The sequence below is a fragment of the Bacteroides rodentium JCM 16496 genome (assembly GCF_000614125.1).
Lineage (GTDB): Bacteria > Bacteroidota > Bacteroidia > Bacteroidales > Bacteroidaceae > Bacteroides > Bacteroides rodentium.
In genome coordinates this window covers 1-46,018 of sequence record NZ_BAKJ01000038.1, presented here as the reverse complement: position 1 = coordinate 46,018, position 46,018 = coordinate 1, and the positions used below count along the sequence as shown (strand labels likewise).

The 46,018-nt window shown below is 47.1% G+C and carries 25 protein-coding genes, 1 tRNA gene and 7 pseudogenes; 27 read left to right on the top strand and 6 right to left on the bottom strand.

Features of this window, described 5'->3' with window-relative positions:
• The first annotated feature begins 381 nt into the window (after window positions 1-381).
• Together ribB and JCM16496_RS15470 are read left to right on the top strand one after the other, a co-directional pair.
• Window positions 382-996, top strand: coding sequence for a 3,4-dihydroxy-2-butanone-4-phosphate synthase (gene ribB / locus JCM16496_RS15475; RefSeq protein ID WP_025835423.1), 615 nt, complete (start codon window positions 382-384; stop codon window positions 994-996).
• 17 nt (window positions 997-1,013) lie between these two features.
• Entirely contained in the window at window positions 1,014-1,775 is a 762-nt protein-coding gene (locus JCM16496_RS15470; RefSeq protein ID WP_025835421.1) for a DeoR/GlpR family DNA-binding transcription regulator, read from the top strand.
• Between the two features lie 210 nt (window positions 1,776-1,985).
• On the opposite strand, the gene JCM16496_RS15465 is transcribed toward JCM16496_RS15470, so the two are convergent.
• Complete coding sequence (locus JCM16496_RS15465) at window positions 1,986-3,512, bottom strand: MutS-related protein (RefSeq protein ID WP_025835420.1); 1,527 nt, start codon at window positions 3,510-3,512, stop codon at window positions 1,986-1,988.
• A 138-nt stretch (window positions 3,513-3,650) separates the two neighbouring features.
• Here JCM16496_RS15465 and JCM16496_RS15460 point away from each other — a divergent pair.
• Window positions 3,651-4,750, top strand: a pseudogene (locus JCM16496_RS15460) (glycoside hydrolase family 43 protein).
• A 78-nt stretch (window positions 4,751-4,828) separates the two neighbouring features.
• Here the strand turns inward: JCM16496_RS15460 and JCM16496_RS15455 are convergent.
• Window positions 4,829-6,763, bottom strand: coding sequence for a glycoside hydrolase family 2 protein (locus JCM16496_RS15455; protein WP_244440420.1), 1,935 nt, complete (start codon window positions 6,761-6,763; stop codon window positions 4,829-4,831).
• Between the two features lie 428 nt (window positions 6,764-7,191).
• Here JCM16496_RS15455 and JCM16496_RS25015 point away from each other — a divergent pair.
• The 24 genes and pseudogenes from JCM16496_RS25015 to JCM16496_RS15355 form a co-directional block, all read left to right on the top strand.
• Window positions 7,192-8,307, top strand: a pseudogene (locus JCM16496_RS25015) (ligand-binding sensor domain-containing protein); the annotation flags it as partial.
• Window positions 8,268-8,420, top strand: a pseudogene (locus JCM16496_RS24075) (hypothetical protein); the annotation flags it as partial. The pseudogenes JCM16496_RS25015 and JCM16496_RS24075, both read left to right, overlap by 40 nt.
• A 39-nt stretch (window positions 8,421-8,459) precedes the next feature.
• Entirely contained in the window at window positions 8,460-8,858 is a 399-nt protein-coding gene (locus tag JCM16496_RS24070) for a two-component regulator propeller domain-containing protein (protein WP_244440422.1), read from the top strand.
• On the top strand, window positions 8,798-11,215 hold the full coding sequence (locus tag JCM16496_RS24065; RefSeq protein ID WP_244440419.1) for a hybrid sensor histidine kinase/response regulator transcription factor: 2,418 nt from the start codon (window positions 8,798-8,800) through the stop codon (window positions 11,213-11,215). The genes JCM16496_RS24070 and JCM16496_RS24065 overlap by 61 nt, the downstream gene beginning before the upstream one ends.
• Before the next feature lie 120 nt (window positions 11,216-11,335).
• Window positions 11,336-14,510: pseudogene (locus JCM16496_RS25305) on the top strand (SusC/RagA family TonB-linked outer membrane protein).
• A gap of 41 nt (window positions 14,511-14,551) precedes the next feature.
• Window positions 14,552-16,174: a RagB/SusD family nutrient uptake outer membrane protein gene (locus JCM16496_RS15435; protein WP_025835414.1), complete on the top strand. Its 1,623-nt coding sequence runs from the start codon at window positions 14,552-14,554 to the stop codon at window positions 16,172-16,174.
• Between the two features lie 35 nt (window positions 16,175-16,209).
• Entirely contained in the window at window positions 16,210-17,667 is a 1,458-nt protein-coding gene (locus JCM16496_RS15430; RefSeq protein WP_025835413.1) for a glycan-binding surface protein, read from the top strand.
• Between the two features lie 198 nt (window positions 17,668-17,865).
• Complete coding sequence (locus JCM16496_RS15425) at window positions 17,866-19,317, top strand: cellulase family glycosylhydrolase (RefSeq protein WP_244440417.1); 1,452 nt, start codon at window positions 17,866-17,868, stop codon at window positions 19,315-19,317.
• A gap of 26 nt (window positions 19,318-19,343) precedes the next feature.
• Window positions 19,344-21,413: pseudogene (locus JCM16496_RS15420) on the top strand (retaining alpha-galactosidase).
• Window positions 21,386-25,147, top strand: coding sequence for a beta-galactosidase small subunit-related protein (locus JCM16496_RS15415; RefSeq protein WP_128809650.1), 3,762 nt, complete (start codon window positions 21,386-21,388; stop codon window positions 25,145-25,147). Before JCM16496_RS15420 ends, JCM16496_RS15415 begins: the two are co-directional and overlap by 28 nt.
• 32 nt (window positions 25,148-25,179) lie before the next feature.
• Window positions 25,180-26,541: a beta-galactosidase gene (locus JCM16496_RS15410; protein WP_244440416.1), complete on the top strand. Its 1,362-nt coding sequence runs from the start codon at window positions 25,180-25,182 to the stop codon at window positions 26,539-26,541.
• Window positions 26,526-27,239 (top strand): beta-galactosidase trimerization domain-containing protein, encoded by a 714-nt coding sequence (locus JCM16496_RS24050; protein WP_369346671.1) that lies wholly within the window; start codon window positions 26,526-26,528, stop codon window positions 27,237-27,239. Before JCM16496_RS15410 ends, JCM16496_RS24050 begins: the two co-directional genes overlap by 16 nt.
• 11 nt (window positions 27,240-27,250) lie before the next feature.
• The gene (locus JCM16496_RS15405; protein WP_025835410.1) at window positions 27,251-30,358 is read left to right on the top strand and encodes a glycoside hydrolase family 2 TIM barrel-domain containing protein; all 3,108 of its coding nucleotides are present in this window, start codon (window positions 27,251-27,253) and stop codon (window positions 30,356-30,358) included.
• Between the two features lie 53 nt (window positions 30,359-30,411).
• Window positions 30,412-32,026 (top strand): annotated as a pseudogene (locus JCM16496_RS22075) (alpha-L-fucosidase).
• A gap of 14 nt (window positions 32,027-32,040) precedes the next feature.
• Window positions 32,041-34,431, top strand: coding sequence for a glycoside hydrolase family 31 protein (locus JCM16496_RS15385; protein WP_025835405.1), 2,391 nt, complete (start codon window positions 32,041-32,043; stop codon window positions 34,429-34,431).
• Between the two features lie 49 nt (window positions 34,432-34,480).
• Window positions 34,481-34,783, top strand: a complete 303-nt coding sequence (locus JCM16496_RS24040; protein WP_244440414.1) for a hypothetical protein — start codon at window positions 34,481-34,483, stop codon at window positions 34,781-34,783.
• The gene (locus JCM16496_RS24035; protein ID WP_244440413.1) at window positions 34,711-36,282 is read left to right on the top strand and encodes a sialate O-acetylesterase; all 1,572 of its coding nucleotides are present in this window, start codon (window positions 34,711-34,713) and stop codon (window positions 36,280-36,282) included. Before JCM16496_RS24040 ends, JCM16496_RS24035 begins: the two co-directional genes overlap by 73 nt.
• Window positions 36,198-36,500, top strand: coding sequence for a family 43 glycosylhydrolase (locus JCM16496_RS24030; RefSeq protein ID WP_244440412.1), 303 nt, complete (start codon window positions 36,198-36,200; stop codon window positions 36,498-36,500). The genes JCM16496_RS24035 and JCM16496_RS24030 overlap by 85 nt, the downstream gene beginning before the upstream one ends.
• Window positions 36,497-37,318, top strand: coding sequence for a carbohydrate-binding protein (locus JCM16496_RS24025; RefSeq protein ID WP_244440411.1), 822 nt, complete (start codon window positions 36,497-36,499; stop codon window positions 37,316-37,318). Before JCM16496_RS24030 ends, JCM16496_RS24025 begins: the two co-directional genes overlap by 4 nt.
• Window positions 37,318-37,575: a hypothetical protein gene (locus JCM16496_RS23085; protein ID WP_209441621.1), complete on the top strand. Its 258-nt coding sequence runs from the start codon at window positions 37,318-37,320 to the stop codon at window positions 37,573-37,575. The genes JCM16496_RS24025 and JCM16496_RS23085 overlap by 1 nt, the downstream gene beginning before the upstream one ends.
• A gap of 164 nt (window positions 37,576-37,739) precedes the next feature.
• A complete protein-coding gene (locus tag JCM16496_RS15370; protein WP_025835401.1) occupies window positions 37,740-40,421 on the top strand; it encodes a DNA gyrase/topoisomerase IV subunit A in 2,682 nt (893 codons plus the stop codon).
• Between the two features lie 142 nt (window positions 40,422-40,563).
• A complete protein-coding gene (locus tag JCM16496_RS15365) occupies window positions 40,564-41,421 on the top strand; it encodes a DUF3316 domain-containing protein (RefSeq protein WP_025835398.1) in 858 nt (285 codons plus the stop codon).
• 45 nt (window positions 41,422-41,466) lie between these two features.
• Window positions 41,467-42,483 carry a S41 family peptidase gene (locus JCM16496_RS15360; RefSeq protein WP_025835395.1) on the top strand — a complete coding sequence of 339 codons (1,017 nt, stop codon included), beginning with the start codon at window positions 41,467-41,469 and terminating at the stop codon, window positions 42,481-42,483.
• 76 nt (window positions 42,484-42,559) lie between these two features.
• Window positions 42,560-42,641: transfer RNA gene (locus JCM16496_RS15355), tRNA-Leu, on the top strand.
• A gap of 292 nt (window positions 42,642-42,933) precedes the next feature.
• Here JCM16496_RS15355 and JCM16496_RS15350 read toward each other — a convergent pair.
• The 4 genes and pseudogenes from JCM16496_RS15350 to JCM16496_RS22065 all read right to left on the bottom strand — a co-directional run.
• Entirely contained in the window at window positions 42,934-43,464 is a 531-nt protein-coding gene (locus JCM16496_RS15350; protein ID WP_128809649.1) for a hypothetical protein, read from the bottom strand.
• Between the two features lies 1 nt (window position 43,465).
• Window positions 43,466-44,419: an RHS repeat-associated core domain-containing protein gene (locus JCM16496_RS25010; protein ID WP_128809648.1), complete on the bottom strand. Its 954-nt coding sequence runs from the start codon at window positions 44,417-44,419 to the stop codon at window positions 43,466-43,468.
• A 113-nt stretch (window positions 44,420-44,532) separates the two neighbouring features.
• Window positions 44,533-45,102: a hypothetical protein gene (locus JCM16496_RS15340; protein ID WP_244440410.1), complete on the bottom strand. Its 570-nt coding sequence runs from the start codon at window positions 45,100-45,102 to the stop codon at window positions 44,533-44,535.
• A 560-nt stretch (window positions 45,103-45,662) separates the two neighbouring features.
• A pseudogene (locus tag JCM16496_RS22065) lies at window positions 45,663-46,018 on the bottom strand (RHS repeat-associated core domain-containing protein); the annotation flags it as partial.

Genomic DNA, 46,018 nt, shown 5'->3' with positions numbered 1-46,018 from the left:
CTCAAAGGATGTGTCCACTTTTATCAAAGAAAACACAGGAAAAACATCAAAAATGTCTACTTTTGTAAATCAAAAACACAGAAAAACAACCCCAGTGTCTACTCTGGGAAAATATTAACATCTAAAATTATTTTCTGTGTCTACTTCTCGCGCGCGGTACACGCGCGGTACAAAAACGAAAAGAAAACGAAAGATTTTCATTCCATATTAACGTATTTTATAATTAATAAGAAGAGAAAAGCAAATAAATAAAATATAAAACAAAAGAAAACGATAGAACAAAAGATAATTATTAGAATAAAAAAGAAGAAAAACAGCAAAAACGGACTTTCATTTGACTTTTTTTTGACTACCTTTGCGAAAAAATTAAATGATTACACAATGCTCAATACTGTAGACGAAGGAATCAAAGCGGTTCGGCAAGGAAAAATAGTGATAGTTGTCGATGATGAAAATAGAGAAAACGAAGGTGATTTTATCGTATCCGGCGAAAAAATCACCCCTAATATTGTCAATTTCATGATTACACATGGAAGAGGGCTTCTTTGTGTACCATTACCTCGCTCGCGTTGTGAAGAGCTTCAACTATACCCGATGTCGGAAGACAATACTTCTCTTTTGGGCACTCCGTTCACCATGTCTGTCGACCTGAAGGGCTACGGCTGTACAACGGGGGTTTCCACCTATGACCGTTCTGCCACCATACGCGCTTTGGTTACTGGCAATATAAAACCATCGGAATTGGCACGTCCCGGACATATTTTTCCTCTCTACGGACATGAAAATGGAGTATTAGGACGCGACGGACATACAGAAGCCTTGCTAGACCTAACAAGAATGGCAGGATTGACACCCGGTGGCGCCCTCATTGAGATACTGAATCAAGATGGAACAATGGCCCGTTTGCCTCAATTACTTGAAATAGCAAAAAGATTCCAGCTGAAAATTATAGCTATCAAAGATATCCAAGAGTATCGCAGGAGCAACAAGATATAACAATATATAAAGTAGATATGGCACTAAACCAAAGAAGAGTCAAGATTTTGGACCTAATCCGCGAAGACGGACATGCAAAAGTTCAAGAGTTAAGCAGGATTTTCAATGTTACGGATGTTACAATCAGACAAGACTTGGAAGCCCTTGAAAAATTAGGGTATATCCAAAGAGAACATGGTGGAGCCTTCCTAAAAGACGTAGGCTCATTTGCCAAAACCGGAAAGGTCTTCAATCAAACCCATATTGAAGAGAAAAGGGAAATAGCCCGAAAAGCGGCATCATTTATCCGTGAAGGAGAATGTATCATCCTCGACTCCGGCTCTACTACCACGGAAATAGCCAAACTACTTACACAATATAAAGAGCTGACGGTCATTACTAATGCTCTAAACATAGCACTTATACTGGGGGAAAATCCAGGTATCACCCTCATTGTAACAGGAGGAGAATTCAAAGCCCCTACCCTTTCACTGACCGGAAAGATGGCAGCTGACTCACTCAAGGGTTTCCACGCCAATAAACTATTCCTCGCCACAGCAGGAATATCTCCAGATATGAGCCTGACCTATCCAAGTCTCAGTGACCTGATGGTAAAATCGGCCATGATAAAGGCTGCAGAGGAAGTCATCTTAGTAGCAGATTCCTCCAAGATAGGGATTAGTGCATTTGCCAGCTTAGGTTCAATATCTATGGTAAATTCTTTCATCACAGACAGTAATATCTCGAAAGAGAATATCGAAAAAATGAAAGAAAAGAGCATAAACCTTCTGATAGGATAGCTTAAAGGATTACAAATATGGGGACAGACAGACTTGACTTCCAATGCCTCTCCCCTTCTCTTCTTGACTGAACCGGATTCAATCAGTAACTGAAAGGCATTCAATCACTGAGTGAATCCGGTTCAATCAAAGACTCATTGTTACCCCTTCCAGAAGATATTGGACAGACAATATAGATAGTAATAGGACAAGGAACAATTAGAAGTAAAACTATAGAACATTTTTCTGAGCTAACCGATACGCTTCCCCAACCACTTCCTGCGGATAGCCGCACATCTCGATAATCCGGATGGCATTACGTTCCGTCACCGGTCCCGGCTTCAACTTATAATCAAAAGACAATGTATTGTCGGCAACACACTCACAAAAATGAAACAATTCATATTCGTCCTCAAGTAAGGAAGCCAGTTCGACGTCGTGAGTGGAAGCAAACACAATACTGTTCTTGTGCGCCAAAGCAGACAGCACAGCTTTGGCTATAGCTATCCGTTCCACCGTATTCGTTCCCTTAAACAACTCGTCCAGCAGGAAAAGTCGCCAACACTCCTTTCCGGCTTCCAGCATCTCTCGAACAATTTGCACCTCCTGCAGAAAGAAGCTTTTTCCTTCCATCAGACTATCCTCCAGATGAATAGCAGAAAACAATACAGTGTCCATAAGAAAACGAAAACTGCGGGCAAAACAAGTATGGAGCACTTGTGCGGAAAGCAAGTTAAGTCCGATGGCACGGATAAAAGTTGTCTTACCAGACATATTGGATCCGGTAACAAGGACAGATTTGCCACAGAGTGTAATGTCATTAGGGATACAACGTTCTATAAGCGGATGATAAAGCCCCTCTGCATGAAATGTTTCACCTTCGCCGCAAGCTTCCGGTAAAACATAATAGGGCAGCCCATCCCGGAGCTCGGAAACAGAGCAAAGCACATCCACCAATCCGAAATAGCGGAAGACCTCTTCAATCTGTTCTTGTCTACCCTGCAATAAAAAGAAAGCCTTGGAAACCGGAATAACTTCCCGCAAAAAAAACACATTCACTATCTCGGTGAAGAAATAAGCGAAAATGGCGACGTCACTCTCCAGTCTGATACTGAAACGGAAAGTGGAAAGTTTCTTTCGCAACGGATGCAGCGCCTGCAAAGTTTTTTGGATATCCCGATGCACCGATACACACAACGGAATCTGTGCCAACTTCTCCGCTTGCCTGAGCAACTGCCATAACTGAGGAATGGAAAAGAAATAGCCCTGAATCCGCGCCTTGCTGCGATAGTGTAGCACCATGTTCACCAATACCGATGCGCACAAAATCCCCAGAACGTAAAGCGAAGACGTAATGTAAACCATTCCCAACAAAACAAAAGGCACGAATTGCAAGATATTCAGCAAACGGTAAAAGCGGCGGGAATACACGGGATGGGAAATGGAGAATAGCGATGCAATGGTATAAGCATCCGGCGTATCCAGTTTCCGCAACTCCGACCGGATTTCTGCACGCAACTCCTTGTCAGCAGAAAGCTTGCGAATCACTTCCTCTTGCTCCGAAATCTCCGAAAAACGGTTGTAATGCAACACGTCGTAGAGGTACTGTCGGCCCACACTAGAAGAGGTACGGTCAGCCCATTCGAAAAAATCATCCAGATTGAGGTCATCCCAGGTTTTCTGCGACACCAAATACTCTGTCTCCCTCGCCGACCGGTACTCGTGGTATAGCGCTATATCCGAAAATGACTGTTCCATCAAAGAATTATTTGGAATGATGCACAAAAATAATGAAAAGATTGCATTCTATCTAATTTCCTTGCTGCTTTCCCTATATTATGTTTACTTTGCGAATACAAACACTTTTCATTACTTCACCATTAAAATTATAACAAGATGAGACACACTTTTTTCACATTGACACTGTTTTTACTGGCCTTGCTGTCAACATCATGCGGAAACAAGAAAGTAGCATATCAGAATCCCCTGCCCATGGCCTTCGGAGACCCGTTCCTTCTGAAAGCTTCCGACGGCAAATACTATATGTACGGAACGGGTGGAGTATCGAACGGTTTTAAAGTATACTCCTCCGATGACCTGGCGACATGGACAGACGAGGGGCCCATCTATCAAGCGGCACCTCCGACTCATGGGCCACCGACTGTTTCTGGGCACCCGAAGTGTATGAACGGGACGGCAAATACTACCTATGGTTCAGCGCCAACTGGAAGGAAAACCCCACTCAGGAGCAAGAGAACTTCCGTATCGGTGTAGCTGTAGCCGATAAGCCTACCGGACCTTTCAAAGAGCTGTTCAACCAACCGGTATTCGACCCCGGCTATCCTATCATCGACGCAAACATACTCTTTGACGATGCTTCCGGAAAGGCCTACCTCTACTACTCCCGCTGCTGCTACAAACATGCCGTTGAAAGCGAAGTCTCAGCATGGGCTAAAGAAAAAGGCTGGTTTGACGAGATTGAGGAAAGTTGGATTTACGGTGTGGAACTGAAGCCAGATTTCTCCGGTATTATCGGAGAACCGGTAGCACTGCTTTGCCCGCCCCAGACAATGGACGACCCTCAAGCGGAATGGGAAAACCGTTCGGTGACTTCACATGAAGTCAACAGACGCTGGACAGAAGGCTCATATATCGTGAAGCACAAAAATCTCTATTATATGCTGTACTCTGCAAACTTTTTCGGAGGAAAAAATTACGCGGTGGGTTATGCTACCTCCCAGAACCCCTTAGGACCATTCACAAAAGCTGCCAACAATCCGGTGCTGCAAAAGAACACAGAGCAAGGCGGCATCGTGACCGGAACCGGGCATTGTATGCTCATTGATATTCACAACCGACTCTATTGCGTTTATCATGGACGTACCGAAACCACTGGTGATGAACGAATGGTATTCATTGACCCGGCAGAAATCCAACCGGACGGGAAACTGGTGGTTCACGGACCAAATACGGATTTACAGGAAACCACCTATTAAAGCCATTAGGCGCAGACTGCACAGCATTTCATGGTTAACCCCGTGGTTTCTTCCTATGCATTCCGCGCCTAATGAAAATTAAAAAGGACATATCCATACACAACAATCCTCACCATACTTGTTTCTGACTTCAATTTTATTTTCACCGCTATCCAATACGACACCTTTCCATTCCAAAACATTGACGGAATCTGGTTTTGCAATCCCATATGCTTTGCCGTTTATGTATAACTCGGCAGCTCCGCTATTGCTGAACACTTGTACATCAACCATTTTACGAGTTCTGTTTATCAATCGTTTTCCTGCGATATATACAAACTTCTCTTCTTGATTCCAATTTGCCTTATAAAAATAGAAGGCATCTTTCTTTATCTTCCGGTCGTAAGTCACCAGTCCCTTATCATTACGTCCCATAATAGAGCCTTCTCTACGGCCTGCCGCCGAAAAGTCGAACATGCACCAGATGAAGTTGCACCACAAGAATTCGCGTTTCTGAAGCTGTTTCCAATTCTCCACATGATAATAAGTCTGCCAGTTTTCGGGATGCCATTGCCCCCACGGTTCCGGATGCTTCAGCGAGTCTGCCTGCTGGAATACGCATGCCCCGGCACCATACTCGCTGATGCCCATCTTCCGCTCCGGATGTGCTGCATGCTCACGGTCTATCCAGCGCCCCATGTCATCCATACTGTCGCCATACCAGCCGAAATACTTGTTGAAAGCAATCAGGTCGGTGAATCCGTTGAAGTCGTCATCCTGATTACTGGCTCCCATAGTGGAACGGCTCGGGTCCAACTGACGGGCCAAAGCATGAAGCTCTGCGGCCATGCGCGAAGGACGGTCCAGCCAACCGGAATTTATCTCATTGAACAGCCCCCAGAACAAAATGCAGGGGTGATTGTAGTTCTGCAAAATCAGTTCCTTCAATTGCAGGCGCAAGTTTTCATCATAAGCAGGATTATTCACATAAACGTTGACAAAAGGAATCTCAACCCATGCCACCAGTCCCCGCTTGTCCATCTGTTGATGCATGTATTTGGCTTGCGGATAGTGGCAAAGACGCACGGCATTGCATCCCATTTCCTGCATCAAGTCCAAATCTTCATCATGGTCTTGCGGATAAAATGCCGAAGCGCGTTCTGCCCTATCCTGATGCCGGTTCACGCCATTCAAGCGATAAGGCTTTCCATTCAGGAAGAAACCTTTCTCCGCATCGGCATGAAAGTAACGGAAACCTATCTCTTCTTCGCGGCGGTCTATCTCTTTCCCATCCTTACGCAATATCACCACTCCTTTATATAAATAGGGGTCCTTCACTCCATCCCACAAATGAGGCCTTTCAAGCACTATGTCCATCGCTACCTTTTTATCCGCACCCACCTCTGCACTGGCAACACGACGAAGCAACTTCTCCTTGTCATATAATTGAAACTCCACCTCGCAACCGGCCACAGTAGTTTTCCTTGCCGAAAGCAGTGTTTCAATTTTCAAATGGGCCTTTTTCTCCGATACATCGGACTGAGTGAAGAATACACCTGAAGAGGCATAATAAGCAGGTTCTATGCAGACATCCTCCGTCACCAATAATTCCACTCCACGATACAAGCCACCAAATATATTGAAATCACCGCAAATGGGAGCGATATCCATAGTCTGGGCATTGCTGACACGAATTTCCAATATACTTTCTTTTCCCGGAACCAAGAAATCAGTCAGTTCTGCTACAAATGCCGTATAACCACCCTTATGCTGCATCACAAAATGATGGTCGACAAAAATATCGGCAACCGTCTGTGCAGCCATCACTTTCAAGAAAAAACGTTTTCCCCGATAATGAACCGGAACTGACAACTTACGACTGTAATTGCACAATCCCCGATAATAATCGGTATTGCCAAACATGCCATCGCCCGCATTCCAAGTGTGGGGCAAAGTAACCTTCACGATTTCCGAAGCAGGCGCCTGAAAACCACGGTGGAAATTCCATCCTTCATTCAACGGTATAATCTCCATTCCCAAAATCCATTCAGGAAAAATTCCGATACATAGCAAAAGAAAAACAAGAATTCTGTTCATATTCGATTATTGATTGATTACATACCCACCTCCTCCCTACCCGCTCCCTACCAAGTCCCTACCTACTCCCTGCATATAGACACGGAGAATGTACGGCACAGACAGGGAGAAAACAAGAAGAAAAGCCGCAAAAGACGGAATACAGGCAAGCAATTCCACCTCGTACTTTTTTACAAAAATACGAAAAAGGACAAGAATGCAAATGGGGTTTCCCTCTTAAAACGACAAAAAGCAACATACAGGACACGCATTTAACACTTCCACGACCGTAATGCAACATGCCGCGCCTATCAATGCAACATATTTGAGCTGATTCCGGCAAGTTATTACTATCTTTGGAAAGTGAATTTAGAATCAAACATTCCATGTCCATTATGAAGTATCTTTGTAAATTGGTGCTCCTCGTCTCCGCGCTGCTGCCGGCCTGCCTGCAAGCAGCGGAACAAGACACCTATGTATTCCGACATCTGAATAACCGAAACGGCCTATCGAGCAACAACGTGAAAACCATCCTGAAGGACAGCGAAGGATTTTTGTGGATAGGAACGGAGAACGGACTAAACCGCTACGACGGCTACAACATAAAAGTCTACCAACCGGACTCCCGGAATCCTCATTCCATCTTCACCAACGACATCTGGTCACTACAAGAAGACGGGTTCGGCAACTTGTGGGTGGGAACCGGTCCGATATACACCGTATACAACCGTGACAAAGACTGCTTCATCAACAACCCCTCGATACTGCTCCGGGAAATAGGAATCCCCGCCGACGGAGAGTACAGAATACACACCGACCGGGAACATAACCTCTGGGTGATACAAGGCAAGGAGATTTTCCGCTATGACATCTCCCGGAAAGAACTTAAGTCGTTCAGGATAGAGGAAATACCTGAAACAAATACGGATTTCAGCATCTGCGATGACGGAAAAAGCCTATACATCCTTTGGAACCCACGCTCCCTATGGAAGGTGGATTCATCCTCCGGGACATGTGAGCCTATAATGCTCATGAAATGCCCTCCAAGCACTACCGACAGAAACATTTTCCACATATACGTCGACCTCCAAGGAGGCCTTTGGTGCTATTCATACGTCAACGAATGGATATTCTACCGGAAAGATTCCCGGTCGGCATGGAAGCGGATAGAACTCCACTCGAAAGTTTCGACCAACAGCAACGCGGTGAGAAGTATACAAGACGATGCCAACGGACACGTATGGATAGGCACAGACCACAAAGGACTTTTCATCTACGACTATGTGAACGACACGCTCACCAACTTGCTGAACGACCCGACCGCCCCCACTTCCCCCGCCTCAAACCGATTCAACACCATCTACCGCGATGAGTCGGGAGTCATCTGGCTGGGCAACTTTAAGAAAGGAATTTCCTATTGCCACGACCGCTTCCACGAATTCATCAGCTCGTGCCACCACCTATGCGGCGACATAGCCGCCATCCTGGAAGACAAGGCGGGAAACATCTGGCTGGGAACAGACGGCAACGGGCTTTATGTGGAAGAAAAGCAAAAAGCTACGCCCTCCGCAAGCTACCATTACCCGATGTGGCCATCGTCTGCTTGGAAGAAGACCACAAAGGGCGGATTTGGGCGGGAAGTTACCAAGACGGATTGTTCTGCCTCGAAAACGGTCGTGTCCGCCATCTTACCCCCGAAAACAGCCCCCTGCCACATAAGGAAATAGTCAACCTGAAAGAAGACCGTTATGGCAACCTATGGATAGGGAGCGTAAGGCAACCGCTGGTATGCTACAACCCGGACCTGGGCACAGTCAGTAAGCATATGTACCCGGACGGACATCTCATCAGCGCATTGGACTTCTACTACGACCACGGTGACAAGATGTACATAGGAACGACCTACGGGCTCTGCGTGATGGACATCACGACCAAGAAAGCCGAAAGGCTCTTACCAACCGGGAAGGGACCCGGAGGTTCAGACAAGAGTTCGTGTCCACGGTATTCAAGGATGACAAGGACATATTATGGCTGGGGCACAAGCAAGGGCTGACGGCATGGGACTTGCGGAACGACTCACTGTATTGTTTCGACACCACAGACGGGTTGTGCGACAACCTCGTGAAAAGCATCCTTCAAGACAACCGCGGCAATATATGGATAGCCACCAGCAACGGCTTATCGGCTTTGGAAATCACCCCGGACACCTGCGGCAGCTTCAGTTTCACCTTCAAGAACCTTTCCATCAAGGACGGGCTATCCGACAACTATTTCAACACACACTCTGCCTGTAAGCTGGCCAGCGGTGACTTGCTACTGGGAAACGCCAATGGCTATACATCGGTAAATCCTAACAAGCAGGTCGGGAAGCCCCTTCCACCGAGCAAAGCCTACTTCACAAGCCTGACCATCGGCAACCGGCGAATTGAAGTGGACTCCATATACGAGGGGCGCAAACTACTGACGAAGGTCATCGGCAAGACAACTTCGCTCACAGTGAGACACGATGACAACCTCATTTGCCTGGAACTTGCTGCCGGGCACTTGCTGAATGCAGAAAAGACAAGCTATGCCTACAAACTGGAAGGGATGGATAAACAATGGTACCATACGAACGAACACAAGATTACCTTTACCACCCTTCCTCCCGGCAAATACAAACTACAGGTCAAAGCATGCAGCAGCGAGGGGGACTGGAACGATGAACCCACCCGACTGGACATCACCGTACTGCCACCTTTCTATCTGTCCGGTGGAGCCGTCGCCTTGTACGCCCTGCTCCTGGCACTCTTCCTCGCCTATGGAGCATGGCATATCAGAAAAAGCCACCGGAAAAAGCTGGAACAGCAGCGGCAGAAATTGGAGCAAAGCCAAAAGTTGTTGCTGAATGAGATGAAGTTGAAATTCTTCACCAACATCAGCCACGACCTGCGCACACCGTTGACACTCATCATCAGCCCGCTACAAATGCTGCTGTCCGAAGAGAAGGATGAAACCGTACACAAGAAACTGGAAATCATCCACAAAAACGCACAGCAACTGCTCAAACTGATAAATTCCCTGCTCGACTTCCGCAAACTGGATGTGGGAGCGGAGACAATACACTGCAAGTCGGGAGACATCGTAAGATTCGTACGCGAAGTGTGCAACACCTTTCAGGAATACGCCATCGGTCGCGGCATACGCTTCAGCTTCATGTGCGAAATAGACAGCCTTGACATGTCCTTCGACCCGGTGAAGATTGAGAAAGTCATCAACAACCTGCTGTCCAATGCCTTCAAGTACACCCCGGACAAGGGCGAAGTCAACGTACACCTTTATTGCGAGAACGATGACGTGTGTATCTGCGTGGCCGACAACGGGCAGGGCATCACAGACAAAGACAAGAAACACATCTTCGAACGCTTCTACCAAGTAGCGCAGCCCCAAGAAAAAACCGGTAGCGGTATAGGTCTACACATTGCCAATGAATACGTACACCTGCACAATGGCAGCATCACCGTGGCAGACAACTTCCCCAAAGGTACCGTGTTCACCGTCAAGCTACCCATTACGGCAAGCGCAGGTGAAAAGGAAGAGCTGTACCCTGAAGATGCTCAGAAGAACCGTATGGAAAAAAGTACTACACCCCCGTCAGCATCTAAAACACAATATACCATCCTCTTCGTGGACGACAACAAGGATTTTTGCACCTTCATGGCCGAGTGCCTTTCGCAGGAGTACGAAGTTCTGACCGCCCATAATGGAATGGAAGCTTTGAAAGTTCTGGAAACGAACGACACCGACATCAACATTGTGGTGAGCGATGTCATGATGCCGGTAATGAACGGAATGGAACTGCTACGGCAAATCAAGACCAACGTACAATGGTCACATATCCCCGTCATACTGCTTACAGCCCGTGCTGCCGAAGAGTACAAGACAGAGGGATTCGAGCAGGGAGCCGATGACTACATCGTGAAGCCGTTCGACTTCAACCTGCTGAAACTGCGCATCAGGAAGTTCATCGAGTGGACGGAGAAATGCCACCACCAGTTCAGCCGTAAAGTGGAAGTCGCCCCGAACGAGATAACCATCACTCCACTGGATGAACAGTTCATCAGCAAAGCCATCAAGATAGTGGAGGAGCACATGTCCAACCCGGATTTCTCGGTAGAAACGCTGGGCGCGGAATTGGGGCTAAGCCGCAGCCACCTCTACAAGAAACTGATGTGCATCACCGGCAAGGGACCGGCGGAATTCATCCGCATCATCCGCCTAAAGCGAAGCAAACAGCTTTTAGAGAAAAGCCAGCTGCAAATTGCAGAAATAGCTTATGAAGTAGGATTCAACTCACCGAAGAGATTTACCATCAACTTTAAAAATGAGTTCGGAATATCACCTTCTGATTACATTCGCAACCTAAAATGATAACATGAAACATAAAAGCACATCATTTAAGACATAGCGTACCCTCTTTGTCGTGACAACTGCACATCTTTGTGATACCTTTTTAACAACAAAATTTTTAAAACTTTAAACTAAAGTATTATGAAGTTACACGCAAATGTATGTTCACAATGGCAATGGGCTAAACTAAAGCAACTACTTGCCATTGCGATGATGTTTTGGGGTACAATCTCCATGTACGGACAAAGCAAAACGATTACCGGTACCGTCCAATCGGAATCGGACGGTGAACCACTTGTAGGAGCCACCGTTATAGTAAAAGAGACCAAAGTCGGTGGTACCACCGACCTTAACGGACATTATTCCGTCCAAGCGAATCAAGGGCAGACTTTGATTGTTTCCTACATCGGCTACCGTTCCAAAGAAATAAAGGTAGAAAAAGCCACCCGTATAGACGTGCAGCTGCAAGAAGACACCGAAATGCTGGACGAAGTGGTAGTAGTAGGTTATGGTACCATGAAGCGCAGCGACTTGACAGGTTCCGTGGTCAGTGTGACGGGCGATGAATTAAAAAAGTCTGTGGTTACTTCGCTTGACCAAGCTCTGCAAGGACGCGCTGCCGGTGTCCAGGTAACGCAGAACTCCGGTACTCCGGGTGGCGGTATCTCCGTCAGCATCCGTGGTATCAACTCCTTGAACGGCAACGAACCACTCTACGTCATCGACGGTGTAGCCATATCGGGCAACAATGACAAAAACAACAGCGTGCTCAGCTCTATCAATCCCTCAGACATCGTGTCTATGGAAGTATTGAAAGACGCTTCTGCCACCGCCATCTACGGTAGCCGCGCCTCCAACGGTGTGGTGCTTATCACTACCCGCCAGGGAGAGACTGGTAAGACCAAAGTTTCATACGAAGCTACTATGCCCTCCAGCAACTTCCCAAGAAGTTGAAAACATTGTCACTTCCCGAATACGCCACTTACCAGAACCTGCGTGCCGCAACTATCGGCTTCGGTGAACGCGAAGAGTTTAAAGACCCCACACTCCTTGGTGAAGGAACCAATTGGCAGGACGAAATCTTCCGCACAGCTCCGATGCACAACCACCAGATAAACATCTCCGGCGGTTCGCAAAACATGAGGTACTCCTTGTCCGGCGGTTACATGCAACAAGACGGTATTGTGTTCGGTTCCGACTTCGAACGTTTCTCCTTCCGTGTCAACATGGACAACGATATTAACAAATGGCTCACTACCGGCTTGCGCGCTTCAGTGGCACGTATCGAGCAGACCAACCGCGTAGACGGATCGGGTGCCATCTACAATGCCTTGAACCAACTTCCCGAAGTGCCAGCCCGCAACCCGGACGGAAGTTTCGGTATGCAAACAGAAAACATGTACGGAACTTATTTCTCCAATCCTCTCTCCGACCTTATCCAAAACGAGAACTACAGCCGCAGCACACAAGTATATGTAGACTTCTTTGCTGATGTGAAACTGTGGAAAGGTCTCGTGTTCCGCACGGAATATGCCGCCAACTTCAACTACGATACCGATTATCAGTTCACTCCTTCTTACGAATACGAGTTCTTCAAGCAACAGTCTTCAGCAAGGCGTGGAGCCGGCAATGGCTACAACTGGACCTTGAAAACCTATCTTACTTATAACGAAACGTTCGGCAAGCACAGCATTTCGGCAATGGCAGGTCACGAGGCACAGGAAAACAACTGGGAATCTTTGGACGGAAGCCGCACCAACTTCCTCTTCAATTCCGTTCATGAATTGAATGCAGGAGATGCCACTACAGCCAAGGCTAACAGTTCACGCGGCTCATCGGCAATTGAGTCTTACTTCGGTCGTCTGAACTATAATTTCAACGACCGCTACCTTCTTACGGCTACCCTTCGTGCCGACGGTTCTTCATCATTTGCCAAAGAAAGCCGCTGGGGATGGTTCCCCTCCGTGGCATTGGCATGGAAAATCAACAACGAATCGTTCCTGAAAAATGTAAAGGCTATCAACTCCCTGAAGCTCCGCCTCGGCTGGGGTTTGGTAGGTAATCAATGGGCAGGCTCTTATGCTTATGGAGTAACCATGGCTTCGGCTGCCTCAATCTGGGGAACAGGCTTCTATGGCGGCAATTACCCCAATCGCGCCTTGAAATGGGAAGAAACCAGTTCCTATAACGTAGGTATCGACCTTGCCCTTTTCGACAACCGCGTGGAATTCATCGCCGATGCCTACTATAAGAAAACAGATAACCTCTTGATGCGAGCCTCACTGCCTGCCTATGTAAGCAGCTTGATTAGTGCACCATGGTCAATGCCGGTGCCATGACCAACAAAGGTGTGGAATTTACCTTGAATACACGCAACATCCTTACCCGCGACTTCACCTGGACTTCCGGACTCACTTTCTCCATCAACCGCAACGAAGTGACGAAGCTCTACTCCGAATCATCAGCAATCTCAGGAATGAATGGAAACGAGACACTGACCTACACCATGGTAGGCGAACCGGTGGGACAGTTCTACGGCTACAAAGTAATCGGCATGTTCAAGCAAGAGAGCGACTTTTATAAGAAAGACGCCAACGGAAGTACTCTCCTCGATGAAGCAGGCAACCCCGTACACGTGGCTATTCCCAAGAACCAGCAAATAAACAAGAACGGTATTTGGGTGGGCGACTACATTTACGAGGACCTTAACGAAGATGGCGTGATAGACGAAAAAGACCGTACCTTCTTGGGTAATCCGGCTCCTAAGTTCACCTTCGGATTCAACAACTATCTTGCATACAAAGGATTCGACCTTAACATCTTCCTCAACGGTTCGGTGGGCAACAAAGCCATCAACCTTATCCGCCGTACGTTTACCGACCCCATGCGAAACAGTAACTTGCTGAAAGAAGCGACCAACATTGCCCTTATCGGCATGCACGATCCCGAACTGGGCGATGAAATTCTTTCTAACGTTTACATCACCAATGCCGACCAGGCAAAAGTGCAGCGTGTCACCACCAGTAGCGCCAATGACAACAATCGTATCTCCAGCCGCTTTATCGAAGATGCTTCTTACCTCCGTATAAAGAACATTTCATTGGGTTATACATTCCCCCGGAAGTGGATGCGCCGTTTGCAGATAGACAATCTGAGACTCTACGTCAACATCCAGAACCTTTGCACTATCAGCGGCTACAAAGGATACGACCCTGAAATAGGTGCATTGAATTACGATGTCCTCTTGCGTGGTATAGACGATGCCCGTTATCCCTCTCAACGTATCTATACGTTCGGACTTAATTTTAATTTCTAATGAGTTTGGTAAATCATTTATCACTAAAAAAGACAAATAATATGAAGTACAGATTTCTCACCCTCATATCGTCGCTCCTCCTGCTCACTGCGTGCAGCGACTCTTTTCTGGATCGTGCTCCCGAAGGCAACTACGTGGATGTTACCTTCTACACTTCCGATGAAGCCTTATTGGCAGCTACAGCCCCGCTCTACAACCGTGCTTGGTTCGACCTCAACCAGCGCTCCATCGTACCTCTGGGCAGTAACCGGGCTAACGACAACTTCAGCCGCTGGGGTTCCCCGGAATTTACCAACTTCAAGGTAACGGCATTGAACGACAACCTTGCCGCTGCTTGGAAAGGATTTTATTCGGTCATCACCATGGCAAACGCCGTCATCAGTGACGTGAAGACCAAATGCAGCGGCAACGTAAGCGAGCAGGCCAAGCTGACTGCCATTGCCGAAGCACGCCTGATGCGCGCCTGCGCCTACTTCTACATGGTGCGTCTTTGGGGACCTGTCATCATCATTGAAGACAACGACAAAGTGGTAGCCAACCCCATTCAGCCCCTTCACCGCGAAGAGGACGTGTTTGAGCTAGTGATTCGCGACTTGACTTTCGCGGCCGAAAACCTTCCCACAATGCCGGCGGCTAAAGGTCGTGTCAGTAGTTGGGGAGCAAAAGGCATGTTGGCCAAAGTCTACCTTGCCCGTTCAGGCTGGACAGGAGGCACACGAGATAATACATATCTGGAATTGGCAAAAAAGACAGCAGCCGACGTGATAGAAAACAGCGGAATCGTCCTTTACGACCGCTACGAGGATCTCTTCAAATACAAGCATAACAACAATCCTGAGTCACTCATCGCCATGCAATGGGTACCACTGGGTGACTGGGGAGTATGCAACACCCTGCTTGCCGACCTTGCAGGAAACAGTACGATGACCGGTGGCATCAACGTTTGGAGCAGCTACCAGGCCAGTATTGATATGCTTCAGCAATATGAAGTAGGCGATACCATACGTCGTAACGCAACATTCTGTACTCCGGGAACCTATTATCCCTATATCTGCATTGCCGATGGTGGATATACCTACGATGGCAGCACCTCCAGCATCAAAAAAGGTGTTCCCGGCGGTCCCGATGATGACAATGACGGTTACATCCAGTCTATGAACTCTCCGCTTAACACCTACATCTTGCGTTTGGCCGATGTTTACCTCACCTATGCTGAAGCTTGTCTCGGCAACAGTGAAGAACTGACCGGTGGTCCCGGTCTGGAGGCGTTGAACCTTGTCCGCGACCGTGCTTGTATTCCACGCAAGAAAAGCATCACCTTTGAAGACATCATCCGTGAGCGTCGCATAGAATTTTCCATGGAGTATTGTAATTGGTATGACATGGTATCTTGGTATCACTGGAAACCCGACTATATGCTTAATTACTTCCAAAACCAGCACCGCGGTTATACAGTTGACAACATTGTGAAAGATGAAGACGGCTATCTGCACTTCGGCCGATATGACGGTGATGTCTTCCTCGAAGGTGTGGAAAACTGGCAGGAACCGGGCGAGAATGTTGAAATCACCCACAACAACATCATGATGCCCTATCCGGAAAGCGACATCATCCAGAACCCATTGTTGAACGAAGAGCCTGTGGCTTACGAATTCAGCGAATAAAACAAACTTTATACATTACCTTTAAAAAACAAACAATGAAATACATACAATTTCCCTTAGTGTTGCTTACCATCTTAATGGCTTGCAACTTCTTGACAGCCTGCAGCGACGATGATGGCGGCGGTATCCCCGTCATCCACCACATCCGTCTGACAGATCCAGCAAAGATTGACAGTACCTTTACTGACGTAAATCCGGGTACTATGATTGTGGTTATCGGTGAAAACCTAAACGGCGTGAAGAAAGTGTTTATCAACGAACAAGAAATTTCGTTCAACGGCAACTACAGCACATCAACCAATCTCATCCTCACTATTCCCGCCGACCTGCCGCTGGTAGGTGCCAATCCCGAGTTGAAAGGCGAACTGCGCATCGAGACCTCGCACGGCACAGCAGTTTATTCTATGCACGTGCTATCGCCCGCGCCCTATATTACCCGCATAGCCACGAAATTCCCCATAAACGAAGGTGACCCGCTGCGCGTGATAGGAGGCAACTTCTATGAAATACAACGTATCTACTTCACTACCGCTCAAGAAAACATTACCGATGCTCCTGTGGCGGTAGAGGTAACTGACTATACGGTGAACAAAGGATTCGATGAGATTTCCTTCAAGGCACCGACAGGACTGATTGAGGAAGGTAGCCTAGTGATAGAATGCTATACGGCATCCGCGTCCACTCCTTTCCGTCGTTCAGCACTTCCACCTACAATCAATAAGGTAAGTTCCATGATGCCTATCACTGGTACTACAGTCACCGTCCTCGGACAGAACTTCATGGATATTTCCTCCATTACGATGGGCAACCGCATGGTAGACCTTTCTACAGTTACCATCAGCGAGGCCTACGACGTACTAACCTTCACCATGCCGCGTGCACCGCAAGGCACTTGCACATTGGCCATCACCACCATGGGAGGTACAGCTGAGGTACCGGGCTTCTATCCTTTGGAAAACATTGTACTCAATTACGATAACATCGGTTCGTTCTCATGGGGCGGATATGCCGCAGCTATTACAGCCGATGGCACAGTAGCTCCTTATTTTTCCGATGGTGTCTGCTATCGATTGGCCGGAGAAATTACAGCATGGAACTGGTGGTGGGGACAATTACAAAACACAGCCGTATGGAGCATTGACGCCGCCTTCCTGCCAGCTTCTACTCCGACAGCCGACCTCCTGCTTCAATTTGAGTGCTTCGTGGCACTGGAATACGGTGAAGGTCCCGTCTTCCGTTTCTATCTGAAGGGTAACGAAGGTCACAACTATACCGATTATCGTCCGTTGAGCGACTTTACCGGAGAAACCGAAGTAGGTGAATGGATGCAATGCAGCATTCCGCTCTCTTCACTCGTCGATGAGGCCACCTGGGGCGAATTCCAAAGCCGGAGCGGCGATGAGCTGGCTATACAAATGACCAACCCCACCGAATTCGGTCCGATGATGGTAGAATTCTACTTTGACAACTTCCGCGTTGTAAAAGCGAAATAAATCATTGCATATAAATAACTTCCAAAATTACTCCGAGTCTGAAGCGAATATTGCTCCAAACTCGGAGTAATTTTAACGAAAATATTTACAGTAATGATGCATATATGCTTGCCGCAATAATGCAAGCGTATTGCACTGGTAATACACTACAATTACTAAAAATTGAATCACGTAAAAAACGATTAATCAATAAACGATATGAAAAAATATATCATAAACACATTACTTTTCAGTCTGGTACTACTCATAAGCGTTACTTGTTCTGACAATGAAAAAGAAAACGGATATAAAATCAGCATACAACCTACTTCCCTTGATTTCGGGAAAGAAGGTGGTACAAAACTTTTCAGCATCACTCCCAATAAGGAGGCTAATGTCCAAAGTTCAGAAAATTGGTGTTACGTCAGTTTATTCACCAACTCATACGACCGAATAGAATATAAAGTGGTACTTACGCCTAACCCGACAACCAAAATCCGTACAGCCATGATTACAATAGAAGTAGAAGACTTCAAAGGCGAAGTAAAAGTAGAACAAGCAGCGGGAGATACGGATAAGCCCGAACCTGCTCCCGACATCTATACCGTGCGCGAAAACCTCACTACCCAACAGTTAGTAGACGAAATGGGATTGGGTATCAACCTCGGCAACACCTTGGATGCCGTGGGTGACTGGATAGATCCCAGCAACATACTCAACTACGAGCAGGCATGGGGTAGCCCTATCATCACTCAGGAAATCATTAAAGGATATGCCGATGCCGGATATAAATCTATGCGCATACCGGTAAGCTGGGACAACCTAATGGGCGAAAACGGTGAGATACATCCCGACTTGATGAACCGTGTGGAAACAATTCTTAACTGGGTACTCGACTGCGGCATGGTAGCCATTGTGAACATACACCACGATAATGAATGGGTGAAGCTTGTACCCACAGATTTGAAAGCCAAAGAAAAATACATATATTTATGGCAACAAATATGCGGATGCCTTGAAAAATATGGCGACCACCTGATATTTGAACCTATGAACGAAATTGGATACGATGAAATCTGGACTCCCTGGAGCGGAGGAGAAAGCGCAAAAGCAAAAGCATTCGGCTATATCAACGACATCAACCAAATATTCGTCGATGCAGTGAGAGCTTGTGGCGGCAACAATGCCAAACGTCACCTGATGGTGGAAACCTACAACACAGGATTGGAATACGCTTTCGATCCTCTGTTTAAAATACCTAACGACCCAGCTAATCGCATAGCAGTGACGGTACATTACTACACTCCGGCTACATACGCCATACTTGGTGGAGGTGAAGATGCCGGTTGGGGAGTAGGTCAAGAAACTTGGGGTACTGATGAAGAGAAGAAAGAACTTAAAAAAAATATGGATTTGCTGAAGACAAATTGTGTCGACAAGGGTATTCCCATCATTGTAGGCGAATATGGTGCATCTACCAGCGGAAGAACACAAGAAAATGTCAGATTCTACCTAGTTTCCGTGACCGAAGCTATCTACTCGCGGGGTATGTGTCCGATGCTCTGGGACACTCCGGGAGGACAATACAACCGCCAGACATGCCAGTTCGACGATCCTCTCTTCTTAGAAGAGATGATGCTATTCCTGCCAAATATCCACGGTATTAAGTAAATCCATAATTAATAATAAAACAAAAAATGAAGAGAATCAGCACTTGTTTCGCCAGCCTATTGCTCTCCTGCGCACTGACCGCACAGGCACAGCAATATCAACTGAATTCCCCGGACGGAAAACTGACAGTCAACATAGAAGCCGGAAAAAGCCTCAACTGGGCAATTGCCACGATGGTACCACCGTCCTCTTGCCTTCGGACATTGCCATGCAATACACTGAAGCCGAGGGAAAGCCCGTTACTTTCACCTTCGGCAAAGATATGAAGGTGTCCAAAGCCACCCGTACTTCCGTTGACACCTCCTTCCCCACCCCTTTCTATAAAAAGGCGAGTGTGAAGGACACTTATAACCAGCTCACTTTGAAATGCCGTAACGGCTACAGCATACAGTTCCGCGCCTACGATGACGGAGCCGCCTATCGTTTTGTTTCCGAACTACGTAGACCTTTCTGTGTGAAGAATGAAATTGCCGAGTTCAACTTCGACCGCGATTACCATGCTTTCGTACCTTATATCAACGATAATCGTGCCGGCGAACGTTACTGCTACTCCTTCGAGTCCTACTACGATGAGGTTCCCCTCTCTCGCATGTACAAAGACTCGCTTGCCATTACCCCGCTGTTGGTAGAACTGGAGAACGGAAAGAAAGCTGTCATTATGGAAGCCGGATTGTCCAACTATCCCGGCATGTTCCTTACTGCCAACCCACAGACTCCCCACGGAATAAAAGCCGAATTTGCCCCCTATCCGCTGGAAACAATCATCGGAGGTTATGATCACTTGAACCTCGTCCCTACCAAACGTGCCGATATTATCAGCAAACCTAACGATGCCCTACTTCTGCCCCAATGGGCATCCTACGGGGAAACAGGCCTATCCTTGGCGTGCTGTGCTTGTTGTCACCCACGACACGCAACTCGCCGACAACGATATGATGCAACGCCTTGCTCCGGAATGTCGCATTGCCGACACTTCCTGGATTAAGCCCGGCAAAGTGGCTTGGGATTGGTGGAATACTTGTAACCTGACTGGCGTAGACTTCAAAGCAGGCATGAATACCCCCACCTACAAAAAATATATCGATTTTGCTGCCGACAATCAGTTAGAGTATATCATCATCGACGAAGGCTGGAGTGGCCAGGAGTCATTAATGGAAGACATCAGCCCCGATATCAATCTCGAAGAATTGGTGACATACGGCAAACAAAAGGGCGTAGGAATAATCCTCTGGGCAAGCTGGCGCAATCTTACGGGAGGAGGTAACATCTCCCCCGCCGTGGAACAAGTTATCAGCCATTACGCACAAATGGGCATCAAAGGTTTCAAAATAGACTTCTTCGACCGCGATGACCAACTTGCCATCTCTTCTACCGAACAGCTCGCAGCATGTGCCGCCAAGCATCACATGTTGCTTGACCTACATGGGCTGAAACCTTTCGGCATCCAGCGTGCCTATCCCAACATCCTCAACTTTGAAGGTGTGAAAGGACTGGAAAACAGCAAGTGGGAGCCTATCGTGAACGGTGCACCCTTGCATGACTTCCCGCGCTACGACGTTACCGCCCCCTACCTGCGCCAACTTGTCGGTCCGATGGACTATACGCCGGGAGCTATGGTAAATGCCAACCGTTCCATGTTCCGTTCCGTCAACGACCACCCCATGAGCCAAGGTACACGTGTACATCAGATGGCTATGTACACCGTCTTCGAAGCACCCTTGCAGATGCTGGCCGACAGTCCCAGCAAATACATGAAGGAGCAAGAGTGCACCGACTTCATCGCCAAAGTCCCCACCACCTTCGATGAAACCGTTGCCCTTGACGGCAAAATAGCCGAATACATCACGATAGCACGCCGCAAAGGAGACACTTGGTTTATAGGCTGCATGACTAACTGGACTCCACGCAGCTGCACCATCGACCTCTCCTTCCTCGGTAAAGGCAACTACGAAGCTGAAATCTTTGCCGACGGCATCAATGCCGACCGTGAAGCTACCGATTATAAAAAAGAAGTACGCATCGTCACTGCCAAAGACAAACTTAATGTACAACTGGCACCCGGCGGTGGATGGACAGCACGAATTACAAAAAAATGAATCTGATAAAACTATTTCTGCCATTGTGTTCAGTAGCCTTGTGCCTGCAATCCTATGCACAAGACAAATACTTCCTCACGGATATTCTCTGGTATATAGACAACCCTTCTGTATTTGAAAAAGGTCAAGAGGAAGGACACGCTTGGTATATGCCCGAAAAGAGTATGCTACTGAATGGGACATGGAAATTTTTCTGGTGCGATACACCGGAAGGGATACCTGCACACTTTTTTAACCCCGAATTCCCGGATAAGCAATGGGGCGACATCAAAGTTCCCTCAAACTGGGAAATGCAAGGTTATGGTGACAAGCAGTTCAGAAATGTATCTGCTCCTTTCCGAGTGAATCCGCCACATGCCCCCAAGGAATATAACCCGACGGGACTCTATAGACGGACATTCAAGGTACCAGCAAGCTGGACTGCCCAAAAGAACGGACAAATATTCCTGCGGTTCGAAAAAACGGCATCTGCTTCTTTCGTATGGGTCAACGGCCATGAAGTGGGCTATAATGAAGGAGCACAAGAACCTGCCGAGTACAATATCACCCCCTATTTGAAGCCGGGTGAGAACACGTTGGCGGTCTGTGTGCTTAAATATTCGGACGGTTATTACCTGGAAGGACAAGATTATTGGCGACTGGCCGGAATCTTTGACGATGTATGGTTGTACGCCACACCTTCCGTCAGGATATTCGACTGGCAGGTAATTACAGAGTTTGATGATACATATACCGATTCGCAGTTAAATATTCAGGTAAAAATCAAGGACTACCTGAATAAGCAAAGCGAAAATCATGGATTGAAGGCATATTTAAAGGACAAAAACGGCAAGATTATCTGTAATTTTTCCGCAGCTCCATTCAAAATGGATGCTGAGGAAAAGACAATACAGTTGCATACCTTAGTACAAAAGCCCCTGAAATGGACAGCCGAGACGCCCGAGCTTTATACGCTCAGTCTGGAATTATCCAATCAAGCCGGCTTTCTGAAAGACAAAATAGAAACAGTCATCGGATTCAAAAAGACAGAAATCAAAGATGGTGTCTTTTATCTAAACGGTGTCCCCCTGAAAGTCAATGCACAAAATTCACACATGCAGCATCCCGAAAGAGGGCATACCATGGACGAAGCCACTATACGCAAAGACTTTGAATTGCTGAAACAGTTTAATTTCAATGCCGTACGCACTTCTCACTATCCTCCGGTAAATAAATATTTGGAATTGGCCAATGAATACGGACTTTATATCATAGACGAAGTGGGCGATGAAGCCCATGCCTCGGAATGGATTTCAAACCTCCCGGAATATGAAGAGATGTATCGTGAACGATGCCGCCGAATGGTGTTACGGGACAGGAACCATCCTTGCGTCTTGTTCTGGAGCGCAGGAAACGAAAGCGGCGAAGGTATCAACATTACCCACACTATTGAAGAAGGGAAATCACTAGACCCCACCCGCTTCTGGATGTATGGCGGAAATGCATTCTCGCATCCTGCAGAAGATATTATCGGGCCCCGTTACCCCACGCCTATGGAACTGGAAATGCAGGTAGGCATAGGAATGGGAGAGGATTCCCGACCATCGTTTATGGATGAATACTTATCGGTTGCAGGCAATGCCGGCGGTGCCCTGGACGATTATTGGAAAGCCATATATCGACATCCCCGCCTGATGGGAGGAGCCATCTGGGATTTTGTCAGCCCGGGACTAACCGAACGGATAAGGCAAGTGAACGACCTTTCTCCCTTCCATACTCCCGCTCATCTGATGGGAAATGCCCGCTTGGTGAAGGAAGGGAAGAACACGGTGCTGGACTTGAACGGCCACGACCAATGGGTGGAAATCTATCGTGCAGACAATGTGGAGCTGAACAGTAATGAACTGACACTCACTTGTAGAATCTACCCTCGGAAACTGGTAAGCAGTTGCGGCTCATTCATTACAAAAGGCAATTATCAGTTCGGGCTACAACAACGCGGTAAAGACAAACTGGAGTTTTATATCCATACTGATAAAAAGCATTCCGTATGCGCCTCTCTACCTACTGACTGGGAATACAACTGGCATCAAGTGACGTGTGTCTACGACGGACAGAAAATGTCTATCTATATAGACGGAACAGAAAAAGCCTCCACACAAGCATCGGGCAATATCCAGAACTTCCCCTACCCCGTCAACATCGGTCGGAATGCAGAAGCACACGGTCAAGAGACATCGGTCTACATCTGCGATGCCCAAATAGACGAAGTCGGTATTTTCGACAAGGCACTGGTTTCCTCTTATCACCCGGAAGAAGCCGTCCTTTGGCTAGATTTTGAGCAAGAGACGGAAAAAGGCACATTCTACAGTTACGGTATTGGCGCACGTACGTACGGCAGCATCTGGCCCGACCGTAGCGTACAGCCCGAAATGTGGCAAATGAAGAAAACCGGACAGCCTCTTTCTTTTTCTATGTCAGATGTAACAAAAGGAGTCGTTGAGCTATGGAATCGCAATCACTATACGAATGCTTCCCAATATGCCATACGATGGGAATTGAAAGAAGATGACAAGGTTATTCAATCGGGCGACTTGGCACTCTCAACAGCGCCGCTTAGTCGTGAACTGGTGCACATACCTTATAAAAAGCCTGCCCTGATTCCCGGTAAAGAATATCGCCTGATGCTTCATGCCGTCCTGAAAAAAGATGAATTGTGGGCAAAAGCCGGACATGAAGTGGCATGGGAAGAACTCGAATTGCCCTGGAACCTGCCACACTCTTCGGAAGAAAAAACTCAAGGCATACCTTCCTATTCACTTTTGGAGAAGGAATTGGTTGTCTCCGGAGATGGCTTCAAATATGTTTTCAACCGTACCGACGGACAACTGACATCGATGGTTGTTCAAGACATGGAACTACTAAAATCACCGCTCCGGCTGAATCTTTGGCGTGCCCCACTGGCTAATGAACTGGACAACTGGAATGCCTCCAGTGCCCGCTCCTTCAACTGGAAAGAAGGTTACGGATACACGATAGCCACAGAAATGTATTCTGCAGGGATTGACCGTCTAACACATCAGCCCCTCTCTTTTTCGGTATCCGAAAGCACCGAAGGAGTACATATACACATCATTGATGCAGAATTGATGGGTAAAGGAGAAAAAGAGAAAAAAGACCTCTATATCGAAGGAGTACAGAACAACGGCATCACCAACCACTATGAGTATATTATAAATAGTGAAGGGACGATAGAGATACGCCATGTATTGAAGCCTGAAGGGAAAATGCCACTTTGGTTTCCTCGCATAGGACTTACGCTGACCGTAAGTGATGCGCTCGACCAAGTGAAATGGTACGGTCGAGGACCGCAAGAGAACTATCCGGACCGGAAAACCGGCTATCCGACAGGGATATATGTCTCTACCGTACAAGATATGTACGAGCCCTATCTAATGCCACAAGACTACGGATTGCGGACAGATGTACGCTGGCTGCAGCTGACCACAGACAAAGGTATCGGCCTTCAATTCAAAATGAACGAATGGTTTAACTTCAATATTTATCCGTACAGTACGGACAACCTGACGAAAGCAATGTACACCTATCAATTGCAGAGACAAAAAGGCATGACTCTGAATCTTGATTATGCCACTACCGGAGTTGGCTGTACAGCCCGTGGCGTGTTCGGTTCTTACAAAGCAATGCCGCAAGAATATCGAAGAACCATCAGTATAAAGCCTATAATGAACTAAAACATATTGTATTGCATCGAATCAATAAGATTATGAAAGACAAAAGTTACCTTATTCTATTAGTGCTATTTTTAAGCGCCTTACAAGTAAAAGCACAGTATTCATTTGACAACGTGCTTTATGGCGCAGCCTATTATCACGAATACATGCCTTACGAACGCCTGGATGAAGATATCCGGCTAATGAAAAAAGCAGGTCTGACAGTGGTGCGTGTAGGAGAATCTGCCTGGGGAATATTCGAGCCAAAGGAAGGAACCTTTGAATTTGAATGGATGGATCGCATCTTGGACAAGATGAATGCAGCGGGAATCAAAGTAATCTTGGGAACTCCCACCTATTCCATTCCTGCATGGCTGGCATACAAACATCCTGAAGTACTGGCAGAACATGCCAAAGGCAACAAAGCCTACTATGGAATCAGACAGAACATGGACTTTACGAATCCTACCTACCAATTCTATTGCGAACGGATTATCCGCAAAATGCTGGAAAGATATGCACAGCATCCTGCAGTCATCGGCTATCAGGTGGACAACGAAACAGAAGCACGCGGAGTAAACAACAGAGACTATTTCTTCGGATTCAGGAACTACATCAAGCAGAAATTCAACAACGACCTGAACCTGCTTGCCAAGGAATGGGGGATGAATTACTGGGGGATGAACATCAACACCTGGGAAGAGTTCTATCCGCGTGACGGAGTGACAAGTCCCTCGTACAAGAACGAATGGGAGCGCTATAACCGAAAGGAAGTAGCAGATTTCCTGAATTGGCAGTGCGACCTTGTAAATGAGTATAAGCGCAAAGACCAATTTGTCACCCATTGCTTTATGCCCGATTTCCATAACATAGACCAAGTGGAAAGTTTCAGGCAAATGCAATATCCTGCCATCAATGTCTATCACGATGTACAAGACAAACAAGACGGCCAGCGCATCGCTTATGCCGGTGACTTCGTGCGCACTGTAGCCGGGAACAATTACATCGTCATGGAAACCAACGCACAAGGCATCGGCTGGGATGCCCGTACCCAGTTTCCTCCCTACGACAACCAGCTGCGGCAGAATGTGTATGCCCATTATGCCTCCGGTGCCAATATGGTGGAATATTGGCACTGGTCTACCTTGCACTATGGACAGGAAACTTATTGGCGGGGAGTATTGGGGCATGACCTACAACCTAACCGCATATACAATGAGTTTGCCGCCACAGCCAAAGAACTGGAAAGAATAGGCAGCCACATCGTGAACCTGAAAAAGAAAAATCGGGTGGCTATCCTCTACAGTCATGATTCTTATCATGCTCTCGGTTTTATGCCCTACACTTATAAGAGTAATTATCCCATTGACATGGTGCATAAAGCCTCTATTTCCAAAACATCGAAACGGATATAATCCCTTGTGACAAGACAACCGATTTCAGCGGATATGACATGCTTGTCATCCCTCCTTTGTATGTGGCTACCGACCAATTGCTATCAGCCATTGATGAATTCGTACAGTCCGGTGGACACGTAGTGATGATGCACAAAAGCGGTTACTGCAACGAGCACTCCGCTGTTCGGGCCACATTGGCTCCCGGACCGCTACGCAAGGCCTGCGGCTTCTATTATCAGGAGTTCTCAACCATCGGTAACTTATCGTTAAAGGATAACCCCTTTCAACTGAACAGCAAGAACCAGATAAGCGACTGGTATGAATTCCTGATACCCGAGACAGCCACCCCACTGGCTTATGCAGAGCATCCGTTTTTCGGCAAATGGCCCGTTGTCACCGAAAACAAATATGGCAAAGGCAAACTGACCTACATAGGAGCCTACCCCTCGCAGGAGCTGCTGAATGCCATCGTGCGAAAGGCAGCCATCCATGCAGGTCTCATCTCTCCAGAAAACGACGTGTTCCCCATCATACAGCGTTCGGGAATAAACAAAGCCGGAAAAACCATCCGTTATATCTTCAACTACAGCGGAGAAAGCAAAGAAATCACTTATAACTATCCTGCATCCAAAGAGCTGGTTTCTGGCAAGACTGTAAAAGAAGGAGATAATGTTACACTGCCCCCTTGGGGAGTCCTTATCACGGAAGTTTATTAACAATCAGGAAAATGAGAAAGAAAATATTCATCCTTTTATTGCTAAGCGCTTTATATACCAATGCCCAAATTGTTCCAGACTGGGAAAATCCTATGGTAGTCGGCATCAACAAAGAGCCGTACCATGCTACACTGACATTGCCTTCGCAAAAAGACAATTGCAAAGAAATCATATCCCTGAACGGCAAGTGGCGATTCCATTGGTCTCCCGACCCGGGAAAACGCCCGACCGACTTCTACAAAAATGATTTCAATACCGCCACATGGGACACCATCATAGTGCCGGGAGCATGGCAATTGCAAGGTTATGGCAAACCTATCTATTCCAACGTAAACTATCCTTTCCAGAAGGATGCACCCAGAGTGACAAGCGATCCTCCCGCCGAATATTATAGTTACAAGCACAGAAATCCGATAGGCTCTTATGTTACCACGTTCGAGGTGAGCCCTGATATGAAAGACAAGCGCTTGTACCTTCACTTTGAAGGAGTAAAATCGGCCATGTATGTCTGGGTAAACGGAGAGCAGATAGGCTACAGCCAGAATTCAATGTCGCCTGCCGAGTTTGACATAACCGGGGTTGTGAAGAACGGGACCAATCGTCTGGCAGTGGAAGTATATCGGTGGTCGGACGGAAGTTATCTGGAAGACCAAGACATGTGGCGGCTTAGCGGAATACTCAGGCCAGTAGAGCTATGGGTACGCCCCCAGATGAACATCCGAGATTACAAGTTCAGCAGCGACTTGTCGGACGACATGCGTTCAGCTACATTCGGAACCAAAATCTGGATAAGAAACCAGACTGACCGCAAAGTAAAGGACCTGACCGTAGAAATAAGACTTGTGGGAAAAGACAACAAAGGGAATAAACTCGACAAAAAGATGGCAGCTCCCGTAGGTGCTATTCAGGCCTTTTCGGAAACGAGTGTCACGCTGTCCGAAATACTTCCGGAGCCTCAGCTATGGTCTGCCGAAAAACCGCATTTATATGATGTCAGCATCAAGCTTCTCAAGAAGAATGAACTTTTGGAATCGTTCAATTATCACTGGGGTATACGGAAAATAGAAATCGTGGGAGATGTCTTCAAAGTCAACGGGAAAGCCATCAAGCTGAAAGGAGTGAACCGTCACGACTTTCATCCCCGTATGGGATTCTTTGTCGACCGCCAAACGATGGAGAGAGATATCCGGTTGATAAAACAAGCCAACATCAACATGATACGCACGTCCCATTATCCACATCTGCCATTGCTGTACGAGCTATGTGACAAGTATGGAATCTACGTAATGGACGAAGCAAATCATGAAAGCCATGCCTACGGTTTGGGAAACAAAGTATTAGGAGATAACCCGCAATGGACACTGGCTCATGTGGATAGGGCAGTGGCAGTGGTGGAAAGGGACAAGAACCATCCATGCATCCTATTCTGGTCGTTAGGTAACGAGGGCGGAAGCGGTACCAATTTGCGAGCCATGGCAGACACTGTCCGTACCTTAGACCCTACCAGACCAATATACGACGATACAGACCGTACGGTATCTGACATCTATGACGAAGCCTATCTGCACCCCGACGCTTTGAAGGAACTTGGCGAGAAAATTACTGACCGCCCCGTATTCATGAGAGAGTATGCCTACGCCATGGGAAATTCCATCGGTAACCTCAAAGAGTATTGGGATGTGATTGAAAAAGACGAAAGCATTATCGGAGCTGCCATTTGGTGCTGGGTGGACCAAGGCATTCCTAAGAAGCTGAACGGTGCACCGCTAAGTTTCAATGAGAACTCCTCGTCACTCCCATTAATGCCCGATGAGTTCTGGGCATATGGAGGAGATTTTGGAGACTATCCCAACGACGGTCCCACCGGTATTAATGGCTTAGTATCTCCTGACCGAGTACCTCATCCTCATTACTATGAAGTGCAAAAAGTATATCAATACATCAAGTTCGAAAAGAAGGGAACACAGCAAATCAAATTGACTAATGGGTATATGTTTTCCGATTTGGACGAATTCGATTACAGCTATGAATGGATATGTAACGGACAAACAGTAAGTAGCGGTAATCTCCAGTTGCTCGGAGGAAATCTGCTGGAAGTACCTTCAAAGCCGGATGACAGTGGGGAACTTTGCCTCAACGTGTACGCCACACTGAAGGAACCTGCAATATGGGCAGAGAAAGGTTTCAAAGTAGCCAAAGAGCAACTTCCGTATCATGACTATGAATTTCCACAGTTGAAGAATGACGGCGGGAAGGCCACATTTAAGGAGACCCCCGAAACAGTAGAAATCACGACCGCTGACGCTTTATTCGCCATAGAAAAGAACAGTGGTGCTCTAGTGAGCTGGAAAATCAAAGGAAAAGAGCTGTTGTACAGTGTCCTGGAGCCTTATTTTTGGAAACCGGCAAATGACATTCAGGTCCGTAACGGCTACAACGAACGCTTGAGTGCTTGGAAAAATGCAGAGCAAAGACGTATCGTAAAAACATTCCAAACGACCGTAAACAATGGAATGGTGATTGTAGATGCCAAACTCTCCCTCTCCCAGATAGGAGCCGGCTACAATCTCCGCTATACAGTCGACGGCAAAGGCCGCATACAAATAGAAGCAAGCTATCAACCTGAAAGAGAAGATATTCCGTTGATACCCAAATTCGGTATGCGTATGAGAATGCCCTCGGCACTGAACCGGATAGCCTGGTATGGACGCGGCAAGTTCGAGAACTATCCCGACCGCAAAAGCGCCGCCTTCTTAGGAGTCTACGAGTGCGACATACACGAATTTATCACAAACTATATCGTACCGCAAGATAATGCCAACCGATGCGATACACGCTGGTTCATGCTGGGAGACAGTGAACGATGGAAAATACAAATCAAAGGTCTGCAACCGTTATGTTTCCGTATATGGCCCTACGGGGAAGAAGACCTGGAAGGGAAAGAGCATACACACGAACTGCCCGAACGCGACTTCATTAACTTGAATATCGACTCCAACATACACGGAGTAGGAGGAAACGACGGATGGGGCGCACAGACCATGAAACCATACACTATCGACGGCAATCGTTCCTACCGGTATGGGTTTATCATGGAGTATATGGGCCCAATAGAATAATCCGTTAATCAATGCATTCAAAAAATAGAAAAAAACATCTTATAAATAATAGTATGAAAAAAAACATCTTTAAAATGATTCTCCTATCTGCCTGTATCTTGCAGGGGAGTAGTGCATTGGCACAACAAGAGAAAGCCGAATCGGGCAAGTTCGCACCTACTTGGGAGTCCTTGTCCCAATACAGAGTACCCGAATGGTTCCGCAATGCCAAATTCGGCATCTGGGCGCACTGGGGTCCACAGTGTCAACCCGAAGCTGGCGACTGGTACGGTCGTGGTATGTACGAAGAAGGCAGCGCTGCCTACAAATGGCACCTCGAGCACTATGGCCACCCTTCCGAATTCGGTTTTAAGGACGTCATCAATGAATGGAAGGCCGAGAAATGGAACCCGGAAAAATTAGTGGCCCTTTTTAAGAAAACCGGTGCCCAATACTTCTTTGCCATGGGCAACCATCACGACAACATGGACTTGTGGGACAGTAAATACCAATCATGGAACTCCGTCAACATGGGCCCCAAACGAAACGTACTGGGTGAATGGGAGAAAGCAGCCCGTAAAAACAAACTGCCCTTCGGCGTCAGCATCCACTCCTCCATGCCTGGACGTGGTACGAAACCGCACAAGGAGCAGACAAGAAAGGCCCGTACGCAGGAATCTCTTACGATGCCCGCATACTGACAAAGGAAGACGGCAAGGGAAAATGGTGGGAAGGCTATGACCCGCAAGAACTATACGTACAGAATCATGCCCTGAGCGGACATGCTTGGGTGGCATGGGATTGGCCCGAAGGGACCTCCGTACCCCCACAAAGCTACTACGACAACTTCTTCGACCGTACTGTGGACATGATAAACAAGTATCACCCCGACTTGCTCTACTTCGATGACAGTGTACTCCCCTTCTGGCCCATCAACGATACGGGACTGAAAGTAGTCTCTCACTATTACAACCAGAACATGAAGCTTCACAAAGGCAAGCTCAATGCTGTAGTCTTCGGAAAGAAGCTGGAAGCTAAACATAAAGAGGCCATCGTATGGGATGTAGAAAAAGGGGTTCCATCGGAATGCCAGGACAAGGCGTGGCAAACCTGTAGTTGCTCGGTACTTGGCACTATAACCGCTCTGCTTACGAAGACAACTGGTATAAATCAGCCGAGACCGTCATCCACATGCTCATTGACATCGTCAGTAAAAATGGCAACCTATTACTAAGCGTACCCATGAAAGGAAACGGCACCATCGACGACAAGGAAGAAAAAATTCTGGAAGACATAGCCGCCTGGATGGAGGTGAACGGAGAAGGAATATTCGACACACGTCCCTGGTGTATTTATGGTGAAGGTCCCTCCACAGAAACAGCAATACCTTTGGACGGAGCAGGATTCAACGAAGGCAAGAACGCACCCTACACTTCTGCCGACATCCGGTTTGTGAAAAAAGGGAAATACTTGTATGCCCATATCATGAAATGGCCCTCAGACGGAAAAATACAGATAAAATCACTGGCTACCGGCAGTCCCTACTGCAAAGGAGAAATCGAAAAGGTAGAATTATTAGGAGGCGGAAAGGCAAAGTTCAGAAGAACTTCCAAAGGCTTGCTTATTGACCTTCCCAAAGACAAGACACCCAATCCTATTTCTTTGGTACTGAAAATCACTAACCGTTAAACTGCTGATATTGTATGAAAAAGGGATTCTTTTTAAGACTATTTGTCCTGCTGATGCTGATATTTTTCATAGCAGAACAAGGCAGAGCACAAACCTACCAACGCACCTCACAAGGCATAAAAAGCACTGTGCAAGGTATAAATATAGATATTAGCTTCTTCTCTCCTGTCACAGTGAGAATCTTAAAATCGCCTGACGGCTGGAAGTATACCAAAGAAAGCTTGTCGGTCATCGGGCAACCGGAAAAAGTAAAACTATCCGTTTCTTCGAAAGAGGGCATATTGACTATCAAAAGCCATCAGCTCACAGTCCATCTCAACGAAGAGACCGGACAGATAACTTTTGCCTCTTCCGATGGGAAATCGCTGTTGCAGGAACAAAATAAAGGCGCACGTTTTGATGATTTCAATGATGCCGGCACAAAAACCTTCAGCGTTTATCAATCGTTCACCTTAGAGAAAGACGAAGCTATTTATGGATTGGGACAATTGCAAAACGGCAAAATGTCGCAACGTAACCAGACCAAACGCCTTATCCAAGACAATCTTGAGGATGTGATTCCCTTCTTCCAGTCCGTCAAAGGCTACGGTCTCTTTTGGGACAACTATTCGCCAACCATCTTCAAAGACAATCAAGAAGAGACATCCTTTCTTTCTGAAGTCGGCGACTGCATTGACTACTACTTCATGTACGGCGAAAATGCCGATGGAGTAGTTGCCCAGATGCGCTACCTCACAGGACAAGTGCCCATGTTTCCATTATGGACATATGGATTCTGGCAAAGCCGTGAACGCTACAAAAGCCAAAAAGAGATTGTTGGCGTAGTGCAAAAATACCGCGAACTGGGTGTGCCCCTCGATGGAATTATCCAGGATTGGAGATACTGGGGAAGCAACTACTTGTGGAACGCAATGGATTTTTTGAACGAAGAATTCCCCGACCCCCAAAAAATGATGGAAGACATACACGGAATGAACGCCCACATTATTATCTCCATTTGGTCAGCTTTCGGACCACATACCAAACCCTATCGCGAGTTAGACAAAGGGAACATGCTCTTCAACTTCCGCACATGGCCCGAATCCGGTTCCGAGAAGTGGCCTCCCAATATGGACTATCCATCCGGTGCCCGCGTGTACGATGCCTACCATCCGCAAGCACGCGACATCTATTGGAAGTACCTGAACGAGAACCTACGTTCTGTGGGTATAGACGGCTGGTGGATGGACTCTACCGAACCCGACCATTTTCACCCCATTCCTGAAGATTTTGACACGCCCACCTATTTGGGGTCATTCCGTAAAGTACGCAATGCCTATCCTTTAATGAGTGTAGGTGGAGTGTACGACCACCAGCGTGCCGTAACTTCGGATAAACGCGTATTTATCCTTACCCGCTCAGCCTTTGCCGGCCAGCAACGTTATGGTGCCAATACATGGACAGGAGATATCACAGCATCATGGGAAGTTTTGGAGAAGCAAATACCTGCGGGATTAAACTTCTCACTATGCGGCATTCCCCATTGGAACAGCGATATCGGCGGATTCTTCCTATGGCAATATCCCTTGATGCTGGATGACCCGGATTATCGCGAGCTTTATGCCCGTTGGATACAGTTCGGTACATTCTGTCCCATGATGCGGTCACATGGGGAAGGTGCTCCCAGAGAAATCTATCAATTCGGCAAAAAAGGCGAGCCAATATACGATGCGATTGAGAAATACATTCGGTTACGCTACAGTTTGTTACCATACATCTACACAACTGCCTGGGAGGTAACTGCCAATCAGTCCAGCTTCATGCGTGCCTTGGCAATGGATTTTGCCCACGATCGCAACGTGTGGAACATCCACAATCAGTATATGTTTGGCAAATCCCTATTGGTATGCCCTGTAACCCAACCCATGTATACCCAAACAGTTTCGGACACCATCCGTGTAGAAGATTTCAGTACCGTTAAGTCTATGCGAATATATCTGCCTGAAAATACGGAATGGTATGATTTTTGGACCAATCAGAAACACTCCGGCGGACAATACATCGTGAAAGATACCCCTATTGACATTTTACCACTTTATGTGAAAGCAGGTTCCATCCTGCCAATAGGTCCCGAAGTGCAGTATAGCACCGAAAAATCATGGGACAACTTGGAGATAAAAGTGTATCCCGGTTGTAACGGCGAATTCACACTTTACGAAGACGAGAATGACAACTACAATTATGAAAAAGGAATGTACAGCACCATTACGATGAAATGGAATGACCGTACTCGCATGCTCACTATCGAAAATCGTAAAGGAGAGTTTTCCGGTATGTTGAAAGAACGGAAATTCAACATAGTAACTGCTGATGGCGCAAAAAAGGTAGTGGCTTATAATGGGAAAAAAGTAACGGTTAAAATGTAATGGTTTCTAAAAACAGCTATTAATTTGCATTATGGAAATAAATATTCGTATGAAAAAATATCATCATTATCTTACCCTTTTAAGTTTATTTATGCTGCTCGGCATCCTGAAATTGCAAGCAGCGATACAACTCCCTGCCATATTTTCCAACCATATGGTGCTACAACGTAACTCAGAACTTACTTTCTGGGGATGGGGTATTCCGGGAGAAACAATTTCCATCGCCCCCGAATGGATGAAAGGAGAAATAATCAAGACCCAAGTCAATAATACGGGGAAATGGTCGGCCCGTGTACCTTCCGGCGAAGCGGCGGACCTTATGAGATTCGTTTCAGCGGCTCGTCCGAAGTAACCTTGACCGATGTCATGCTGGGCGAAGTCTGGCTGTGTAGCGGGCAGTCCAACATGGAATGGAGCGCCAACCACGGCATAAAGAACGGAGACGAGGAAACGGCAAATGCCCATTGTCCCAATCTCCGGATTTTTCACGTGGCCAGAATAGCCGCCCCGTTCCCTCAAGAAAACTGTTTCTCGCAATGGACACAGTGCACGCCCGAAACGATGCGCAGCACGAGTGCCCTGGCCTACTTCTTCGGCCGCAACATCCAGGAAGAGCTGGACGTGCCGGTAGGAATCATCGTAGCCGCATGGGGCGGAACCACCGCCGAGACATGGACGCCCCGCGAATGCGTAATGAGCGACCCGGTCTTGTGCGACTATCCGTATGAATCCAATCCTTGGTTTCCGGCTGAAACAGGCACGTTGTACAACAGCATGATTTATCCCGTGATGCCCTACGGCATTGCCGGATGCATCTGGTATCAGGGAGAAGCCAACCAAGGCCGTGCCAGCTCCTACGCCCGGGTGATGCAGCGGCTGATAGGCTCGTGGCGTACCGGATTTAACAAGGAATTCCCATTCTATCTGGTCCAGATAGCCCCCTTCCAATACCACTCCAAAGACAACGGACCGGCACTGCTACGCGAGCAGCAGGCCATGTTGCCCGAAATGCTGGACAAGGTCAAGATGATTACCGTGTCAGATTTGGTGGACAATGTGCAGGACATCCATCCACGTGACAAAAGAAGCGTAGGCAAACGTCTCGCCAATCTTGCACTGGACGATACATACCATATATATGCAGGCCCCTATAAAAGCCCGGTCTTTGAAAGCGCCTGCCGCAAAGGCAATCATGTGACAATCTCTTTCAAAGACATAAAGAACGGACTGGCCGTACACGGAAAAAGGATAGAGGGGCTGATGATGGCCGCAGCCGGCCAGGAATGGCAAGAGGCCCGGGCCAGGATAGACGGGGGAAAGCTGATTGTCCCGGTAAAAGGAATCGAAGGCCCGGTTTCCATTCGCTACTGCTTTAGTGACGCTGCTCAAGGCAACCTTTTTTCAACGGAAGGCATCCCCTTAGCCCCCTTCCGGGCAGACAACATTGCCTCTTCTGAAAACATTCCGGTTTCTACAGACAGCGCTTTGGAAGAATCTTTTGAATTCTCGCCCAAGTTCTCTACCGGCAATGCCAATCCCCTTCTCGACTTCCAATACATGGCCGACCCCACAGCAGTGGTGCACGACGGCCGCATTTATGTGTACGGCACTAACGACCACCAGCAATATGATGTAGTGGGCCGTAACGGGAAAAACACCTATCAGCACATCCATTCGCTGACGATGGTCTCTTCCGATGACATGGTGAACTGGACCTATCACGGAGTAATCAATGTAAAGGCTCTGGCTCCCTGGGGAATGGCTTCGTGGGCACCTTCCATGCTTCGCGCAAGGAGGCCGACGGCAAAACACACTTCTATCTGTACTACTCCAACAGCGGTTCCGGTGTAGGTATGCTGACCGCCACTTCCCCCGTGGGGCCCTGGACAGACCCATTGGGCAAATGCGTGGTAGACGGCAATACTCCAGGACTCGGCAAGTGCAAGGCTCCCTTCGACCCGGGAGTAGTCATCGACGACAAGGGCATCGGCTGGCTCTCCTTTGGCGGGGGCGACAGCGACGATACATTCCCGGAGACGCACGCATCGTGCGGCTGGCAAATGACATGAAGACGCTGGACAGCGAAATAGTTGAAATAAAAGCGCCATACCACTTTGAAGCAAACGAACTGAACTATCTGAACGGCACTTGGATTTACACCTACAACACCAACTGGAAGAACCGGGATGCATGGCCCCACAAGGATATAGACAAGCCGAGCCGGTGCTGCATGAGCTACATGACGAGCCGCACGCCACTTGAGACAGACAGCTGGACCTACCGTGACAACTACTTCAAAAATCCCGGCGACTATGGCATGTCCGACAGCAACAACCATACGCATCTGGCAAAATTTCAAGGGAAGTACTATCTCTTCTACCACTCACTGGGCTTGCAGGACAGCCGCGACCTCAAAGTGGGCGTCCGCAGTATCTGCGTGGAAGAAATAGAGGTAGACGAAAAGAACCTCACTATCCACATGGGCACAGCCACAGCCAAGGGCGTTTCACAAATCAAGCCTCTCGACCCGTTTGCGCAGCAACAGGCCGAGACCACAGCCGCCACACGCGGCGTTGCCTTTGAACCGACCGGACAGACGGGCAACATGGCTGCCGTAGGAAACAAGAGCGGACAGACCATCTGTGTCCGCGGTGCGGAATTCCCGCAATCACCTCAAGCCATACAGATGAAGATAAAAGGGAAAGGCTCCATCGAAATACACATGGACAGTCCAGACGGTCCGCTCCTATCCACCTTGACCTTTGATACCGATACGTGGCAAACATTGACAAAGCCGTTGGACAAACAGATTAAAGGTAAACACGATATTTACTTCGTATTCGGAAACGGAAAGTTCTTATTTGACGAATGGAAATTCACAAAATAATGAATCCGTCGGCAGAATCTGCCCGGTATCTCTTCACCCTTGTGATGATATCGCTGCACAATTTGAGCCAACACACAACAAGCCAGCAAGTTACTTTGCCAGCGTATTGCCACCATATTGGCAAAGTTTTGCCATGCCTTTGGCAAAGCTTTGCCAATGTGGTGGCAAAACCTTGCCAACTTGTCGGCAAGAAAGACAAAAGCAACATCGCTGTCCGCAAAGAGGCGGAAGCACGTCCTCAATATAATTTCTGCTAACGGGAAAGAGACTGATTGGTTCCATTAGTGGGCAGAAGTTTTAAAAATGGAACGGATTTGGCACAATAGTTCCGCGTAAATTCTCATTTATCGAACAAAAATTGTATTTTTGCCTGCAACTGAAAAATCAGTAATATCATAGAATAGACAATTCCCGAACAAATATGAGCGAAGATTTTGAAGCACCGAAAGATGATTTGGACAAGGAACTCCCGGCCGGGAGCGAAGAACACTCGGATTACAAACCTGCGGACGCAAAGGATGCCAATATAAAGCACCAATTGAGCGGCATGTACCAAAACTGGTTTTTGGACTATGCCTCATATGTTATATTGGAACGTGCCGTACCCCATATCATGGATGGCCTGAAACCCGTACAGCGACGTATCCTGCACTCCATGCGCCGTATGGAAGACGGACGCTACAACAAGGTGGCGAACATCGTGGGACACACCATGCAGTTCCATCCGCACGGTGATGCTTCTATCGGCGATGCCCTGGTACAGCTGGGACAAAAAGACTTGCTCGTGGATTGCCAGGGAAACTGGGGTAACATTCTGACAGGTGACAGCGCCGCTGCCCCCCGTTATATCGAAGCACGCCTCTCCAAGTTCGCACTGGACGTGGTATTCAATCCCAAGACCACCGAATGGAAACTCTCTTATGACGGGCGAAACAAAGAACCGGTTACACTACCGGTAAAATTCCCACTGCTGCTTGCACAAGGTGTGGAAGGCATTGCCGTAGGCCTGTCATCCAAAATATTGCCACATAACTTCAACGAGTTGTGCGATGCTTCCATCAGCTATCTGCACAACGAAGAATTCAAGCTGTACCCCGACTTCCAGACGGGAGGCAGCATCGATGTATCCAAATACAACGACGGTGAACGTGGCGGTGCCATACGCGTACGCTCCAAGATAGAGAAGATAGACAACAAGACACTTGCCATTAAAGAAATTCCTTACGGGAAAACGGTGGCCAGTGTATGCGACTCCATCGTAAAGGCCAGCGAAAAAGGGAAAATCAAGATACGTAAGGTAGAGGACCTGACATCCGGCAGTGTGGAAATACTGGTGCATCTGGCCCCGGGCGTATCATCCGACAAGACCATCGATGCCCTCTACGCCTTCACCGACTGTGAAGTGAGCATCTCTCCCAACTGCTGTGTCATCGATGACCAAAAGCCCCACTTCCTCACCGTGAGCGACGTATTGCGCAAATCAGTGGACAACACGCTGGCACTGCTACGCCAGGAACTGGAAATCCGCAAGGGTGAGATACTGGAAAGCCTGCACTTCGCTTCACTCGAAAAGATATTCATTGAAGAACGTATTTACAAGGATAAGGAGTTTGAACAAGCCAAAAACATGGATGCCGCCTGCGAACATATCGATGAGCGCCTGACTCCCTACTACCCGACTTTTATCCGCGAAGTGACCAAGGAAGACATCCTCCGGCTGATGGAGATAAAGATGGCACGCATCCTCAAGTTCAACTCCGACAAGGCAGAAGAGCTGATAGCACGCATGCGAAAGGACATAGAGGAGATAGACCGCCATCTGGCAAACATCGTGGAATATACCGTAAGCTGGTTCCGCATGTTGCAGGAGAAGTACGGCAAAGCCTTCCCCCGCCGCACGGAACTGCGTAACTTCGACATCATCGAAGCAACCAAAGTCATCGAAGCCAACGAAAAGCTGTACATCAACCGCGAAGAGGGTTTCATCGGAACGGGATTGAAGAAAGACGAGTTCATAGGCAACTGTTCGCCCATCGATGATGTCATCATCTTCTTCCGCGATGGAAAGTACATCATCACCCCCGTTGCCGACAAGAAATTCGTGGGCAAGAACATCCTCTATGCCAACATCTTCAAGAAGAACGACAAACGTACCATCTACAACGTCTGCTACCGCGACGGCAAGGAGGGTACAAGCTATATCAAGCGTTTTGCTGTCACCTCCATCGTGCGCGACCGCGAATACGACGTGACACAAGGCACCCCCGACTCGCGCATCACCTACTTCACCGCCAATCCCAACGGAGAAGCCGAAATCATCAAGGTAACCCTGAAACCCAATCCGCGCGTGCGCCGCATCATCTTCGAGGAAGATTTCAGCAACATCAATATCAAGGGACGGCAGGCCATGGGAAACATACTCACGAAACTCCCCGTACACAAGATAGCCTTGAAACAACGTGGAGGCTCCACGCTGGGCGGACGGAAAGTCTGGTTCGACCGTGATGTGCTACGTCTCAACTACGACGGACGCGGAGAATATCTCGGAGAATTCCAGAGCGAAGACACCATCCTTGTCGTACAGAACAGCGGAGAGTTCTATGCCACCAACTTCGACCTGAACAACCACTACGATGACGGCATACGCGTATTGGAGAAATACGACCCGAACAAAGTATGGACCGCCGTGCTCTACGATGCCGACCAGCAGAACTATCCTTACATCAAGCGTTTCTGCTTCGAGGCAACCGCCCGCAAGCAGAACTACTTGGGAGAAAACAAGAACAGCAGCCTCATTCTGCTGACAGATGAGTGCTACCCGCGTTTGGAAGTTGTGTTTGGCGGCCACGACAATTTCCGAGAGCCGATGGTGGTGGAAGCCGACGAATTCATCGCCGTAAAAGGCTTCAAGGCAAAAGGCAAGCGCCTGACCACCTATACCGTAGAAACCATCAACGAACTGGAGCCTACCCGCCAACCTGAACCCTCGCAGGCAACCGAAGAGCAGGAAGCGGATGAAGAACCGGAAATTCTGGACCCCGACCACGGTAAAAGTGAAGGAGACATACTGGACGAGATGACAGGACAGATGAAACTTTTTTAAGGATTAAGGATTAGGGATTAATGGTTAAGGATTAGGGATTAGCACGTAAAGTAAGATGAAACGAACAAGCAAATGTAACTCAATTCTCCTCCTCCGGGGAGGAGGAGTACCCGAAGGGGGAGGTGGTAGCGACACCCTACAGATGGTAGCATTAAAAACAATCATCCTCTGCTTCCTCCTTTTAGGAAGCATCAGCCTGAGGGCACAAGATGCGCCACAGAAAGACTTCGCCCAAGAGCTGCGGGCAGACTCTGCCAGCCGCAACCGCCTCATCACCCGTGCCACCCTGTACGGCGTAGGCTTCACCAACGTGTTCGACACTTATCTTTCACCGCAGGAGTACAAGGGAATAGATTTCCGTATCTCCCGCGAAAGCATGCGGATGACCCGGCTGATGGACGGCAACGTCTCCCTGCAAACCCTCTTCCAGGCAGACTTGGGATATACCCACAACAAAGTGGACAATAACAATACATTCTCCGGACTGGCCAACTGGAACTACGGCCTGCATTATAATTTTCCAATCACGGGTAATTTCAAACTGCTTGCCGGAGGAGTCGGCGACTTCAACGGTGGCTTTGTCTATAATCTGCGCAACGGCAACAACCCTGCCCAAGCACGTGCCTATATCAACCTTGCCGCATCGGGAATGGCTATTTGGGACTTGCGCATCAAGAACCGTCCCATCACACTACGCTATCAGGTGAATCTTCCCTTGGCAGGCATCATGTTCATGCCCAACTACGGACAATCCTATTACGAGATATTCACATTGGGACATTGGGACGGAGTAGTGAACTTCACCTCCCTGCACAACCAGCCCTCTCTGAGACAAATGCTGACCGCAGACTTTCCGGTGGGGCGTGCCCGGATGCGTTTTGCTTACATATGGGACGCACAACAGTCCAAAGTAAACGAAATAAAGACACATACTTACTCGCACGTATTCATGGTGGGGTTCGTAAAGGAACTCTATCTGTTTCCTAACAAGAGAAAGTAAAAAGTGACAAGGTGATAAACGAATAAGATGATAAGGATAATGTGCATGAAAAGAAGATATATTTTAATAATTTGGAGCATCCTACTCACGTTACTGCCCCTATTGAACGGATGTATTCGTGAGGAAGAGTTCGACAATACCCCACAAGGCAATTTCGAAGCCTTGTGGAAAATAATAGACGAACAGTACTGTTTCCTGGACTACAAGCAAATAGACTGGAATGCCATCCATGACAAGTACCAACCGCTCATTACCCCGGGAATGAGCTACGACGGTCTGTTCCAGGAACTGGGCAACATGCTCGCCGAACTGAAGGACGGCCATGTCAACCTCTATGCCTCCCACAACATGGCACGCTACTGGGACTGGTACCTGGACTATCCCCGCAACTTCAACGAAAGTATCATCGAAAAGTATCTGGGGAGAGACTACCGCATTGCCGGAGGCGCCAAATACACCATCTTGGAGGACAACATAGGATACGTCTATTACGGTGATTTCTCCAGCGGCATCGGAAACGGTAACCTGGATGAGATTCTGTTATACCTTTCCGCTTGCAACGGCCTGATTATCGACGTGCGCAACAATGGTGGCGGCAACCTGACAAACGCCACCCGAATGGCACAACGCTTCACGAATGAAAAAGTACTGACGGGATATATCCAACACAAGACCGGCAAAGGCCATAGCGATTTTTCAGATCCGACTCCCATTTATGTGGAACCTTCCAACAGTATCCGCTGGCAAAAAAAGGTAATTGTCTTGACCAACCGTCATTCCTATAGTGCAACCAATGATTTTGTCAATACCATGCGCTGTTTTCCCAATGTCACCCTGGTTGGTGATAAAACCGGTGGCGGGTCGGGCCTGCCATTCTCTTCGGAACTGCCCAACGGATGGGGGGTACGCTTTTCTGCCAGCCCGCACCTCGATGCCCAAAAGCAGCATATCGAATTTGGCATCGACCCGGACAAGAAAGTGGATATGAGCAAGGAGGATGAAGACAATGACCTGGACACCATCATTGAGGAAGCAAGAAAAATGCTGAAAGTAAAAACATAAAATGACTTTATCCATCAAACTATTTGCCAAAACGAAAAATCTTCCTATCTTTGTCCTCGCTAAACGAAATTACTCCGCGGGTGTGGCGTAATTGGCAGCCGCGCCAGACTTAGGATCTGGTGCCGTGAGGCGTGTAGGTTCGAGTCCTATCACCCGCACTCATTTTGCATTAATAATGAAGACAAACAACTAAAGAGAGGGTACTTTAATAAGTATCCTCTTTTTTATGCAATATAACAAAGAATCCGGGTCGGAAGAAAGGGGGACACAAGCACCGTGTAACTTGTCACGTTCTTTCCCGGTGCATTCCCCCTGCTGGGTCAGCCGTCCGAGATTTCATTGAGAACACATGATAAAAAACTCCTTGCATACTACGCATTTGTATACAAGGAGTTTTTGTTAAGAAGCAGTACTAAAAGCATTGCAAGACAAAAGGAAAACTAAGGATATTCATTTCAAGTCATACCTGTCAAAACTACGATATTCCTTTTTCATTTGCAGCCACTCTTGCCGTTCCTTCACGTTCCTTGTGGTATCCGAATCATACATTCCCCATCTTTCGTAACTAAGAGGCTCTTCATCAACTACTACTTTGGATGAAAGTTTATTTTTTATGATTCCCCAAAAAGGAATACGCAAATGCAAAGTGTCATTACTCCATTTATAATATATTGGGAATATAGCACCGATGTAGTTAAGCCTTATGTAATTATCTTTAGGTAATGCCCCTTTGAATTTATAAGGAATGAGATAGATGCCCTCCCCAAAATCCTCTTCAGGTCCATACGTCAGAAGTGTCCACAATATACCTGTATGAAAGATTACCGTCAAACAATGCCCTTTTGAGTCTTCTGTGTCATAATAATAATTTTTCACTGTTCTGTTGAACAAAAAAAATCCCCAAGGGGAGTAATAAAATACTCCCCCAATAAGAATTGCTAAAAGCATTAGACGGTTACGTCTCTTTTTCTTTATCTTCACTTTACTTAAAATTTAACTCATATCCACGTTTCTGAAATATATGTGATATGGGAGTCTCACCATAGAATCCTTTAGCTCCTTTATTTTTAGCCTCTAATAAATACATTGGTAACAGCAATCTGTTGTTTCTTGCCAACTGCAAAGCCCCGAATGCCGTGTAAGTCACTTCTGCCGAAAACCCTCCTCTTCGGGCAACCATTCCCGCCAATATATTGCCGGCATCACGTCTTGAAACATATTTCCCCTTGCCGAACTGTGAACCTTTATAGGGGTCACCATGCTTGATGTCGAAATATTCTCCGTTATTGGCGTTCAGTGCATAAATGGCCAACTCTAACGGCTTCATCTTCAGAGTGGAAAGATACCTGAAACGGGTGAACACCATTCGGGAGGCCTCAAAAGAGTCAAAATCAATTTGACCATACGCCTCTTTCGTATCCGGTTTAACAAACGAATCCCATTCATAAGTCTCCCCCATTCTATCACCTCCGGCAGCTGTATTGGTAGAAGAATAATTCTCAGCCAATTCCTGTTTGGTTCCTTCAAAGTCCGTATTATGCTTGTATACTCCTAAATCTCCATCATTAAATACGGCTACCACACCACCCAAAGAATCTGTATGAGTAGAAGCCAGGCAACCGGTAGGGTCAATGTACTTTATAGGGTTATTCAAACAATAAGTATAAGAACTGGCCGAGTATTCCATTTCCGCCAGCGGGTCAACCGTTGTAAACCGCCCTAACGCTGCATTATAATGACGTGCACCATAGTCATACCAGTTCAAACCTTTCTTCGAGTCATACTCCTTGCCGTTATACTTATAAAGCTGAATACTGCCTGCACTTGCAAACACTCCTCCGAAAGGATAGTAATGGTTCGTTTCCTCTACCGCTCCACTCTGGCTGATGACTACACGGTTGTTTCCCTGATGGTCTTTCAAGTAGTAATAATACATTATATTGAATGCCGCTAATTCCCTTGTTCAAATCTGAAAAAGGCTATCCTAACATGTAAGATATAGAATATCCGATGTTAGGATAGCGATTAAAATCATTCTACTTGAGATAATCAACTCACATCAGAGCAAGATAACACCTCATATTTATCATTCTTTCTTAATGCAAATATAGATGGAGTTTCATTTTCATAATAAAGCCCTATACTACCGGTATGATGAAAATAGAAGAAGAATTGTTCCCTTGAGTTATATATAAAGTTTCCATAAGGAGCAATTCCTTTCATAATACAATCTAATGCAACAGATAGGTAAGCATCCCAATCATTACAGACACAACAGCCAGAATACCCCTTAGCAATATTCGAATCTTGCAATATATGCAAGTAAGATACCGTTTCTTTAGACAAGAATTGAGGGTCGTAGCAAAATGTATTCTCTTGAATATTCCAAGTATCTATGCAAAAGTCCCACCATGATGGACTAAAGATAGATAATTCATCTACAACTGTACCAAACAAATCACAAAATAGAGATTTCATGTCGTCAATGCTAACTGAATCTTTTTTTATGTATATTTCGATTTTATGCCCTTGAACATCAATACAAGAATCAGAATCAAACTTTACCCAACAGAATGGGAAAGATTCACCTTCTTGCATTTTTAATATCTGTTTTCTCATTTCGAAAGCTCCTTCAATGGGATAAAAATCCCTACATCACTTTTATGTTTATTAATTATGAAATTCCCATACTTATCAGCATCTTTATGCCATTCTAAGCCTTTACTTGTCTCTTTATAAACTTTATAAAAACTACCGCCATGCTTTGTCTGGTCTTTTACCCACCATAGCCCATCTGATTTACTTTTATAAAATAGGCCTCTAATGGGATGTTTCATTACTTTAGAGGATCCTTGTTTGGTCAAACTCCATAATCCTCTAATTGTATTCAAGTTTGATACCTTTGCAAAACCTGGTAAAGGAGGGGTTCCCGCCATTGGAGCAACACCCGTTATTACTCCATCTGTTCCTACCTTATATGTAAACCGCGTTTGTTCACTATAATAGGTAGAGCCAATATCTAAAAAATAATAACCCACATACCCCCAAAAGCCGGAAATTGGTTTTGAAGCTCTAGTCCCTACTTTTGTCAAAGCATTAGGTACAGAAACAGCCACCTCATCCAAAGCCACAACATCCTTCTTCGGATCGAATTTATTCCAATCAACGTCCTTTACATCTACAGTATCAGTTCCCAACGGATCAATATAATTCAACGGATTATTTAAGCAATAAGTGAACGGGCTCGTTGAATAATAGTTTTCAGCAGAAGAATCAACCGTCGTAAACCTTCCCAGCGCCACATCATACATGCGTGTCCCATAATCATACCAATTCAACCCCTTCTTGCCATCAAGTTCTTTACCGTTGTATTTGTAAGGCTGCACATTGCCTGAGCTTGCAAATACCCCACCAAAAGGATAGTAATGATTCGCTTCCTCAACAGCACCGGTAGAACTGAGGACTACGCGGTTGTTCCCCTAATGGTCCTGCAGGTAATAGTAATACTTCTTGTCCGAAAGCGTAACATACCCCG

Bases quoted from the DNA above. Each gene is read 5' to 3' on its own strand.
- JCM16496_RS15340 (WP_244440410.1), bottom strand. From the start codon at position 45,102: ATGAGAAAACAGATATTAAAAATGCAAGAAGGTGAATCTTTCCCATTC.
- JCM16496_RS15415 (WP_128809650.1), top strand. From the start codon at position 21,386: ATGGACAGCACGAATTACAAAAAAATGAATCTGATAAAACTATTTCTG.
- JCM16496_RS15360 (WP_025835395.1), top strand. From the start codon at position 41,467: ATGAAAAGAAGATATATTTTAATAATTTGGAGCATCCTACTCACGTTA.
- JCM16496_RS15370 (WP_025835401.1), top strand. From the start codon at position 37,740: ATGAGCGAAGATTTTGAAGCACCGAAAGATGATTTGGACAAGGAACTC.
- ribB (WP_025835423.1), top strand. From the start codon at position 382: ATGCTCAATACTGTAGACGAAGGAATCAAAGCGGTTCGGCAAGGAAAA.
- JCM16496_RS15405 (WP_025835410.1), top strand. From the start codon at position 27,251: ATGAGAAAGAAAATATTCATCCTTTTATTGCTAAGCGCTTTATATACC.
- JCM16496_RS24040 (WP_244440414.1), top strand. From the start codon at position 34,481: ATGAAAAAATATCATCATTATCTTACCCTTTTAAGTTTATTTATGCTG.
- JCM16496_RS15465 (WP_025835420.1), bottom strand. From the start codon at position 3,512: ATGGAACAGTCATTTTCGGATATAGCGCTATACCACGAGTACCGGTCG.
- JCM16496_RS15385 (WP_025835405.1), top strand. From the start codon at position 32,041: ATGAAAAAGGGATTCTTTTTAAGACTATTTGTCCTGCTGATGCTGATA.
- JCM16496_RS15410 (WP_244440416.1), top strand. From the start codon at position 25,180: ATGAAAGACAAAAGTTACCTTATTCTATTAGTGCTATTTTTAAGCGCC.
- JCM16496_RS15365 (WP_025835398.1), top strand. From the start codon at position 40,564: ATGGTAGCATTAAAAACAATCATCCTCTGCTTCCTCCTTTTAGGAAGC.
- JCM16496_RS24025 (WP_244440411.1), top strand. From the start codon at position 36,497: ATGAAGACGCTGGACAGCGAAATAGTTGAAATAAAAGCGCCATACCAC.
- JCM16496_RS15435 (WP_025835414.1), top strand. From the start codon at position 14,552: ATGAAGTACAGATTTCTCACCCTCATATCGTCGCTCCTCCTGCTCACT.
- JCM16496_RS15470 (WP_025835421.1), top strand. From the start codon at position 1,014: ATGGCACTAAACCAAAGAAGAGTCAAGATTTTGGACCTAATCCGCGAA.
- JCM16496_RS15455 (WP_244440420.1), bottom strand. From the start codon at position 6,763: ATGGAGATTATACCGTTGAATGAAGGATGGAATTTCCACCGTGGTTTT.
- JCM16496_RS25010 (WP_128809648.1), bottom strand. From the start codon at position 44,419: ATGTATTATTACTACTTGAAAGACCATCAGGGAAACAACCGTGTAGTC.
- JCM16496_RS23085 (WP_209441621.1), top strand. From the start codon at position 37,318: ATGAATCCGTCGGCAGAATCTGCCCGGTATCTCTTCACCCTTGTGATG.
- JCM16496_RS24035 (WP_244440413.1), top strand. From the start codon at position 34,711: ATGGTCGGCCCGTGTACCTTCCGGCGAAGCGGCGGACCTTATGAGATT.
- JCM16496_RS15425 (WP_244440417.1), top strand. From the start codon at position 17,866: ATGAAAAAATATATCATAAACACATTACTTTTCAGTCTGGTACTACTC.
- JCM16496_RS15430 (WP_025835413.1), top strand. From the start codon at position 16,210: ATGAAATACATACAATTTCCCTTAGTGTTGCTTACCATCTTAATGGCT.